We start from the raw sequence: 56,494 nt of genomic DNA, 5'->3' as shown, positions 1-56,494 counted from the left end.
GGAAAGGGGTTGATGAACATGTCGCAGCCCGCAATGACATCCATGTAAGCGGTGTAGTGCTGGTGCGGATAGACCGTGGCATGTTGACCTAAAAACTGCGCCACCACACGTTGGACATTGGGGTAAGTCAGACCTTGGGCTTGCCCAATCAAAAACTGAAAGTGCACAGGCACCGTGCTCTCTTGCACGATGCGCGCGCAGGTTTGCAAGAACCTGGGGTTGAGCTTCATGGTGGTGGCGCACATGGCGATCAGCACCACATCGGGTTTGAGGCGAGGCTTGACGATCACCTTCAACCCTGCTGCTGCGGCAGACGGCCGGTAGGGCATGCCGTCGCTGGGGAGCTTGAGGAGGTTTTCACTGAAGCAGTGGTCGCTGCCCACGTAGTCTTCTTCCACCACCACATAGTCAATCGATTGTGAATGGGTGGTCGCTGGATGCCCGAGTGCCATCATTTGCAGAGGTGCGACACGCAAGTTGGCCAACCACATGGTCAGCGGAAACATCCCAACACTGGGCATGTAACAAATGCTGACGTTGCGCTGCTGCGCTTCTTTTTGGATGTGCTTGAGTTGGTCCAGCAAGCTGTGTTGGCGCTGGATGATCACCACTTCGTCAAACACTTTGCGGGTGGTCTCGTCGGTGCAGTTGTCGTAAGCCATGGCCACCACATGAAAGTGTTCGCGTGCAGCCTCCATGGTGAGCGAGTGGGTGCGGTAAATCGAGTGGCCGCTGGTGAACCATTCCAACACCACCAGCAACACTGGCTTGTGTGGGGCAGCCTTGAGCGACTTGAACTCGTCGGCCACCCAATCGTGAAACCCGTTGACGATGAGTTTGCGCTTGATCAGGCTGTTGATGGACTTTTTGATGTCGTGTTTGTCGGCCCGGTCTGCATAGCTGCAATGCATGTACAGGTCGTGCATGACCCCCAAGGGCAATTGTTCGATGTCGTCAATCTGCTCTAAGCGCTGACTCAGCCAAGGCAAGATTTGCTCGCGCTTGCTGTGCGCGGCGGGCGAGCCCAAAAAGCGGGGGGACATCAAAACCAAGCACAGGCCTGCGGCCATGACTTTGTCGGCTTGCCACAAGGCATCGAGGTCCAGCGGCACCTCGGACTCGGGTGAGTACAGCAGGCAAAACTTGAGCAAGTCGGCTTGGCCAATTTGCAGTTGATGGAGGTCTGACTTTTGATTGCCCTCACGCACATTGAGCGCGCGCATCACGTGGTCTGCATTGCGAAAAGGCGTGGCCGCAAACAAAGTGGACAACCACCGGTGATGGGCCAGCACGTTTTGTCGCCACTCGGGTGCAAAGAACAATTGCGAATCGGCCAACAAGCACGAGGCTGCGGCTGCAGCGCGCGTCCAGATGTGTTGGTTCAGGTCTTGTTCTGAGACCGACTGCAGGGGCTGCGCTTGGAACTGATCGCTCACATTGCCATAGTTGGCGTCAAGGTCTTGCAGCAAGGCCAGCAGTTCCCGCATACCCAATTCGCGGTCGCGGCTGTAGGCAAGCGATTCGAATTTCTCCAGTGAAAACGCCATGGCATGTCCAGTCAACAAACAAGCCTGTATTTTCGGGGACAAACGCCTGCATGACGGCCGGGCACAATCAACATATTACAAGTCAAAGACCCACGTGATGACCCATTTCTACGAACCCCGCCTTGGCCACGGCCTGCCCCATGACCCGTTCAACGCCATCGTTGGGCCGCGCCCCATAGGCTGGGTCTCGACTCAGAGCGCCCAGGGCGTGTTGAACCTGGCGCCCTACAGTTTTTTCAATGCTTTCAACTACATTCCGCCGTTGGTGGGCTTTTCGAGCATTGGCGCCAAGGACTCGCTGCGCAATGTGCAAGAGACCGGTGAGTTTGTGTGGAACTTGGTGACACGCCCACTCGCCGATCAGATGAACCAAACCTGCGCACCCGTGCCGCCCGAGGTGGACGAGTTTGAATTGGCCCACTTGACACCGGTGGCCTCACGCGTGGTGAAGGTGCAGCGTGTCGCACAAAGCCCGGTGTCGTTTGAATGCCGCTGCACGCAAATCCTGCAACTCGAAGGCCTCAATGGCGAAAAAGTGCCCACCTGGTTGGTGCTGGGCGAGGTGGTGGGCGTGCACATTGAAGAGCGCCTGCTCAAAGACGGCATCTACGACACCGCCAGCGCCGAACACGTGTTGCGCGGTGGTGGACCTGCTGATTACTTCAGCGTGGGGCCAGAAAACCTGTTCAAGATGTACCGCCCCAAGGCTTGAGCTTTCTCAACACTCAATCTGCTGTGATGCCCGCTTGCCGAATCAAGGCTTCATAGCGCGCGAGTTGCGCACGCAAAGCACTGGCTAATTCTTCTGGGCCGCTGCCACGCGGCGTCAAGCCTTGCGCCATGAGTTGCTCGCGCACACTGGCGTCTCCCAGCGCTTTGTGCACCTCCACCTGCACCCTTTGCACCACGGCTTTGGGCGTACCTGCGGGCGCCATGATGGCAAACCACGAGTTGAACTCAAAGCCCGGCAAACCCGACTCGGCCACGGTGGGCACATCAGGAAATTGCGCCAAGCGCTTGGGTGTACTGACCGCCAACAAACGCAGCTTGCCCGCCTTGACCAAAGCATGGACCGTGGCAATGCCTTGGAACTCTGCATCGACCTCGCGTCCGGCCAAACCGACGGCCGCTTGCGTGGCGCCTTTGTAGGGCACGTGGGTGAGTTGTAAGTTGGCTTGCGAGGCAAACAAGGCCATCGCGATGTGCTGTGGACTGCCGTTGCCGCCTGAGCCGTAGTTGATCTTGCCAGGGGCTTTGCGCGCTGCGGCAATGACATCAGCCGCTGTTTGCCAGGGCGAGTCAGCGGGCACCACCAAGCCCCACTCCACGGTAGCCACCAACGACACGGGCTCAAAGTCACGCACGATGTCCCAAGGCAACTTGGCGTTCAAGTTGGGCAGCATGGTCATGATGCTGTCGTTGAAGCCGCCCAGGGTGTAGCCATCGGGGGCCGACTTGGCCACGCGGTCGGTGCCAATCACGCCGGAGGCACCGGCCTGGTTTTCAATCGCAATGCCCGTGGCCAAACCGACAGACGCTTTTTGCATCACGATCCGCGCCGCGTTGTCGACCGCACTGCCTGCCGCCAGTGGAACCACCATGCGAATGGGTTTGTTGGGGTAACCCGCTTGGGCCCAACTGGCGCCAGCAGCCACACCCAGCGTGCTGACGGCACAGGCTTGTGCCACGCCTTGTTGAAGGAACACACGTCGTTGCATGGCTGTCTCCTGAATTGTTGTTTTAAGCCGAGGTGTCCAGCAAGGCTGGCACGTTGAGTTGCGCGGACACGGTGTTGAGTTGGGTCAACAGCGCCGGGGCAATGGGAATGCCTTCGCGCGCATAGGCGCTGCGCTTGGCCTCGCTTTGTTCACCCGGCAACCAAATGCGCTCGACACCCGGCATGCGTTCGCTGCCACGCAATTCGCGCACCAGTTGATCGACGCGGGCTTTGAACTCGCCCACGTCGCCAAAGGCCGCAGGGTCGATCACGGCGATGGCTTGGCCGGTGTTGGTCACGCTGTGGTCGTCGTGGTTGAAGTCGATCACCGCACGGCCCATGGCCGCGCCATTCAAGGTGCCGGCCAAGATGCCCACCACCAGCGACAGGCCGTAGCCTTTGTAGCCCCCAATGGGCATCAAGAAACCTTCTTCACTGCGCTTGGGGTCGAGCAGCGGTTGACCCTGGCGGTCAATCATCCAGCCCTCGGGCATCATCTCGCCGCGTTGCGCTTTGGCTTTGACTTTGCCATAAGCCGCCACGGTGGTGGCCATGTCCAGCACGATGGGGGCCTCCTCAGCGGTGGGGATGGCCACCGCAATCGGGTTGGTCGACAACAACATGTCCAAGCCACCCCAAGGGGGCAAGTGGTTGGCGTTGCCCACCGCAAAGTACAAGCCCAACATGTCGTGCGCCAAGGGCATGCGCGCGTACAACGAAGCAGGCCCTGCGTGGTTGCTGAAGCGGCTGCCCACCCAGGCAATGCCACAGGTGCGGGCTTTTTGAATCGCCAGCTCGGTGGCTTGTTGCATCACCAAATGGCCCATGCCGTTGTCGCCATCGATCAAGGCCATGGCGGCGCGCTCTTGCACCACGCGGATGTTGGGTTTGACATTCACGCCACCGGCCAAGATGCGACGACTGTACTGCGGCAGGCGAATCACGCCATGGCCGTCAGACCCTTGCAGGTCGGCTTGCGCCATCAGGCGGCCCACGGTGGCGGCGTCGGTATCGGGCAGCCCCAGGGCTTGCATGGCGGTGGTGATGTAGCGCGTCAACTGCGCAAGAGAGACTCGAATGTCAGTCATGGTGCATCGCTTGTTGCAGCGCCAAGACGGCGCAATCGGGACTGGACAACACGGGCACGCTGCTGTGACGCTGCGCCAGCGGTTGGGCGGCGGCCATGGAGAACTGGGCCAACATCACCACGTCACAAAGCGGCAATTGGGCCAAGGACTTGGCGATTTTTTGGTGGTGCAGCTCGGCCTGACCTGCCGCCAAATCGGCCATGGCTTCGGGCACAAACACGGTGTGCACCTCCACCGCTTGGCCACGCGCTTGCGCCATGGCATGCAGCTCAAGGCTCATCGACGCCAGCGAGGCTTCAAAGGTGGCCACCAAGCCCACCGACAACCGACCGCGAGCGGCTGGGGTTTGCAGCGCTTGTTCAAACATCGCTTCGTTGGGCTTCAAGGTCGGCAAGCCGGTGGCTTGGGCTGCGGCCTCAATCGCTGGGCCAAAGGCCGAGCAAGTGAACAGCACGCCGCTGCAACCGGTGCCCTGTACATAGTGGGCAAGATCCACAAAGCGTTGCACCATGGCGGGTGTGAGGCTACCCGTATGGGCCAAGTCACGCGACAGGCTGTCGTCCAACAGGTTCATGCATTGGGCTTGCGGCCACAGACGTTCAAAGGCATGCTGGATGGGGGCCATCGCCAAGGCGGTGGCATGGATCAAGGCAATGCGTTGCGTCATTGCTTGTCGATTTTGGCTTTGACAATCACCTCGTGCCAGCGCTGTATGTCAGCCGCCAGCAACTCGGCCGCCTGCTCTGGCGTGCCGCCTTGCACGTTGACGTTGACATCGCTCAAACGCTTTTTGACATCGGGCATTTGCAAGATGGTTTGAATCTCGCGGTTCAAGCGCATCACCACATCTCGTGGCGTGTGCGCTGGCACGGCCAGACCATTCCAAGACGCGGCTTGGAACTTGGCCAAGCTGCCACCGAACTCATGCACCACCGGCACATCGGGCAAGTTGGGCGAGCGCTTGTCACCCAGCAACACCAAGGGGCGCAAGGCGTTGGATTTGATTTGTGGCATCACCGGGCCCAAGATGTCGAGCATGGCGTCTAAGTTGCCGCCGCGCAGGGCGGTGATGACGGGCGGCGTGCCGTTGAAAGGCACGATCTGCGCTTGCAAACCCGAGGCTGACAAAAACAACTCCGCAGCCAATTGCTGGGTGGTGCCGATTTGCGGCGTGCCGATGTTGAGCTTGCCGGGGTTGGCTTTGGCATAGGCCATCAGCTCGGCAAAGGTTTTGAAACGGCTGCCTTCGGCCACGGCAATCACCAAGTCGAAGGTGGCCAACTTAGAGACTGGCGTGAAGTCTTTGATGGTGTCAAACGGCAAGCTCTTGAACAACGAGGCACTGACCGCCGTGCCACTGGAGATCAACAGCAGGGTGTAGCCATCAGGCTCAGCCCGTGCCACCTGCTCGCCCGCCACGATGCCGCCGGCGCTGGGCTTGTTTTCAATCACGACCGACTGGCCCAAGGCCTCGGACAACTTTTGCGCCACCGTGCGTGCGGTGATGTCGGCGGCGCCCCCTGCGGCATTGGGCACCACAATTTTGAGCGGCTTGGTGGGGAAACTTGAGTTTTGCGCCAAAGCGCTGGTGCACGACAATGCACCGAGCGACAAGGCCAGGGCGAGGCTGCCAAGAGCGTGGGTAAGATGGTTTTTCATAACGCTGACTTTACACAAACACCATGCCCACTTTTCGACGATTTTTGATGGCACTGACGTGCGCCTTGTTGTGCCTGACCGTGCGTGCCGAAACCCCCGTGGCCAGCGTGCCCCACGTGGACTTGGCGCGCTATGTGGGCAAGTGGTTTGAGATTGCCAGCTTTCCCATGTTCTTTCAGCGCAAGTGCACCGGTAACACCACGGCTGAATACGCCCGCAACACCGACGGCAGTGTGGCCGTGACCAACCGCTGCGACACCGCAGACGGCAGCACCCAAGCCCTGGGCAAAGCCACGGTGGTGGACGGCACGGGCAATGCCCAACTCAAGGTGTCGTTCTTCTGGCCGTTTCGTGCCGACTACTGGGTGATTGGTCTGGACCCCGAGTACCGCTGGGCCGTGGTGGGCAACCCCAACCGCAACTACCTGTGGGTGCTGTCACGCACATCGGTGTTGCCACCCGAGCTGTTGGACGCGGCGCTGCTGAGCGCCAAGACGCAGGGCTTTGACCTGTCGCAGCTCAAGTACACGCGGCAAAACTGATCGCCCCAATTCGCGCGCGCGCCAAGGCTTTGGTGACCCAATTCAGTAATGCGGTGGCAACTCATCGCGCAAATTGCGTGTCTGGCCACCTCCACCCTCTGGCATTTGCTGACGCAATTGCGACACCTCGCGCAGCAAGGCATCGATCTGTTGCTGCTGCTGGTAGATCACTTGGTTGAGTTGCTCCACCAGGTCTTCTGTGAAGCTGGCCTTGATTTCCAAGTCGGTCAGCCGTTGGTCAATGTCGTGGGAATTCATGGTCTGGATGGGGTGTGGTGAGGGCGCTGGTGGCGTTGGATGTTAGATGATTCAAGGCGTTTGTTTGAACTTACACTGCGCCCACAACAACGGAGACCAGCGATGAAACGCAAACGCCTCGGCGCGTCCAGCCTTGAGGTTTCGGCCATGGGCTTGGGCCACAGCATGGGCTTTCAAGACTTCAGCGAGCACGGCTTGAGCGAGTTCAAACAACTGGTGCACCGCGCGCTGGCGCTGGGCATGAATTTCTTTGACAGCTCCGACGCCTACTGGGATGGGCTGCACGAAGAATGGCTGCGCCAGGCCTTGGGCGCCCAACGCCACCAAGCCGTGGTGACCAGCAAGTTTGGCAACATCACTTTGCCCGACGGCAGCAAGGCCACCAATGCCAGGCCCGAGTACGTGGTGTCGTGCTGCGAAGCCAGCTTGAAGCGCTTGGGCACCGACTGCATTGACCTGTACTACCTGCACCGCGTGGACCCCAACACCCCGATTGAAGACACCGTGGGTGCCATGTCTCGCTTGGTCGAGCAAGGCAAGGTGCGCTACTTAGGCATCTGCGAAGCAGGCGTGGACACCCTGACACGCGCCCACCGCGTGCACCCCATGACCGCGCTGCAAACCGAATTCTCGCTGTGGTACCGCGACACCGAGGTGGAGATGATCGCGCTGTGCCGCCAACTGAACATCGCCTTTGTGGGGTACTCGCCCTTGGGGCGTGGCTTGTTGACCGGCGGCATTCAAAGCTTTGACGACTTGGACCCCAAAGACCGTCGTCGCATTCACCCGCGCTTTCATGGCGACAACCTGGCCCACAACCTCACGCTGGTGGCGCGCATGCAAACCATCGCCGACCGCTTGGGGCTGACCACCGCGCAACTGGCCATGGCCTGGACAGTGGCGCAAGGTGACGACATCGTGCCCATCACCGGCACGCAGCGCGTGACTTACCTGGAACAAAGCGTGGCTGCATCCGGCTTCACCTTGAGCACGGACGACAGCGCTGAACTAGAAGCCATCTTCACCCCTGAGTCCCGGGCTGGCGAGCGTTACCCACGCGCCATGCTGTCGGGCTTGGGCATTTGAGTTTTTTCTTTCATCTCACCTACTTTTTGACAGAGGCACCATGAGCAAAGATCCCCGCGTTGAATCGGCCATTTCACATTGGGCCCCCCGGTTTGTGTCGAACGGCGTATTGCTGACCGACTTTCAAGAAGTCACCCGTGGCATTGACCGCTGGGAAGACTGGACCAGCGCTTGGTGCAAGCGTGCCGAGGTGCACGAATCCCTGGGCCACGAGGCGCTGGCCGATGGCTACAAACTCAGCGCCAGCGAGCACCTGTCGCGCGCCGCGGTCTACTACCACTTTGCCAAGTTTGTGTCGGTGCACGACATCGACGAAATGCGCGCCGCCCACATGAAAGCGGTGGCCTGCAAGCAACTGGCTTTGCCGCACATGCGGCCACCGGCAAGGCGTGTCGAGATTCCGTATGAAAACGGTCACTTGGCGGGCTTCTTGCGCTTGCCAGAAGGTGCGGTCAAGCCGCCAGTGTTGATCATGGTGCCCGGCTTGGACTCGGCCAAAGAAGAACTCGAAGCCTACGAGCATCCGTTTTTGTCGCGTGGCATCGCCACCTTGATGGTGGACGGCCCCGGCCAGGGCGAAGCCGAGTACGACTTCCCGATCCGTGGCGACTACGAGGTGCCCGTCAAAGCCATGGTCGACTGGGTGCTCACCTGCCCCGAGGTGGACAGCACCCGCATTGGCCTGTGGGGCGTCAGCCTGGGTGGCTACTACGCACCGCGAGCAGCAGCATTTGAAAAACGCCTCAAGGCCTGCATTGGCTTGGCTGGGCCCTACGACTTCAGCGACACCTGGGATGCACTGCCAGACCTCACCCGTGAAGCCTTCCGCGTGCGCAGCCACTTGGCCACCCAGGCTGAAGCCAAAGAGTACAGCCGCAACTTGACCATGAAAAATGGCGTGGCCCAACAAATCGAATGCCCGCTGTTTTTGGTCACGGGCAAATTGGACCGCATCATCCCTTGGCAAGACACGCAACGCATGGCGCAAGAGGCGTCTGGCCCGGTGGAGTTGCTGATCGTCGAAGACGGCAACCACATTGCCAACAACCGCCCTTACCGCTACCGCCACCGCACGGCCGACTGGATGGCCGAGCAGTTGGGCATGCCCCGCATTTGAGCCGCGCCCACACATCACACACCCACCGACACATCAGGAGCCACCATGCCCACAGCCAAAGCCTCGTTGAAGTCCACCGCATTGCAGCGTCCCTGGGGGGCCAACGCGTCGCCCACCCGACGTGCCGCCTTGGCGGTGTTGAGCGCGGCGTGTCTGGCACCTCTTGGGGCCGTCGCGCAGACCTACCCCAACCGTCCCATCAAACTGATTTCGGGTGCGACGGCAGGCAGTGCCTCAGACATCGTGGCGCGCTCGGTGGCCGAGCGACTGCAAACGGAGTTGGGCGTGTCGGTGGTGGTGGAGAACAAAGCCGGTGCGGCTGGCACGCTGGGCATTCAGGCGCTGTTGGGCGCCCCTGCCGACGGCCACACGGTGCTGGTCTACACCAGCGCCCACACGGTGTTGCCTTTGATCAACAAAGTCACGTATGACCCGCTGAAAGATTTCGCGGCCATCACGCCATTGGCCATCGTGCCCAATGTGATGGTGGTCTCGCCCAGCAAAGGCTACAAGACAGTGCAAGACGTGATCAACGCGGCCAAAGACAAACCTGGTCAGCTCAACTACGCCTCGGTGGGCTTGGGCAGCGCGACCTACATGAGCGCTGAAAAATTCAAACTGGCCACGGGCATTGACGCCGTGCACGTGCCCTACAAAGGCTCGCCCGAAGCCATCACCGAAACCATGACCGGACGCGTGGACTATTTCTTTGCGCCGCTCGTGTCTGCATTGCCCATGATCAAGGCCGGCAAATTGCAAGCCTTGGCGGTCGGCACGCCCAAGCGCTCGGCCCAGCTGCCCGATGTGCCCACGCTGGCCGAGTCGGGTGTGGCCAAGGCCGATTACTTGTTTTGGACCGGCATGTTGGTGCCCGCCAAAACGCCACGTGACGTGGTGCAACGGCTCAACCAGCTGTCGTTGCGGGCTTTGCAATCGGCCGAAGTCAAAGAGCGCTTGGCCAGCTTAGGGGCAGAACCCATGCCCATGAGTCCCGAGCAGTTTGACGCCATGATCCGCGAGGAGATGGTCGCCAATGCGGCCATCATCAAGGCCGCGGGAATCAAGTCAGAATGACACCCATGACATCAATTTTGCCCATTGCCCCTCCCAGCTGCGCGGCACACGACCCGCACCCCAAAGCGCCACACGTGTCCGTGCCTGCGCAGGCCTGTGACGTGCACGCCCATGTGTGCGGTCCGCAAGAACACTACCCCTTGATTGCCAACCGCTTGTACACGCCACCGATTGCGTCGCTGCAAGACTACCGGCACATGCTCGACACCCTGGGCATTGAACGCGCGGTGCTGGTGCAGCCCAGCATTTACGGCACCGACAACCGCGCCATGCTGGACGCCTTGAAGCAGGACACACAGCGCTTGCGCGGCGTCGCGGTGGTGCCGTTTGATGTGTCCATGGCCGAACTCGAAAGCCTGCACACGCAAGGCGTGCGCGGCGTGCGCTGCAACATCGTGGACCTGAAAGACGACAAGGGCGTGTTGCCCATGGCGGGCTTGCAAACCCTGGCGCAAAAAATCAAGCCGCTGGGCTGGCACATCGAATTTTTGATGCACGTCAACGAGTTTCCTGACCTGGACGTGCAACTGGGCAAGCTGCCCGTTCCCTTGGTGTTTGGCCACCTCGGCTACGTGCCCACCAGCGTGCCTGAAGCCGCAGGGTTTGAGGGCTTGCTGCGCTTGGCCAAAGACGGACAGGCTTGGATCAAGCTCACGGCGCCTTACCGTTTAACGCCTGAAGAATTTCCTTACCCGAGCACCTTGGCCACGGCAGAGCGCTTGTTGGCCGAGGTACCCCAGCGTTTGCTGTGGGGCAGCGATTGGCCCCATGTGTTCATCCGCAGCGGCATGCCCAACGACGGCGATTTGTTCAACCTGTTTGCCCAGTGGGTGAACAACCCGCAGGTGCTGCAAGACATTTTGGTCACGCACCCCGCTGCTTTGTACGATTTTTAAAAACCTCCACCATGAACTTACTCAAGCAACGCTTTCGAGACCAACAACATGTGATCGCCGTCAACGTGGGCGGCCGCAACCCCGACGTGATGGGCGTTTTGGCCAGTGCCGGAGCGCACGCGGCTTTCATCGATTGCGAACGCACGGGCATTGGCCTGGATGTGGCCACCGAGTTGATTCGTGCAGCCAAAGTGGCGGGCTTGACCTCGCTGGTGCGCAGTTGGTCCAAAGACCCTGCGGTGCTGGTGCAGTTCATGGACCGTCAGGTTGACGGCTTGGTGGTGCCCCACATCAACTGCGCCCAAGATGCGATCGACGTGGTGGAGTTGGTGCGCTATGCCTGTGGCGACGACAAAGCGCCGAGCAAAATTGTGATCGTGCAAATTGAAACGCGTGAGGCGATTGAAGCGCTGGACGAGATCATGGCAGTGCCGGGCGTAGACGCCTATTTGATTGGCCCCAACGACTTGGCCTACAGCCTGATGGGGCAACGCAGCGCCAGAACACCCGATGTGCTGGCCGCCGTGGACGGCATTGCCAAACGCCTCAAGGCGGCGGGCAAGCCCTTCGGCTTGCCGGGCAAGCTCGACGAATTGCCCGACTTTGTGGCCTCCGGTGCCACGCTGCTGTATTACCCCATTGAATGGTTGTTGACCAGCGCCTTGAAAGACCTGAACGCGCGCTTGGACGCGCTCAAGCGCTAGGTCAATCGAGTTTGATGTTCTTTTCTTTGATCAACGCAGCCCAGCGCTGCAAATCGTCTTTGATCAAGGCCGAGAACTGCTGAGGGCTGCTGCCCACAGCCTCCACCCCCATGGTGGCAAAGCTCTTTTTCACCGCCTCGTCTTGCAGCGCGGCAATCGCGGCTTTGTTGAGCTTGTCCAACACATCGGCGGGCGTGCCCAGGGGCGCCACCAAGCCAGTGAAGTTGGTGATGACGAAGCCTGGAATTCCCGACTCCACAAACGTGGGCACGTTGGGCAATGACTTCCAACGCACCGCCGACGAAACCGCCAAAGCCTCTACCTTGCCTTGCTCGATGTAGTTGGACGATGAGCTGACTTGGTCAAACAAAATGTCCACCCGTCCGGCAAGCACATCCAACAACGCGGGGCCAGCGCCTTTGTAGGGCACGTGCAACAAGCTGGTGCCGGTCACGCTTTGAAAAAACTCACCCACCAATTGGTTGGAGGTGCCGCTGCCCGCAGACGCCATGGTCAAGCCGCCCGGCTTTTGTTTGGCCATGCGCACCAGATCGGCCATGTTTTTGGCACCCAAGCCTGGACGTGTGATCAACACAAAGGGCACCGAAGCCAAATGGGCGATGGGCGTCAAACCGTTCAGCGGGTCGTACGGCCAGTCTGCGTAAAAGTTGGGGGCCACGCTCAACGAACTGTTGGAACCCATCATCAAGGTGTAGCCGTCGGCGGGTGAACGCATGGCGGCTTCAGCGCCAATTTTTCCGCCCGCCCCGGTTTTGTTTTCCACAAACACGGTTTGGTTCATTTGCTTGGTCATGGCGGCGCTGATCACCCGCGCCGTCACATCGACGTTGCCGCCTGGTGCAAATGGCACGACGATGCGAATGGGCTTGTTGGGAAAAGGCTGCGCATGCACCACCCCCAGGCCCAACCCAACCAGACAGACCCACACACAGTGCACAACACGCTTAGACAAGTTCATAGACACCCCAAAGAAAAAAGGTTTCAACATCACAACAAAGCAGCCAGGCGGCGCTGTTGGCGCTGGGTCAACCGCGCCACGTCGGCCAAATCGGCAGCCGACAGTTTGGGCCCAGGCTTGCGCACTGCCGCCGACGCGATGATGCCGCGCTCGGCAAAGATGTGTTTGCGCACGGCCAGCCCAATGCCTGCTTGTTGCTCGTAGCGCGCCAAGGGCAAATAGGCATCAAAGATGTCGTGGGCGCGCTCTACATCGCCAGCGGCATGCGCACGACACACATCCACCATCATCTCGGGGTAGGCAAAGCCCGTCATCGCACCGTCGGCCCCACGGCTGAGTTCTTCGGGCAAGAACAAACCGCCGCCATTGCCCGTGAGGATAGACACGCGCGCCAACTCACCCCGATCGCTCGCCGCTCGGATGGCCGAGAGTTTGGCCAAGCCGGGGCAGTCCTCGTGCTTGAGCATCACGCAGTGGGGCGAGTTTTGGAGGATTTTCAAAATCACATCGGGCGACATTTGCACGCCGGTGGCCACGGGGTGGTCTTGCAGCACCCAAGGCACCTTCGGGCCTAAGGTTTCGTTGACCATGTCGAAATAAGCCACGATCTGCTCGTTGGTTTTGACGGTGCCCGGTGGGGCCACCATCACACCCGCAGCGCCCATGTCCATCACGCTCTCGGTCAGTTCACGCATGGGCGCAAAGCCTGCGGCCGAGGCACCCACCACCACGGGCACGCGCCCTGCCACACGCGCCAACACCTGCTTGACAAAGATGCGCGACTCTTGCGCCGTGAGCTTGGGCGCTTCACCCATGATGCCCAACACCGTGAGCCCGGTCACACCCGCTTCCAACAGAAAGTCCACCATGCGGTCGGTGCTGACCAAGTCCAGTTCGCCGCTGTCGGTGAAGGGGGTCACGGTGATCAGGTACACGCCGGTGGCGGCTCGGTTCAATGCATTCATACGCAGTCAGTCTCCTTGTGTGCATGCTCGCATCCCTTGTGCTTTTTCCCCGGTCATTCATGCGACACTTTTTGACATTGCCCTCAGCCCCCAAGGAGTCCTTATGCCCGTCATTTCTGTCACCCTGCTGCCTGGTTACCAGCCCGAAGTCCAACACCGTTTGGTGCAACGTTTGGCGGTGACCGCACGCTCTGTGATTGCTGCTGCTGAGGCTGGCACCACCGTGTTCATTCAAGAGGTCAGCACCTACCAGCGCAATGGCCAGGTGTTCACGGGTGGCGGTGCTGCGCGCCCGGTGGCCAGTGAGGTGGTGATGGCGTTTTTGAATGCGCTGGCCGAGCGCAACTTGGACTTGGCGGCCACCCACTTGAGCGCCAACTTTGCCATGGTGTTTCCAGGCAACGCGCAGATGAACACTTTGCAAGAGTTGGTCGAGTGGTCGCGCCCGCGCTACCAATCGATCACAAAAACCGTTGAACACCTCGACGAGTCGTGGCGCGGCGACGGTGCCGTGGTGTACGTCAGCGGCACCCTGAGTGGCGTGTTCCACAACGGCCACACCTTTGAGGACATCCGCTTCATCGACCGTTTTGAAGTGGTGGACGGCAAGATTGAGCGGCAGGACGTGTGGAACGATTTGGAGGCCTATAAAATGATTCATGCGGCATGAATGCATGCCAAGGAGTTCAGAGCTTGATTGCGCCACCAGGCATTGACGCGCTCTACACCTTTCGGGTGAGCAAGTCGCCCCGAGGCGTCGGCTTTCGTGACGGCAATTTTCTGCGGGAGCTCTTGATCCAGCCCGATCATGATGCCACCTACGGAAAGAAATAAACACGCCATGCCCCACCCCACCGGCTTCATGGTGCTGCACAGCAACCAGCTGGAAGGTCTGCGCGATCTGATGGTGCAGTTCATCCGGAACAACCCCTTGCCGCCGCTGGCGCCCGAGGTGTTGCTGGTGCAAAGCAACGGCATGAAGCACTGGCTGGAGCTGGCCTTGGCGCGCGACAGCGCCTTGGGCATTTGCGCCGCCACGCAGATTGAATTGCCCTCGGCCAAGCTGTGGCAAATTTACCGAGCGGTGCTGGGACACGACGCCGTGCCCGCGCACATGCCGTTAGACAAATCTCCCTTGGTGTGGCGCTTGATGCGCCGCTTGCCTGAGTTGCTGGCACAACCGGTGTTCCAACCCTTGGCTCAGTACCTGGGCCAAGACACCAGCGATGCACAAGCACCCAGCCCAGATGAACCCTCTGGGCGCCGTGCCTACCAACTGGCGCTGCAACTGACCGATGTGTTGGACGGTTACCAAAACTACCGCGCCGATTGGCTGGACGATTGGGCCGCAAGCCAAGACAGCTTGCGATCGGCCCAAGGCACACCGACGCCATTGCCGACTGCGCAGCATTGGCAGCCCGAGTTGTGGCGTGACTTGCTGCAAGACCTGAGCGGTGACGCACCGGTTGACCACCGTTTTCGCTCGCGGGCCGACGTGCACGAGGCCTTTGTCAAAGCACTGCAACAACTGCCCGAAGGCGTGCGACCCGCAGGTGTGCCCCAGCGCTTGGTGGTGTTTGGCGTGACCTCGCTGCCCATGCAAACGGTGCAAGCCTTGGCCGCTTTGGGCAAGGTGTGCCAAGTCTTGATGCTGGTGCAAAACCCCTGCCAATATTTTTGGGGCCATGTGGTGGACAGCCGCAGGCCCTTGGCCGCATGGAGCCGCCGCAGACAAAGCGACAAAGCCAATTTGCCGCTGGCGAGCGACCACTTTTCGCCTGCCGAGCAATACCTGCTGCACACCGACAGCAACCCGCTGCTGGCCGCCTGGGGCAAACACGGGCGCGACTACCTGCACCTGCTGGATGGCTTTGACGATGTGGCGCGCTACCGCCACCAGTTTCAACGCGTCGATGTGTTCGTCGACCCCGTCAACACTGCCAAAGAGCAGCAGCGCCGTGCCACCGTGTTGGAGCAATTGCAATCCGATTTGCTCAACCTCAACCCAGCGCCTGCCACGCCTGAGCCGCTGGCGCCCCAGGACAGCAGCGTGAGCTTTGTGCAAACCCATTCGGCACAGCGCGAGGTCGAGGTGCTGCACGACCGCATCTTGGGCTGGCTCGATGCGCAGCCCCAGTTGCAACCGGGCGACATCATGGTGATGGTGCCCGACATGGCCGTGTTTGCACCGCACATCCACGCCGTGTTTGGGCGCTTTGCCGCCCAAGCGCCGCGTCACATTCCGTACTCGGTGGCCGACACCACGCCGCGCACCGAACCACTGGTGCAGGCCCTTGATATGTTGTTGCAACTGCCGCAATTGCGCATCACACGGGTGGAATGGATGAGCCTGTTTGAAGTGGCTGCCGTGCGCCAACGTTTTGGCTTGGACGAGGCCGATGTCGCGCAACTTGACGCTTGGCTGCAACAAGCGGGGGTGCGCTGGGGCCTCGATGCCCCCCACCGTGAAACCTGGGGCATGGATGCCACTTTGGCAGACGCGGCACAAAACAGCTGGCTGTTTGGCGTACAGCGTTTGCTGCTGGGCTACGCCACGGGCACACCGCAGGACAACTCGGCTCAGCCCCCAGCCTGGCAAGACACCTGGCCCATGGACGGTGTAGGCGGCTTGGACACCCGTGTGGTCGATGGTTTGTTGCAGTGGTTGAAGGGCATCGAGTGGGCACTGGGCCAATTGCGCCGCGCCCACACCCCCGAGCAATGGGTCACGCTGCTTCAAGCGCTGGTGGCCCAGTTTTTCAAAGCCAGCAGCGACGCCGATGTGCGCTTGATGGAACGCGTGATGGCGCCGCTTGAGACTTGGCTGGCGGAGTGCCAACTGGCGCGCTTGGACACACCCTTGCCCTTGGTGGTGGTGCGCGAACACTGGCTGGCCCAGCTGCAACAACCGGCCATGCACCGGCGCTTTTTTGGGGGAGGCGTGCAGTTCGCCACGCTCATGCCCATGCGCTCCATCCCGTTTCAGGTGGTGTGTTTGTTGGGCATGAATGACGGCGACTACCCGCGCAGCCAAACCCCACGTGACTTTGACCTGATGGGCCAAGCTGAGCTGTGGCGGGCCGGAGACCGCTCACGCCGCGAAGACGACCGTTACTTGTTTTTAGAAGCGCTGCTGTCCGCCCGAGAGCGCCTGTACATCAGCTGGCAAGGCAAACGTGCAACCGACCACGAAGACCAACCGCCCTCGGTGCTGGTGGCTCAGCTCATGGACTACCTCAACACCAGCTGGAAATTGCCTGATGCTTCGCACGCGCCCACCGCGCCTGCTTTTGAGGCCCGCCTGCAACCGCTGCACGCGTTTTCGGCGAGCTACTTTCAGGCGGGCAGCGATTGGTTCACCTACGCCAGCGACTGGCAACACGCACAAACACAAGGCGTGGTGGCCTTGGATGTCAAGGTTCGGGACGAACAGCCCACGGACATCCAGTTGCACCAACTCAGCCGCATGCTGCGCCAACCGGTGGACGTGTTTATGCGCGAACGCTTGCAGGTGCGCCTAGACACCCCCGCTGAAGCAGCGCCCGAGGAAGAGCCATTTGCGCTGGACGGCTTGGACACTTACTTGCTGACCCAAGCCATGGCACGCACCCAAGACCCTGATCGGGCGCTCGCGCAATTGCATGGCAGTGGCAGCTTGGCGCTGGCCGGTTTTGGTCAAGCGCAGCAAGCGCTGTTGCTGCAACAGCGACACACGTTGTGGGCACGCTTGACACCGGGCCTGGTGGACTGGCCCCACGACATGCCCGCGCAGTCGATGGACTTCACCTTCACGCTCGCCTCTGGCGACGTCCTGCTGCATGCCGAGTGGCAGCCGCAACCCCAACTTTGGAAAACCAACGCCCAACGCAACGCCTGGCTGCAGGTGGATGTGCGACCTGGCTCGGTGCTGCAAGGCAAACGCAAAAGCGACAGCCAACGTCCCCGCGCCGAAACACTCACCGATGTGTGGTTGCAGCACCTGGTGGCCTGCGCCAGCGGCACGCCCACCACCAGTGCACAAGTGGGCTTGGATGGTTGGGTGCAGTTCAACCCCATGTCCGCCGATACCGCCCAAGCTCAGTTGCACAACTTGGTCGAGGCCTATGTGCTGGCCTGGCAGCAGCCTTTGCCCGTGGCACGCAAAACCGCCTGCGCTTTTTTGAATGCCCTACGCACCCAAGACCCCCACCCCTTGCAAGCGGCACGCAGCAAGTTTGACGGGGAGCACATGCGCGCGGGTGAATTCCCAGAGTCCACCACCTTGCAACGTGTCTTCGTTGGCTTTGACGATTTGATCGACAGCCTGCCCGTCTGGGCCGAGCGCTTGTATGGGCCGATGGTCGATGCGGCCGTGTTGTTGCCCAGCGGCGATGCAGCGCACCCCGAGGAGGCGCCATGACGCCAGCCGCCACCGAGCTGCAACCCCTGACGCTGACTTTGCGTGGGCGACAGGTGATTGAAGCCAGCGCCGGCACAGGCAAAACCTGGACGCTGGCGGCGTTGTACCTGCGCTTGGTGTTGGGCCACGGGCGACACACCGCCGATGGCCAAGCCCACGCGGGCTTGTTGCCGCCCCAAATTTTGGTGATGACGTTCACCGAAGCGGCCACCGCTGAACTGCGCGAGCGCATTCGCCAGCGCTTGCGCGATGCCGCTGTGTTGTTTGATGCCCGGGCGCAACAACGTGCCCTGCCGGAAGGCTTCCAACCCGACGCCTTTTTGCTTGAACTGCTGCAAAGTTTTGACGACGCGCTGTGGCCGCGCTGCGCCCTGCAACTGAGCACTGCGGCCGACTGGATGGACGACGCAGCGATCTACACCATCCACGGTTGGTCACGCCGCATGCTGAGCCAGCACGCACTCGACAGCCGCCATCTGTTTGAGCAAACCCGTCTGGACGATGCCCAGGCCCTTCAACGCAGGTTGGTGCAAGACTATTGGCGCACCTGGTTTTACCCACAACCCGCAGCGGTGTTGCAGCAACTGGGGGCAAGCCTTGGGCGCTCGCCCGACGACTTGCTCAAAAAGCTGCAAGTGCTGTGGCGTGAACACGCCCGCAAACCACGCGTGCCCAAAGAGCCGCAGTTCACGCCCAGCCAAGCGATGGAGGCCCACATGCATTGGCTCACGCAGTGCCAAGCAACGGCCCAGGCCGCACGTCAGGCCTGGTCGCTGGAGGTGTTGCAGGCCCTGCAAGCCAAGCGGCTCAAAGGGGCGTCTGAAAAAAATTACGCCAACTGGCTGCAAGGACTGCAGGCCTGGGCTGAACAGGCGCAAGCCCTCAAGCCTGACACCCTCAAACGCTTCACCCTCACTGCCTTGCAAGACAAAGACTGGCCCGAGCCCGAGCGCTTTGCTTTTTTTGCGGCGCTTGGGGCGCATGTGGACATGCAGGCCCAAGCCCCCGACACGCCCTCGCGCGTGGCCCAACATGCGGCGCACACCGTGGGGCTGGCTTACCAAGCCGCCAAAACACAGCGCGCAGCATTTGACTTTTCTGATTTGCTGCAAAACCTCTACCGCGCTGTGATGGCCGAAGACGGTCGCTTGGCGGAGGCAATTCGCCATCAGTACCCGGTGGCTTTGGTGGACGAGTTTCAAGACACCGACCCTTGGCAGTACGGCAGCTTGCACCGCATTTACGCCCCTGAGGCCGTCACCCCTGAGAACGCCTGGGTGATGATTGGCGACCCCAAACAAGCCATTTACAGTTTTCGTGGCGCCGACCTGAGCACCTATTTGCAGGCCCGCGAGCAAGCCTTGGTGGGCAACCCGCAGGCCTTGCACACGCTGAGCGGCAACCGTCGCTCCAGCGCCGGACTGGTCAATGCCGTCAACCATGTGTTCACGCAAATCGACCAGCCGTTTTCGCCTGAGCATGCCGTGGGCAGCGCCGGTCTGAACGAGATCGCGTTTGTGCAAGTCAGCCCCGAAGGCGATGTGCCTGCACTGCAACGGGCCGATGGCAGCGCGCAACCCGGCCTCACGGTGTGGCAGCTGCAAGGCGACGACCCGGTGGTCAAAGCCCATGCGCACTTGCACCACATGGCCGCTGTGTTTGCCGACCAAATGGCCTTGCTGCTCAACCAGCGTGTGGCCACACCGGGCGACATGGCGGTGCTGGTGCGCCACCAAAGGCAGGCCGACGCCGTGCGCCAAGCCTTGCGCCAGCGTGGCATTGCCAGCGTGTATTTGTCAGACCATGCCAGTGTGTACCAAAGCGCGGAGGCCTTGGACCTGTGGCGCTTGCTGCGTGCCGTGGCCTCGCCGCGCCAAACCTCGTGGGTGCGGGCAGCCTTGGGCAGCCCCTTGTGGGCGCTGTCGCTGGACGAGGTGTTGGCCATCACCCAAGACGAAACCCAGTGGGAAGCCCTGCTGGAGCAGTTTCACCAATGGCAACAGGTGTGGCATCAGCAAGGCTTGCTGCCCATGCTGCACCAGTGGCTGCACACTGGCGCGCGCGCGCAGCGGCTGGTGAGCGGCCCTCAAGGTGAACGCCGTTTGAGCAACTTGCTGCATCTGGGCGAGTTGCTGCAACACGCCGCCCAAAGCTTGCAAGGTGAACACACGCTGGTGCGCCACTTGGGCCAGCAGATACGGCAACCCAGCGAAGGCAGCGATGCCCACGCCATGCGCTTGGAAACCGACGCGCAGTGCGTGCAAGTCATCACCTACCACAAGAGCAAAGGCTTGCAGTACCCCCTGGTGTTTGTGCCATATGCCGGGAGTTTTACCGTCGAAAAAACCGCCACGGCCATCACGGCGCCCGACGAGGACAACCCCGAGCCCGCGGACGAGATCAGCGTGTCCACCGACGAAGACATGCGCCTGTTGTACGTGGCCCTCACGCGGGGCCAGCGCGCGGTTTGGTTGGGCGTGGCCGAGACCGACAAAGACTTGTCGGGCGACCCAGCCAAGGGCACGCTCAAGCGCAGCGCCCTGTCTCGCTTGCTCAAACGCCAAGCGCGGGGTGACTTGCAAACCCAGCTTCAGGCCTTGTGGGCGACTTGCAAAGACTTGTCTGTCGCACCTTTGCCCGAGTTGCAGCACGTGCACTACCAGGCCCCGGTGCAGACGACCGAATCGCAAGCGGCCTGCACGCCCAAGCGCCAGCACCACAGCCTGTGGTGGACCGCGAGTTTCAGCACGCTCACGCGGGGCTTGAGCACCGACTCGCTGCGCGACGAAGCGGTGGTGGACGCCATCACCGATGCCGAAGCGCAAGACGTGCCTGAGCTTGACGTGCAAGGCCAAACCATGGCGACCGCCAGCCGTTGGCAAAACTTTCCGGCGGGTGCGAGCTACGGCACCTTGCTGCACGACCTGCTGGAGTGGCAGTCGCTCAACCACTGGCCTGCCGCTCGCGACGACGCGCCAACTTGGGCACAGACAGAGTGGCAAACCCTGCTGACCCGCAAAGCGCGTTGGCTGCACTTGGACGACGCTGCGCAAGCGCAGCTGACCCCTTGGATCACGGCGCTGGTGAGCACCCCATTGCCGTTGCCAGGTCTGGGTGCCGAGCTGGTGCTCAGCCACCTGCCGCGTGATGCGTTGTGGGCCGAGATGGAATTCAGCTTCGAGGCGCATGGCGTCTCTGCAGCGACCTTGGACCAACTGATTGGGCAACACCTGTTGCTAGGCGCACCCCGCCCGGCTCTGCAGGCACGCGTGCTGCAAGGCATGTTGACCGGCTTCATGGACTTGGTGGTGGCACACGATGGGCGCTATTGGGTGGTGGACTACAAGTCGAACAAGCTGACCGACTACACCCCCGAACTGCTGCAAGACGCGGTGCTGCACAAACGCTACGACGTGCAGTACGTGCTGTACACCTTGGCACTGCACCGGTTGCTCAAAGTGCGCTTGTCTGACTACGACTACGACCGCCACATGGGCGGCGCGGTGTACCTGTTCTTGCGCGGCATTGACTTGGCGGGTGCCGGGGTGCACGCGCAACGCCCACCACGGGCACTGATAGAAGCCTTAGACGCCGCTTTTCGGGGCTAGTAGCGAATTTTGATCATCAGGTTGGCCTTGATGCGTGGCATCGTTTCTTTGCCCAGCCCCATATCGCCTGACCCCAGGTCGCCATAGGTGGAGTTCAAGGAAAGATTGAGCTTGGGGTCGGCGCTCAACACGCCCACCGAGACGCTCAAACGGTCCAATGCGGGTGCCAAGTCGGCCAGTGCCGGCGCAGACGCCAAGCCGCTGGCCCCACCCAAGCACATGAGCGCAAGAATGCGGACACCTCGCGATGGGAGGTTGCTGTGCACATGCATGGAGAGTCCTTCGTTCGGTCATGGGAGACAACGCAACCAGAAGTGGGCGGGTGCCCAACCGTTGCTTGCCGTTGCAAAGACTTGAAGGCAACCAAAAATCATGACCAAAGAGGCTTCAAATACAAGCCTCTTTGCATTCAATGCTCCAAGTTTTGACACTGACAGTATTTGAAACCACGCCACTCATCGACTTGCTCTGAGCGATTGAACCAGCGCCTGAAGATGTTGAATATCTTCAAATGAGCTTATTTGAGGAAATCTCTGGACACTAGTGGGTATTACCAATCGTGGTAGTTCTGGAATCAGCAAAATAACCTAGCTGCAAATAATCACAATAACCTAGCCACAAAATATCGTGATATCCTAGCTATTCAATTGCACCATTTCCTAGCGGAGACGTCGTCCATGGCCACAATCACCCCTTCACAACGCCGTCTGGCTGAAGCTCTCAAATCTTTCAAGGCACGGCAGGACGAGGGCCGATATGTTTTGCGTTCTGACGACCTAGGTCGCACTGAGCGAGAGGCGCTTGTGAAGGCTGGCTACTTGCGACTCATCATCAAAGGCTGGTACATGTCATCGCGCCCAGACGAGCTTGACGGTGACTCCACTGCTTGGTTTGCCTCTGCTGCGGAGTTCATCGGGCGGTACGCCGAAAGTAGGTTTGGGGATCAGTGGTGCGTCTCGGCCGACCACTCGGTGCGCTTGCATGCGGGCAACACAACTTTGCCGTCACAGCTTGTCTTGAATGCACCCGCCGGTCAGAACTCAGTGATTCAACTGCGGGCTGGCCATTCGCTTTTGGACTACCGCGCCAAAGATTTCCCCAAAGCGGATAAGCTCACCATGGTGGGTGGCTTGCGTGCGATGACGATCGAACAAGCCCTGATCCGCGTGCCTGAATCGTTCTATCGCACCTACGCTCGCGATGCACAAATTGTGCTCGCCGCCATGCGCGACGCCGATGAGCTGGTGCGCCAGTTGCTAGATGGTGGTCACAGCGTGGTCGCGGGGCGTCTCGCAGGTGCCATGCGGGCCTGCGGGCGTGACGATCTGGCAGACAATATCGTAGGCGTCATGCGTAGCGCAGGCTACGCCTTCACCGAGGTCAACCCCTTTTCTGACCCGCTAACGGAGTTGCGCGCCACACGCGGCGAGTCGCCTTATGTGACCCGCGTACGACTGATGTGGGCACAGATGCGCGAGGAAGTGATCGATAGCTTTCCCGCCGAACCAGGTTTGCCTGTAGATGAGGGGGCATACTTGGCAGCTGTGCAAGACACGTATGTGCGTGATGCCTACAACTCACTGTCCATCGAGGGCTATCACGTGACAAACGCGTTGATCGAACGTGTGGCCTCTGGCAATTGGGATCCTGAGCAAAATGAAGCGGACTTGCAGTCCAAAGACGCAATGGCAGCACGCGGGTACTTTTTGGCGCGTCAGAAAGTGGAGGAGTCCATCCGCAAGATTCTGGCCGGGGAAAACGCGGGTCGCGTTGTCGCGCAGGACCACCGCGTTTGGTACCGCGAGCTCTTTGGGCCGAGCGTCGATGCCAAGCTGCTGAAGCCTTCGGACCTAGCGGGTTACCGCAGCCATCAAGTTTTCATCCGCAATGCCGTTCATGTGCCGCCCCCGAAAGAGGCCGTGCGGGACATGATGCCTGCCCTGTTCGAATTTCTGGAGGCCGAACCAAATGCCGCAGCGCGTGCCGTGCTGGGCCACTTTATTTTCGTTTTCACGCACCCTTATATGGATGGCAATGGCCGTATTGGACGCTTTCTGATGAACGCTATGTTGGCTTCAGGTGGATACCCTTGGACGGTGATTGAGGTGACGCGCCGACCGGAGTACATGGAAGCACTCAATGCCGCAAGCACCGACGGCGACATCGGGCCGTTTGCGAAGTTTGTGGCGTCAAGCCTGCGCGATGAGATGAAGCGAGCTGCGGGGGCGGTTTAAACTTAACTTAGCAAGCCAAGCAACAGCGCCTTCACAAGTTCGCCCCAATAAATTGGACAACTGGTAACTAGAGAATTCCGGCGAAACTACCCCCTGGAGTTTTGTCACGAAGAAGTCCAAATTCACAGAAGAACAGATTGCATTTGCTTTCTCCATTTCAGTGTTGAGATCATTATTTGTCTACTGATTTGGGGGAATGCCATGTCGCAAAGCAAAGCGATAGGTATTAGGGGATGACTTAAGCCATTCAGCACGCGTTTTGTGTTTCTTTGCCTCTTCAAATATTTCGTCATCTGTGAAAGCAAAGCCACTTTGAATTTTCTTCAGCTCTAGTTTGCTCAAGTCGCGAGCAACATTACTCACTTCAACATCTTGCTTTTTGGCTGCGCAATCAATGGCGACTTTTAATTTCTCATTAATGGCTACTTCTGACTTTGACTCCCACGATTTGATTTCTAAAAAGTCGTATCCATTCGTCAACGCCCATGTCTTCTTTTGCAAGTCATGTTCTTGGATTTCTTTGCGACTTTGCTCATCATCTCTCCAACCACGTTGATGCTGTTTGCCATGAAACTCAACAATCAAATTCAAAGTTGCTATGTAAAAGTCAAAAGGTTTTGATGCAATTTCTTTGTCTTCTTTAAATCGTTTTTCAGCCACGTACTCAATGTTATGACTCAACAAGTACTTGTGAATGATTGAGGGACCAATTGGCATTGCCAAAGTTGACATATGCTCTGTTGCTTTAACCATCCATCCATTCTTTTTCGCTACGTTGTAAGCAGAAACCTCGTCTGCTGCCCATGCAGCAATTGAATTGAATTTCTTTGCGCTTGCAAGCACGTTCTCTTCAGACCAAGTGCCATTTACTCTCTTGCCCTCAACCATATGAGAGCAAACATTTTCTAAGAGTCCTCTAATTCGTGCTGTCTTATACGCAGATGGTTCTGTAGTTTTCCAAGCACCTCTAGTCATATAGTTTGCTGCACTAGTTAGCAATTCTTCATCTGTCCAATCTCTTTTGATGATTGGCATGTGATGAGTAGCTTCATCCATGCAATCCAATCTCAGTGCTGCCTTGTATGCACTTGACTCGTTAGCTTTCCACTCAGAACGCTTTGTATATTTCCTTGCACTCGCAAGCACCATGTCTTTTGACCAAACTGTCATAAATGGTCTTTCGTTACTTTCAATTTGAATTCGTGACAAATTTCAAAGTTGACTCTAGCTCTGAGACAGAAGTGTTGAACCATTCAACTCTTGTAATGATTTCACGTTATTAGCAGTTGGCATTGCTTGCACTTGGGGGGCAATGTGCAACTTACGAACTTATAGCAATAGTAGCGAAAGGCTTCAAAAATAATCGTCATGCTTAAATTATCAAACAGAACAAAAATTTAACTTCAAGAAAGTTGAACCTCGTCAAATCTAAGTGTGAGCTGTCAAATTCACCTCAACTCATGCTGACAGCAAAAAAACAGAAAAATCGCTCTAAGGCGTTTCTCGTAGGTCCTAGTAGCATTCGTGACGTGATGCTCTGCTGCGAAACACTATGCATCTGAGTTGAGCAAGCTCTTTCTGAGCGACACTTAAAAGCACTTGTTCTCAGCTTTTGGACATGCTAATCTAGAAGATTTCGCCTATTTTTTAAGCAAAACTCCAAACAAAAAGTGTATCTTTAAGTGTATCTTTCTTAGAGCACAAAAGAAAAAACCCTAAGTGAATCAATCACTTAGGGTGAATCTATGGCGGAGTGGACGGGACTCATCGTCAATCAAGAAAAACCTCGCAATCCTATTGTTTATGAGGGTTCTGGTCAATAACATGTGGTAAAAACATGTGGTAAAGTGAAGAAATATGCTGAATTATTAAGCACTACATGACCAAGAAAACGTTCAAACCAGCGCATTTAGAACTTCGTCACAAGACATACTTTGCACTCTTGGTTGTTCCCAAAGACGTTAGGCACATAGTCGGCAAGTCAAAGTTCTTTGAAACGACTGGTACTGGAGACCTAAGGATTGCTCAATCTCTAGCAACTTTTAAAGTCATAAAGTGGAAAGCGGAGATTGCTGCCGCAAGAACAAGAACGTCCGACCCTGACATCAACTCAGCAATTGAGTTGCAACGCATGTTCAAGACATCTCCCGCACACTTGGTTCAAGATGTGATTGACGAAGAAACGTCCAGAATAGAGAACGAAACCGGTCTACTGTCAGCAGAGACATTCAACGTCATTGCAACTGGCAAACGCAAACCACTGACCATCTTCATAGACGAATGGGTCAAAAACGAACAAAGAAGAGGTCTTGCCGCAAAGACGATTGCTCAAATGAAAAGCGATGTTGAAGTCTTGGTGTCGTTTTTAACAACCTCAAACCTGCTTGTGTACGAGCACACAAATTTATGGATAAGACACGTCACCAAAACAGCAAATCTTTCGCCAGCATCTGTAACGCGAATCATCGGTTCTTGTCGTAATTTCTTCAAACATTTGAAATTCATTGGAGAAGTTTCAGAAGACACCAAGGAACCATTCATCGTCCCTAAGGAGTCCAAATTAAGCAAGAAGCGCAACTCCAAAGCACAAAACAAAACTGAGTCTTGGTTGCCATTTAGTGCTGGCGAAGTAGAACGCCTCTACTCTGAAGCAATTGTTCGCAAAGATTGGACACTTGGACAATTGATTCTGATTGGCGCCTACACAGGTGCAAGGATTGAAGAAATTTGTTCTTTGAAGAAAGAGCACACCGACCTTAAAGAAAAAAGTATCAAGATTACAGATTCAAAAACTGAGGCAGGTGTACGAATCATTCCTATCCATCAGAATCTGCTTCCTGTAATCAACGAACTAATGACTACAGGCGATGAATACATGATTGCAAACCTGACAAAGTCGAAGTTTGATGACCGCTCAAACGCAATTGGCAAACGATTTGGACGACTGAAAACAAAGTTAGGTTACTCAAAGCGCCATGTATTTCACTCAATACGAAAGACGTTCACAACTCAACTTGAAAACGCAGGAGTGAACGAAAACGTGACAGCAGACATCATTGGACATGAAAAACCGAGGATGACTTATGGTCTCTACAGCGGGGGCACGAATCTTGAGGTCAAGCGAGTTGCGATGTCAAAGGTTTACTATGACTTCAAAAATCCTTAAAACAAGATCGTCACAGTGAAGAAGTCTGTTACAAATACATCCAGAACTGACAAGAAACCGTCCAGAAGCAGTTCAAAGATAGTTCGGTAACTAAAGTCACACACTGAGTTCAACCAGACACAAAAACCGACTGGAGAAGACGCGACATGACCACTTGGCACCGAGCAACCATCAAGTTCCAGTACTCACCCAAGACTGACTTGAATCATCGTTCAATCTCTTCTGTAACCACACAGGTCTACGGAAACACAGAAAGTGCGGCAATGGAGGCACTTCGAAAGATGTATCGCAGTTGGGACAACTTCGTGATTCTAGGAATTGAGTGGAAGAACTGGTTTATGCGAAACCCGCCATGGTCTAGAGACGAACACATCATTGCGGGTAAAGGTTTCTATGAGGAAAAGAGATGAAATTATTAATGATTATTTTGTGTTTCCTTATCCTTTCAGGTTGTGCTTCATCTCCATATAAAAAAGAAAAAAACACAATTGATGCAGCGATAGATGCGTTTGGAAAATGTAAGGATGATGGAAAATTAGATAAATATATTTGTGCACAAAATTTATATCTTGGAATAGATAAAGTCAACGACAAATTTCCCTTAAAAGCAGTTTTTCTGGAATTTTCAGATAAATTGCATGAGGTTTATTTTTTGAGATATCAAAATAAAATTAATGACAAGCAAGAAGAATTTGAAGTGTCAAAAATAAAAAATATTTTTTTTGAAAATGCAAAGAAAATTGCAATGCAAATAGATAGTATCGGAATTTCCCCTGGTTACACCCCTAGCGAAGCGCTACGAGACTTTTCATCCGACTACAGCAAACGAATGCAGCAAAACCCATCAAGACCGATTTTTTGTAACCCAACTGGATCAGGTTCATTCGTGTGCAACTAGAAAATTCTATTTGGATTTAATAAAATCAACAATACTAAACTCCAGATGGATTTCATGGACGACCAACAAATAATTTAATGAAGATCAACAAATGAGAAAAACACAATTTTTAATTCCATTACTTCTTGCGCTCTTACTAACAGGTTGTAAAACCATTGAGGAGGACTTTGCAAAATGCGAGTTTGAAGTTTATAAAACCTTATTGATTGCAGGTGACAAGAATCTTCCTCATATTATTGCACTCGGTGAAAAAGATAAAGATCAAAATCTAATACTAATATGCATGAGGTCCAACGGTTATGAATGGGATGTCAGTTTTGGTATGGATTCCATAAAGGATCCAAAAGCATATAGACGAAAGTGGTTCTGACTTCCAAGACGCAAAGGTGATGTTGAGAACCCTAGAGGTGGTGTGCGTCACATCATTGCTGGCAAAGGTTTCTACGAGGATAAGAAATGAAAAAATATTTTTACTTTTTAATAGCATTTCCAATCATTGCATTCGCGCAAGCAGGCAAGTATGACTTCACTGAAGATGCCGGTGAATACATTAGTAATTCGGATAATGTATTTTACATAATTGGTGCAATTCTAATTCTTTCAATGTTCGGTGGATGGTCAGTTTTTAAGAAAGTATTTACTTTCTTTGCATACTTATTTGGACTCTTAGGAATTGCTGGAGGGTATGCATTTATCTTGTTCAAAATTGGATTTTATCTTCAAGTAATACTATTAGGCGACACACCAAAAAATAATACTTTTGGAATTATAAGTTTTGTTTTTTTCATTTTCGGTTGGTTTATACCTATCTGGATATATGCAAAAAAAACAAATGAAGAAAATGAAAAAGATGAAAGTTAAATTAATATCAATTTAAAATCTGGACTTTTAAATAATCTAAACTATATATCGTTTGAAATGAACGATGCAACCTCAAAAAGGAAACTTCCCCTGCTCCACATTTTTAACAATCAATGCTGCCTTCTTCACTAACCGACTTGCCGTATTCGCAAGAATGAGTTTCTTGTTAGTGATGATTGCCTGAGTGTCACCGTCATCAATAAATGCATCACGTTTGATTGCCTTGCACTCTTGCGTAATCTTCCACAGTGGCATCTTTGGGTTGGCAATCTTCATGTCATAAACGCGCAGACATTTTTGAAGCGAAAAAATATCAATGTGACCTGTCACTGGATATCGTGCAGTAGAAGTCACGTTGTTTCGTCTTCCACGTTTGCCTGAGTGATGGGCAGTCAACAACTTTTGAAACTCTGCTGCCAAGAATCTCTTAGGTAATGCCAGAGGCACTTGAACAACCAAGACCTGACCAGCAACACTTGCATCAGGCATCGCATCAATCAAAGTCATCTTGGGCGGCAACTGTTCTGCAAACAGATAAGCACCGCTTTCATTGGTCTGCCACCAGGTCTTGAAGTCAGACGCAAACACATCACCAAAGTCTTGGTAGATTTCCTTCAGTTTCCCCTTTCCACCAGATTCGCAGCATTTTCTGTAGGCATCACTGCGTCTCAAGAACTCCCACCAAAGGTAGTAAATCGAGTTCTTGAACGGTTCAGTCGCCTTGACTGCATTACTGCGTCCAAAGGTTGGATGTTTGTAGGCAAATTTGAGTGCTGTGTAGGTCATTTTATAAACACCTTAATTGCAGAATTATAGGTGTTAGGTGTTTAAAAACACGAAAAATACGACAATAGAGTCACTTAATTAGGAATAGTCTTGATTAAGAAACTCTCAAGGAAACCTATGCGTAAATTTGCTAATGTACCCACCAATCCAAACACTTTATTTTTGAGAAATCTAGAAACAATTCTAATTTTTAAAGAAATCTGTAATTCTCGTCAAATAGCAAATTTCAGATCAGAGATTGCGCCACACATACTAGAAATTTTAGAAAAGTACAAATATGCTTGTGAAGATAACACGCATGAAGGACTTCAAAACCGATACATCAGTAACTGCATTTCAGTTAGAGAGCATATTGACTATCTATCAAAAAAAACTTACAACGTTCAATACTAATTATGCAAGTCATAAAATTAAATTGTGAAATGAACTCAAGGATATTAATATGAAAAAATGCAAATTAAACCTCGAATTGATGAGTTATCAGGATGTCTTCGATGACTATGGGGCGAAGATTCAGCAGAATCACGAACAGCAAATCAACGCACAAGGTATTGCAGTTGGTTCAATCATCGCAATTGGCAAACTGCTCAAAGAGGCACGGGACTACAAGGACAGTCTTAACGTGAAGAACAAATCGAAACTATGGTCAAAGTTTGAAAATGGACTTACTTTCAGCAAAGGTCACATAAGTAAGTACATCAAGATTTCTGATAATTCTGTGCTTTCAAACAAAGTCCACTATTCAAAACTGCCACCGAGTGTTTTTACGCTGTATGAACTGACACACCACGACCAAGAGACATTGGTTAATGGAATACGGTCTGGAGCGATAACAGCGAATCTCAATCGTTCAGATGTTGCATCAAAAAAGGAGAAGAAACTAGCGTCTCCATCCTCCACAACACCCCAAGTTGAACTTGGAAAATTGCGTATCGCAAAAGACCACTGGGTCGCAAACTATCATGGATTCAAATCCGAGTTGAATGGATTGCTTTCGAAATACAACGTCACGCTAGTTGAAGCGTCTGTGCCAAAGAAGATGGTGAACGATGAAGACCGATACTATAAAACTATTACCAAGGTAATTTTCCGAGAAGCGAAGAAGTTTTATCTTCGTGAAGTCACCACTTTGTTGGACATCAAGTTGAAGGAGAGAAATCTTCTTAAGTCCTACGGCAAATCATCATTCAAGAAAAAGGTCGACGCCCTAAAGTTCCCGATTGATGAGTTTGATGTTTCCAACTGCGCTACAGACGATGAAATCAAACAGAAGTACCTCTCCCATGGACTTGATGGAGAAGTCGCTTGGAACCATTATTGGAGCGATTGGTACGCACTTGCAATGGATGAAGCAAGTAAATACGAATATGCGTTGGCACGGCGGGGGGAAGAAGATGACATCCAGTACATCAAGAATGCCATTGAAAAAACCTCGAAATCCAAAGTCACGAGTTTCACACCCGTGAAAAAATCAGACAAATTCACAGGAATTAAGTTTTAGATTTATACAAAATATTTTAACGGTACATATAAGTAGAGATTTCGGCAGACATGCATCCGACCTATTGCTCAGGATGCAGGATTTCGTACCATAAACATAGTTGATGAATTTCTCATCGACCGCATGAGTTACAAATGCAATTACTTTACTTTAGGAATATTATGACTAATACAAATACACAGTCTCATCTAAAAAACCGATATATGTTGTCCGTGTTTGACAATAAAGAAATACGACGGATTCGACACCCATTTATGACGAAATATTGTTTGACCAGATTCATTTTTGAGTATGCGAAAAATCCCCAAAGATATGATCGCTTAGAAATTTTTATGGAACCAACATTGAACACAACAATAAAAGTTTCTAATCCTGACTCACTGGATGAAACTTGCACATTACGTGAATATATTTTTGGTTCGTTCTATCAAGAGAATGCAGAAGAGTACGAGTCCAATGAGAAATTTCGAAAGGAAATGGACAGTTTTCAAAACTAAGTCAATGAAACTGTGTCAAATGGCAAACTTGTAACTTCGGTGACATGTTTGCCACTAATAAGCGTAAATCTGAAGATGCCACTCTTATAAATAAAGGTGTTCCGCTTTCAGATTTACCTTACCAACCAAATTCATAAGCACCATAACCTAAACCAACCAGTAACTTCCATCTTATGAGCGAAGCGAATAAGATTAAAGCAAGACCCACCAGGTCCAAGGTAGATTTTTTATTTCTATCTTTTAGATGCAATCAAATTGCCAGTTGCTTCTTTCGATTCGGGTGCCACCCCATTGACGAACCAATCTTGCAGATTTACCGTATTTCTGGCAATTTTCATCAGCAACTGCTAAAACTCGCTGCGCCCCATGACCAAGGATAGTTACGGTGTTTCGATTGGACGATAAAACGTCTATATCATCACTTGCAAAATTTGCAGCACATCCGGAAAGTAGCGCAAAACTTAAAAGTGCAATTTTCTTCATAACGAGTTCCTTTTGGTCAATGTTCATAAATTTTATGTCCATTCCGTCCATAAATACTCCGCCAAGCGATGAACCAGTTACATCGCCCCGTTGTCACACTGACGTTTTGTGTGTGACTGTTAGTTTATTACCTTGATGGAGATGAACCTATGACTAAACCGATGCAGTTTGGCACCTATAAAGAGATGACCATAAGAATTCCAGTCGAACTTTATGACGACTTCGTGGGACTTTCTACACGTATGAACGTGTCCAACTCCCAGTTCGTGACCAGTGCCGTCACCTATTTCATCCTGCGAATGAATGAAACGCAACGCATGGACCACGCTGACAATGAGATGCGACTATGAGTCAAAATCTAACAAGTGAAGGGTTCAGAAAGTCTGCCAAACGGGTCTACGTCCAGTAACGCTTTCCAGATGCTTTTGTGACTGTTTGCAAGAGTTCAGGAAGTTGATGATTTACAAAATTACCTACAGTTTGTTTGAACTGAATTACCGATAGCATATGAATTACATGAAATCGGTGCTGGTATTGGTGCTGGTTTAGGTTGCATTGCTTGAAAGGCACTCCATGCTTGTATTGCTGCAGCATCTTGAATCGCTTTTGCTTGTTGCTGCTGTGCTCTTACAGCACTTTGTCTCATAGCGAAATCTAAATCTTTTTCAAGACCTGGAGTATTTGCGTCTCTGCTAAATTGATAGTTGTATGCGTTTGTACTGCTCGCACAAAGTCGTATTGTTGGAGGAGATGAAGATGTTGCACCACTAACCCATTTCGCTTCAAAACCTTTGACTAAGTAGCAACCTGAGGCGTCTTTGTGAGCAGTCATTGCTTTGCCGTCATATTGGACAACTAAAGGCGCAACTCCATAGACTTTGCCAGTCCCCAATTCAGTGATGTACGCACCAGATGGTTGTGACAAAAGAGTTAATGATTGATTACTCACACAACCTGAGAGCAAAACAAAGAAAATTAAATAAGAAAGTTTGCGCATTTAAATCTCCTAGGGTAGGTGTACATACTACAAGCATTACCGGATCGTACTTAGCATCCCATTTCCATCATGATCCGACCACCTCACAAAGGAGAAAATGTTTCTTAGTGTGTGACCCTGCTACCAGGTGGACCAATGAATTCATCTATGCCGTCTCGTTCAATCTCTGCAAGCACGAACTGCAATGCTTCCGTGTCAGATTCGAACTCATCATCCCAGACTGTAGAGTTGCCAAAAGTGTCCACCACTTGGACGTTCCATGCCGTGTCTGGCATCCGATAGATTTCAATCTCAACAGACTTGCCGTCTTTGGTGTATTTCTGATCTAGCAGTGATTCAATCAGATCGTCTTCGGTGTAGTCAGGCATAGTTCTCTCCAGATGCATAGTGCAATTCTAGGACTGCTGAAAATTTTGTCCACCCTCTGCAAGTGAGAAAAGTTAGTCCACCATCAAACTCTTTTTTCACGAAATTTATTTTCTGAGGTCCGAGTTTGAAAATCTAAATTTTTTCCTGCCGTACCCTTGCCATTCCGACCTAAATCAATACCATCCGCCACCTCATCAACTACCCACTATTGAGGTGCAAACGTGAAAGAAACGACTTCTTCCCTGACCCAACTGCGTAAACTGATTCAGTCACTTCAGAAACAAGAGTCTGAACAGATCCAACAGATGCATGGCGACTCACTGAAACAGATTGTGACCATTGCGAGAGAGAACGATTTGTCCATTGACCACATCAAGGTTGCACTGTCTGCACGACAACCACGCAAAGAACGAACTACCCTGCGTGTACCTAGGAAGAACAAAAAAAGTCGCACCGATGTCACACATGACTCTCTGTCTGTCGATGCGAGTGTTCAGTAAGTAAACCAAGACCTGCCAAGTGCAGGTCTTTTTCTATGCCTGATGTTTATTGTGTAAGTCTTGATTTGTAACTTATTGCGCCACCGTACTGGAGAATAAGTGCGTCTGCAGCAGAAATTAAATAGTCAGTGGGTTTTCGTTCACAGTAATTTTTAACATACAGTTTCACGGTTTCTTCATCAGGAACATTTTGTAAACGACCTTCCTTAGGAACGAATGCCTTAGATGTGAAATTCCCTCGGTTCTGATAAGCAACCATGTATCCCCAGATCCAAGTGACAAATAACATCAACTGTTGATTATTATTTTTGTTGTAGTAGTCAACGTATTTACCGCAACTCATCATTCCTACTCCCATGCCTATGAGAGTACCATCATCAGATTGAGCATATGACGAGGGTAAGAACTGACAGACAGCGATTAGAAAACCAATGCAATTTTTTTTCACTTCTGTTTCTCTCTTTAGTTTGATTTAGAAATCTTTACACACCGTAAATTTATCAAAGACGAGGTTGTCAATTCGTCTTCAATCTCTACCATCCGAACCCCTTAAATTCTGATGGCGTTGAGCAATTTCTTAAGTTTACGTTTAAGTAAATTATTTGTCCATGATGGCAATATTTTATTTGTCAGGGATCAATCACTGCCTGTAGATTGCAGTTCATATAAATACCTCATGCAACCCAGCGAACAGTTACTAACTTCGCCGTTGCATCGCAGTACATGGCACTCAGTCATGTCTTAGTCTTTGACCATGAAAAGGAATCTAAAAAATGAACCAACTATCACCTTACCGTCAGTTCCCAATGCGTCTCACCGCAGAGATGTTTGATGAACTTGACCGTGTTGCAAAACAGACCAGAATCAACAAGACGACTATCTCACGCATTGCATTGCAGAAGTTCCTCAACCAGATTGAACAATCAGGTGCCACTGCGGTTCTTGATGAGGTATGTGCGATATGAGTCAGAACTTGGACAAGAACAGAATCCGTGACTCGATACAGAAGGCACGACCACAGGACTTGCTTTATGTCGTGGTCAATCCTGCAGACAAGGACTCAAAGAAAAATGCCCTTGCCGAGATTGATAAGTTCATCGGCAAGGGCAGTGGTGAAGTAATGATAATTAATAATAAATCTTAATCATAAGATTATCAATTCATTATCAGTAACTTTTCTTGAAATTGCTATCTTCCCATTGATACTCGGAAAGTCATCAGGGGAGTACTTCGGAATTTGACTTATTTCTTTTTGAATTTCACGTTGCCCTCTATATATTGTTTTTTAATCTTAGAGTGTGCATTATTACCACACAAACAGAACACTGTAATAAGTTACTTATCTGTCTTATACATGAATAAGAGAATAGAAATTTCGTAGATTTCTATTTAATCATTCTGATTTTTCTTTTGGAGGTAACCCAAGTCGTGCGCGAACTATTGGGTCATCACCATCATATTTTTTTTCATTATCGATATCCGTTGATTTTTTTACTTCCTTTTCTTCAGAGGTAGCACTTTCTGCACGAATCTCTGGAGTTATGGAAGGCGTAGTAATAGGTATTTGACTTTGATTAGTTGAATTATCTTCATCTTTACTTTGACTGTCATTCCAAGTGGTATATCCGAAAATGATTAGTCCCATTGAAATAAAACATAATGATCCCCACCATAATTTCTTAAAAAAAATCTTGATAGAAGTTTTAAAACTTCCTCCACCATAGTCTGTCATTAGGTTATTTAATTTTTCTGCTCCCATCGCTTGTTGAAATTTAAAACCAACATATGGCGACATTAATAAACCTATACCCATTGAGATTACTGCCACTTTATTCATAACTACATTTCTCTCATGTTTTGTTTAAATTTTCATTTTGTAAACCCTATGAGAATCCTTCGGTCTCGCTCTTTTTAGTTGAATTTATAATTAATTAATACTCATAATGAGTATGCCTACGTATACTCTCATCTGATATTGACATCTTATGAAAATGTTTACTTTATGAGACATGCAAAAAATAAGTGAATACCAACGCTTGCAATGATTCTTTTTATGTCTCACCATCCCGCCTCAAAATGTTCATAAGGTTATGAGATGGCATTCATCGGTTACGCAAGGGTTTCGTCCTACGGTCAGTCACTACAAGTGCAACAGGAAAAGTTGAACTACTGCGACCGCATATTTCAAGAGAAACAGTCAGCACGTACCGACGACCGCGAACAACTGCAACTGTGTCTAGACTATTTGCGTGATGGTGATTCTTTGGTCATCACGAAACTCGACCGTCTCGCACGTTCAACTCGTGACCTGTTGAACATCATGCAACGTCTGGAAGATAAAAACGTAAAGTTAGTCGTCTTGGATCAACAGATTGACACATCCACACCGACAGGGATGCTTCTATTCACGATGCTTGGGGCAATTGCAACGTTCGAAAACGACCTGCGCAAAGACCGTCAATTGCAAGGCATCGCACTTGCCAAACGCAAGGGAATAAAGTTTGGTCGCAAATTTTCATTGACCGATGAGCAAGTGACTTCAATGAAATTTAAACGCAGTCAAGGGATAGCAATCGCAGATTTGATGACTGAATTCAAAGTGAGTAAAGCATCCGTATATCGAATGCTTGCGATTAAGTAACCGACTCTCATGTCGCATTGATTGCCGTGTAGACCGTACCCACGCCGACACCAACTTCTTTCGCAATCTGTTTGATGCCCATGCCCTTCTCTCGCAGAAGTTGAATCGCAGACCGGAGACCATCATTCATCTTTGTTGGTCGTCCCAACTTCACTCCTCTTGCCTTCGCACGATTCTGACCTGCAACAACTCGTTCACGTATCAGATTGCGTTCAAACTCTGCCAACGCACCAAAGATGCTGAACATCATCCGACCTGAGTGCGATGAAGTGTCCAGACCTTGTTGCAAGAACATCAAGTCCACTTTCAACGACTGCAATTCATTTAGCAGTTCAACAAGGTTTTGAAGACTTCGACCAAGTCTGTCAATCGACCAGCACATCACCATGTCGAACTTGCGTTGAGTTGATGCCTTCATCATTGCGTTGAGTGCTGGACGGTCTGCACGACCTTTGGTACCTGAAATGCCTTCATCAACGAACTCAGTGACGACCACGTAACCACTTCTCTCTGCGACTGCACGTAGTTCAATCAGTTGGTTCTCGCAGGTCTGCTTGTCTGTTGAGACTCGTGCGTAGATTGCGACTTTCTTCATGGGTTCCTCCTGGGTGTTTCTGAGGAGGTGGAAGGTATCGGGACTGGAGGAGAAAGCAACCTCACACTAAAAAATAAATATTTAAATTAATTAATTATTAAGTAGTCGTATAGTTTTGAGGCGCATGTGGTAAAAACATGTGGTAAACGACAAAACCCTGAAAGTAAAAAACCCTTGTAAATCAAAGACTTACAAGGGTTTTAACGTTTTGGCGGAGTGGACGGGACTCGAACCCGCGACCCCCGGCGTGACAGGCCGGTATTCTAACCAACTGAACTACCACTCCGCGTGGTTGCAACGTTTGCTTCAGTGCTTGTGGCACCAAAGCCAAGTGCTGCAAAACTTGGCGACCCTACGGGGATTCGAACCCCGGTACTCACCGTGAAAGGGTGATGTCCTAGGCCTCTAGACGATAGGGTCATAACCTGTGGACTAAACCAACTCGACGTCCTGTTTGGTGGAGGTAAGCGGGATCGAACCGCTGACCTCTTGCATGCCATGCAAGCGCTCTCCCATCTGAGCTATACCCCCATCGGGTGTCGAGACTAAGAGTATAACCAACTTTTTCAGCGCTTGCCCAACCTGTCCAAAACTTTTTCACGGGTGCACAGGGCCAGCACCGCGTCCAAGGACGGTGTTTGTGGGGTCCCCATGACCAGCACCCGCACGGGCATGGCCAGTTGAGGCATCTTCAAGCCTGTGGCGGCCAACACCTCTTTGATGACGGCTGCGATGGCGTCTTTGCTCCAGGTGCAAGCGGCTAATTTGTCAGCCAGCATGACCAAGGCCGGTTCAACGGCGGGCGTGATGTGTTGCGCCAAGTCTTCGACTTTGGGCGATACATCGCCATAAAAAGCAGCCACCCAATCGGCCAGGGCCACCGTGGTGTCGCAGCGGTCTTTGAGCAAGCCGCACAAGGCGGGCAAGCGCGCATCGGTGCTGATGTGGCGCTTGGCCAGTTGCGCTTGCACCAAGGGGGCCAGCGTTTCGTCGGCCGTGGCTTTGAGGTGCTGGGCGTTGACCCAGCGCAATTTGGCTTCGTCAAACTGTGCAGCGCTGCGCCCCAGGTGGTCCAGGTTGAACCATTCCAAGAATTGGGCGCGGCTGAAAATTTCGTCGTCACCGTGGCTCCAGCCCAAGCGAGCCAGGTAGTTGACCATGGCGTCGGGCAAGTAGCCTTCTTCGCGGTATTGGGTGACGGCTTTGGCGCCGCTGCGTTTGCTCATCTTCTCGCCCTGCTCGTTGAGCACGGTGGGCAAGTGGGCATAGACCGGTGGCTCTTGGCCCAAGGCTTTGAAGATGTTGATTTGGCGCGGGGTGTTGTTGACGTGGTCGTCACCGCGGATCACATGGGTGATGGCCATGTCGATGTCATCGACCACCACGCAAAAGTTGTATGTGGGCGTGCCATCGGGGCGCGCAATGACCAAGTCGTCCAACTCGTCGTTGCTGATTTCGATGCGGCCTTTGACTTTGTCGTCCCACGCCACCACCCCGCCTTGCGGGTTCTTGAAGCGCAGCACAGGCTGCACACCTGCGGGCACAGGAGGCAAGGTTTTGCCTGCTTCCGGGCGCCAGGTACCGTCGTAGCGCGGCTTTTCTTTGTTCGCCATTTGGCGCTCGCGCAAAGCGTCGAGCTCAGCCACGCTCATGTAACAAGGGTAGACCTGACCAGCGGCCTGCAACTGCGCCAACACTGCTTTGTAGCGGTCCATGCGTTGCATTTGGTAGAACGGGCCTTCGTCGTGGCCCAGACCCAACCAAGCCATGCCTTCGATGATGACGTCGACCGACGCTTGGGTGGACCGCTCCAAGTCGGTGTCTTCGATGCGCAAAATGAAGTCGCCGCCCGTAGCACGTGCAAACGCCCAGGGGTAGAGGGCCGAGCGGATATTGCCCAGGTGGATAAAGCCCGTGGGAGAGGGGGCAAAGCGGGTGCGGGTTTTGGTCATGCGTGAACGAAAATTAAAGGGTGTCGAGGCCGCGCAGCAAATCGGCCTTCAAGTCGTCGATGTGCTCCAAGCCCACGGCCACGCGAATCAGCCCTTGGCCAATGCCTGCGGCTTGACGCTGGTCTTCTGAGAGTTTGCCGTGCGATGTGCTGGCAGGGTGCGTCAGCAAGGTTTTGGTGTCGCCCAGGTTGGTGCACAACGAAAGCACGCGCAAGCTGTCGAGCACATGGAAGGCCTGCGTGCGAGCGGTTTGGGGGTCTGGGGCTTTGACATCGAACGACAACACAGCGCCGCCCAAGCCGGACATTTGCTTCATCGCCAAGTCGTGTTGCGGGTGACTGGTCAAACCTGGGTAGTACACGCGCGCCACCTGGGGGTGTTGTTCCAACCACAGCGCCAATTCATGGGCGCGCGCGCTTTGCGCACGCATGCGGATATCGAGCGTTTCCAAGCCTTTGAGAACCACCCATGCGTTGAAGGGTGACAACACCATGCCGCTGTTTTTGATGACGGGCAGGAACTTCTCAGTGATCAGTTTTTCGCTGGCGCACAAAGCACCCGCCATGACGCGGCCTTGGCCATCCAAATATTTGGTGCCCGAGTGCATGACGATGTCTGAGCCCATGCCCATGGGGCGCTGCAAGATGGGCGTGGCAAAGCAGTTGTCCACAGCCAACAAAGCGCCAGCGTTGTGGGCCAAATCGGCCAAGGCGGCGATGTCGCACACCTCGGTCAAAGGGTTGGTGGGCGTCTCGGCAAACAATATCTTGGTGTTGGGGCGAATGGCCGCCTTCCATGCGGCCAAATCGGTTTGCGGCACGATGGTGGACTCGACGCCAAAGCGTGCGAATTCAGAGCCAATGAGCTTGATGGTGGAGCCAAACATGGACTGCGAATACAGCACATGGTCACCGGCTTTGAGCAAGCTAAAAAGCATCAGCATGATCGACGACATGCCCGATGCGGTGGCCAGTGCCGCCTCGCTGCCCTCCAGTGCGGCCAAGCGCATTTCAAAGCTGCTGACGGTGGGGTTGCCCGAGCGGCCATAGGTGTAGCCGTCTTCTTCGCCAGCAAAGCGGCGTGCAGAGGCCTCGGCAGAGGGCTGCACGTAACCGCTGGTCAGGTACAGGGCTTCGGAGTTTTCTCCGTATTGGCTGCGGTCTACGGCCGTGCGCACGGCCAAAGTGTCGAGGTGTAAGTTGTCGGGCAATGGATGTTGGCTCATGGGGTCACTCCGAGGCGTTGGGCAAAGCCAGGCGCGAATTGTCTTCGGCGCCCTCTTCTTGGCCCACACGTTTTTCATTCAAGCGCACGATGTCTTGCGACGAGATGTCTCCCGTGACGTACACACCGTCAAAACAAGAGGCATCAAAACCATCGAGTGGGGGGGCGCCCACGGCTGCGGCGCTGAGGACGGCTTGCTTCATGGCGTCGACGTCTTGGTAAATCAAAGCATCGCAGCCAATCAGTTCACGCACTTCATCGATGGTGCGGTTGTGGGCCACCAGCTCTTCGGGGGTGGGCATGTCGATGCCATAGACGTTGGGAAAGCGCACCGGTGGCGCAGCACTGGCCAGGTAGACCTTGCGGGCCCCAGCATCGCGTGCCATTTGCACAATTTCGCGGCTGGTGGTGCCACGCACGATCGAGTCGTCCACCAACAACACGTTGCGGCCTTTGAATTCGCTGGCGATCACGTTGAGTTTTTGACGCACAGACTTTTTGCGCACACCCTGACCCGGCATGATGAAAGTGCGGCCCACGTAACGGTTTTTCACAAAACCCTCGCGGTAGGGCACACCCAGCAAATGCGCCAGCTGCGTGGCGCTGGGACGGCTGGACTCTGGGATCGGAATGATTACGTCAATGTCAGTGGGCGGCACGGTCGAGATCACGCGCTTGGCCAAGGTTTCGCCCAAGTTCAAACGTGCTTGGTACACCGAGATCCCGTCCAAGGTGGAGTCGGGACGGGCCAAGTACACGAACTCAAAAATACAAGGCTTGAGTTGCGGCGCATCGGCACATTGACGGAAGTGGGTTTGCCCATCGTCCGAGATGAACATGGCCTCACCCGGCGCCAAGTCGCGCTCCAGGGGATGGCCCGTGCCCTCTAACGCCACCGACTCGCTGGCCACCATGACCGTGCCGTCTTTGCCACGGCCAAAGCACAAAGGGCGAATGCCATAGGGGTCACGAAACGCCAACACGCCATGGCCTGAGATCAAAGCGATCACGGCGTAAGAGCCTTTGACGCGCCGGTGCACGCGACGCACGGCCTCAAACACGTCGCTGGGTGCTAAGGGCAGACCGCGCGTGGTTTTTTCCAGCTCATGCGCCAGCACGTTGAGCAAGACCTCTGAATCGCTCTCGGTGTTGATGTGTCGGTGGTCTTCAGAAAAGAGCTCGGCCTTGAGGGCGTGGGCATTGGTCAAGTTGCCGTTGTGCACCAGCACCAAACCAAACGGCGCGTTGACGTAAAACGGCTGCGCCTCTTCCTCGCTGTAGGCATTGCCTGCCGTGGGATAACGCACTTGGCCCAAGCCGTTGTTGCCCGGCAAGGCGCGCATGTTGCGGGTGCGGAACACATCACGCACCATGCCCTTGGCTTTGTGCATGAAAAATTTACGGTCCAGCTGGGTGACGATGCCAGCGGCATCTTGGCCTCGGTGCTGCAGCAGCAACAAGGCGTCATAGATCAACTGGTTCACAGGTGCGTTGCTGACAACGCCGACGATTCCACACATATTTCAGGCCCACATTCAGGGTAAAAACTTACCAAATTCCACCGGTAACACCGGCTTCAACGTATGCAGCAAAAGCTCAAGCCACTGCGCGCCTTGCGCCTGGCGCCAAGCTTGGGAGTCGCGCAGCGGGGTCATGCCCACCACCACCGTGACAGCCAACAACAGCACCAATCCACGCAACACACCAAACACACTGCCCAGCAGGCGGTCCAATGGGCCCAGGCCCACCGCAGACACCAAGGCCTTGACCATCCAGCTCACCAACACCGTGGCAATGAGCACCGCCACAAAGACCGACACAAACCCGGCGGCATAGCGCAGCATTTGGCTACTGCCCGACATGGGCAACCAAGCTGCAGCGGCGGGCGCATACATTTGAGAGACGTAAAAAGCAGCCACCCATCCGGTCAACGACAACACTTCTTTGACCAAGCCCCGCCACAAGCCGATCAACAAAGAAAGCGCCAAGACGGCCAGCAGAATCCAGTCCACGGCCGAAAGGTTCAACATGGGCAAATCACAAACTCAGCACAGCAGGCTGCATTTGCAACTGCTTGATCTTGCTGGCGGCTTTGTCGGCCTCATCACGGCTGGCAAAAGGCCCCACACGCACACGCGTGCGCTTGCCCTCTTTGGTGTCGGCCACATGGGTGTAGGTTTTGAAACCTGCTTTTTCAAGTTTGCTTCGCACGTCGCGTGCTTTGCCTTCGTCAGAAAAAGCGCCGACCTGGACCACAAAACGCGGCGCGTTGTCTTTGCTGTCTGAAGCTGCAGGCTTGGCCGGTGAGGCCTCGGCTTTGGCCTCAGGCTTGGTTTCGGCTTTGGGCTCAGGTTTGGCGTCAGGTTTGGCCTCGGCCACCACAACAGGGGGCTTGGGCAGTGGCTTGGGGTCTTTGACCGCAGCCACCACCTCTTCTTTGGGATCTAGGCCGGTGTTTGTTGCCAAAGGCGCCTGCTTGGTAGGCGCCGGTGCTGCAGCCTGAGACTTGCTGTTGGCGCGTTCTGGAATGTCTACCGCGATATCGACCGACACGGGCCTGGGTTGGGTGTCAAACAGCACTGGGAAACCAATCACGGCCAGCAGCACCAACACCGAGGCGCCAATCAAGCGGTGGCGTGCGCGGCGGCGCAAAACGTCCACGCTTTGGGCCGGTGCGTTGCTGAAGTTGCCCTGGGCGTCGCCTTCGGTTTTACCGGGCAATCGAAACTTGAAAAATGCCATGAACAGGGTCTCAAGAACTCAAATGTGGGGCATCTAAACGGGGAGTTCCGTTCTTTAATACACCCCCGACCGTGAAGAACGATCCGAAGACCACAATTCTATCAGCGGGGTCTGCCGCAGCCACTGCGGCATTGAGGGCTGAAAGCGGGTCCATGTAAGTACCCGCTTTCACTGCATCCCCTGTATTGACTGTCTGCCATGACGACCGAAGTTGCTCGGCGGTGGCGGCCCGTGGGGTCGGCAAATCGCAGAAATACCAGCGATCAACCAAAGGCCCGACACGCGCCAGCATGGGGGCCACATCTTTGTCGGCCATGGCGCCAAACACGGCATGCGTGGTCGGGTAGTAACCCATGGCGTCGAGGTTTTCGGTCAAAGCGGCCACGGCATGGGGGTTGTGGGCCACATCCAGCACCAAAGCTGGCTGCCCCGGCACGATTTGAAATCGCCCTGGCAACTCCACCATTGCCAGGCCATTGCGCACCGCTTGCGCCGTGACCGGAATGCGGCTGCGCAACGCCTCCAGCGCAGCCAACACACCGCTGGCATTGACCAACTGATTGGCACCACGCAAGGCCGGATAAGCCAAGCCGCTGTAGCGTCGGCCCCGACCGGCCCAGCCCCACTGCTGCTTGTCACCCGTGAAATTGAAGTCGCGCCCAAACGTCCACACATCGGCGCCAATTTCCAAGCCGTGGTCCAACACGCTTTGGGGCGGCACGGGGTCGCTGACGATCACGGGGCGACCTGTGCGCATGATGCCCGCCTTCTCGCGGCCAATGCTCTCGCGGTCGGTTCCCAGCCAGTCCATGTGGTCCAGGTCGATGCTGGTGATGACCGCGCAATCTGCGTCGATCACGTTCACGGCGTCTAGGCGTCCGCCCAAGCCCACCTCCAAAATGGCGACCTCCAAGTTGGACGCCGCCATCAGGCTCAAAATGGCCAAGGTGGTGAACTCGAAATACGTCAAGGACACCGCCTCCTCTGGCGCTGCGCCCTGTCGCGCCTGTTCGACCCGCTCAAAGTGGGGCAACAACGCGGCGGGTTCCACCGTCTCGCCGTGCACACGGCAACGCTCCTGAAAATGCACCAAGTGCGGCGAGGTGTAGACCCCTGTTCGATAGCCCGCCTGCAACAAACACGCCTCCAACATGGCGCAGGTCGAGCCCTTGCCGTTGGTCCCCGCCACGGTGATCACCGGGCAGTCAAAGTGCAAGGCCATGCGCTCGACCACCGTGCGCACACGGTCCAAGCCCATCTCGATGTTGTGGGGGTGCAAGCGCTCGCAGTGTTCGAGCCAATGGTCCAATGAATTCATGCGGCGAATTGTCGCCCACGGTTTGGGCCATTCAGCTTTGCGGCATCATTGCCCCCCATGACCTCTACCTCACTCACCGTTTACGGCATTCCCAACTGCGACAGCGTCAAAAAAGCCCGCGTGTGGCTGACTGAGCGTGGCGCAGACTACACCTTCCACGACTTCAAAAAGCAAGGCGTTCCGCCCGAAGCACTTGACGCTTGGCTCGCGCAAGTGGGCTGGGAAACGCTGCTCAATCGCAAAGGCACCACCTGGCGCAAACTCGACCCTGCCCTGCAAGCCAGCGTGAACGACAGCCCAAGCGCACGCCAAGTCATGCTGGACCATGCCAGCGTCATCAAGCGCCCGGTGTGCGTGCTCAAGGGCCAAGTGATCGTGGGCGTCAACCCGCAGGCATGGCAAAGCGTTCTAGGCTGAAGTTTTACCTTTGCTTTACAGATACGCCACAAGCAAAGACTAAACTTCGCGCCATGTCACAAACCAAGGGACAACTTATGAAAAAAATGAACACACACACCGCACTGCTGGGCAGCCTGTTGGCCGTCTTGAGCGCTGCCAGTTTCAGCGTCCAAGCCCAAGAAGTGGGCCGCGTCATCTCCAGCACGCCCATCATCCAACAAGTGGCCGTGCCCCGTCAGGTCTGCAACAACGAGCAAGTGGTCTCGCCAGGTCAAAAATCCGGCGCGGGTGCCGCCATGGGTGCCATTGCAGGTGGCGCCATTGGCAACAGCATGGGCCAAGGCTCTGGCCGTGCAGCAGCCACCATGCTGGGCCTGTTTGGCGGCGCCATCTTGGGTGACAAGGTGGAAGGCAATGCACCCCCTGAAGTGCGCAATGTGCAAACCTGCACCCAGCAAATGTTTTACGAAAACCGCACCATGGCCTACAACGTGGTTTATGAATTTGCGGGCAAGCAGTACACCGTGCAAATGCCCAGCGACCCAGGCCCTACCGTGCGCCTGCAAATCACGCCCATGGCGCCATCTCCCTCGCAAAATTACGGCAACGTGCCCCCACCCGGATCGGCACCCCGCTATTGATACCGGGCTCTTCTGCCCTTCACACAAGCCGCTTCACAGCGGCTTTTTCTTTGCCCCTCACGCGCCTACCGGCGTCCTTTGGGCCGTCCTTTAAAATCAACGGTTTTGTATCTTTCATACCCCCAGCACCATGACCACTGAAAAAATCGACAGCGTCAGCGTCACCACCAAAGCCAATGTGTTCTTTGACGGCAAGTGCGTGAGCCATGCCCTGACCCTGAGCAACGGCACCAAGCTGTCGGTGGGCGTCATCTTGCCCGCCACCCTGACCTTCAACACGGGCGTGCCTGAGATCATGGAATGCGTGGCTGGTTTTTGCGAATACAAACTTGACGGCAGCCACGATTGGGTCAAGTCCAGCGCTGGCGAGCAATTCAGCATTCCAGGCAACTCGAAATTTGACATCCGCGTCACCGAGCCCTACCACTACATCTGCCACTTCGGTTGATCGACCGCTGATCGGAACCCCATGAGCACCATTCTTCAAAACTTGCCCAAAGGGCAAAAAGTCGGCATCGCCTTTTCTGGCGGTTTGGACACCAGCGCCGCCTTGCTGTGGATGAAGCAAAAAGGCGCCCTGCCCTATGCCTACACCGCCAACCTGGGTCAACCCGACGAGTCCGACTACAACGAAATTCCACGCAAAGCCATGGAATACGGCGCCGAAAAAGCGCGCCTGATCGACTGCCGCACGCAACTGGCCCACGAAGGCATTGCAGCCATCCAATGCGGCGCGTTCCACATCAGCACCGGCGGCATCACCTACTTCAACACCACCCCATTGGGTCGCGCTGTGACCGGCACCATGCTGGTGTCGGCCATGAAAGAAGACGACGTCAACATCTGGGGCGATGGCTCCACCTACAAAGGCAACGACATTGAGCGCTTCTACCGCTACGGCTTGTTGACCAACCCCAGCCTGCGCATTTACAAGCCGTGGCTGGACCAACTGTTCATCGACGAACTGGGTGGCCGCGCTGAAATGAGCGCTTTCATGACCGCCAACGGCTTTGGCTACAAGATGAGCGCCGAAAAGGCCTACTCGACCGACAGCAACATGCTGGGCGCCACCCACGAAGCCAAAGACCTTGAGCACCTCAACAGTGGCATCAAAATCGTCAACCCCATCATGGGGGTCCCCTTCTGGCGCGAAGACTGCGACGTCAAAGCCGAGCAGGTGAGCGTGCGATTTGAAGAAGGCCAACCTGTGGCCCTCAACGGCCAGACCTTCGCGTCACCGGTGGAACTGTTTTTGAAAGCCAACGAAATCGGTGGACGCCACGGCTTGGGCATGAGCGACCAAATTGAAAACCGCATCATCGAAGCCAAGAGCCGCGGCATTTACGAGGCCCCCGGCATGGCCTTGCTGCACATTGCCTACGAGCGCTTGGTCACCGGCATTCACAACGAAGACACCATCGAGCAATACCGCATCAACGGTTTGCGCTTGGGCCGTTTGTTGTACCAAGGCCGTTGGTTCGACCCCCAAGCCATCATGCTGCGCGAAACCGCACAGCGTTGGGTGGCACGTGCGGTCACAGGTGAAGTGACCCTTGAACTGCGACGTGGCAACGACTACAGCTTGCTCAACACCGAAAGCCCCAACCTCACCTACAAGCCCGAGCGCTTGAGCATGGAAAAGGTCGAAGGCGCTTTCACCCCACTGGACCGCATTGGTCAGTTGACCATGCGCAACCTCGACATCGTGGACACCCGCGCCAAGCTGGGCATCTATGCACACACCGGCTTGTTGTCGCTGGGAACCGACGGCGACTTCTTGAGTTTGACGAACGATCAGAAGAACGACTGAGGCAAGGGCTTAGCTTGAGTGAAACGCAGGCCAGACCTGCGTTTTGATTTGCGCATTTTCTCCAAAGCCGAGTTGGTTTATTGCGCGGCCCGGAAATACCGACTCGCGCAGGTCTTTCATCACTTCTTGCGCACCGCCAAAGGGTGCGCACAAATCGATCAACCAAATTTGATCGCCGGATTGCCAGTCACCGCCTACGAGGTGATGGGGTGCGGCTTGGTAGCGCGTGGCCACCTCATCAGACAAAAGCGCCCAAGACACATAGGCGACTGGCGCGTTCTCTCGAAGAAACAACTTGGCCTGGTCGAGTATCAAGGGCGGCATCACGCGCCACTCGAGTTCACTCAACAGCGTATGCCGGGTTGCGCTTTGTTGCATCATCAACCAGCTCACTGCGCCCAACAACGGAATTTTGTCCATCACCCGTTGGGCTTGCTGTTTGGCATAACGCGTCAAATCGCTGCTGGCTACAACTTCATTTGTCGATTCCATGTCTAAAAATCCCTTCCATTGGATTTCGCGACGTGCGTCGCATTGGCAGCAGGAATCATCAAGCGTTCAATCAACTGCAAATCGTCTGCACTCAAAGAACCTGCGGTGGCTTTGAGCTTCAAACCCTGCATCACGGCGTCCACTCGCGCTTTGCTCAAATCCCGCAGCGTGGTGTAAAGCTGTTGCTCGGCATTGAGCACATCTGGGTTGATCCGGGTGCCAATCTTGAAACCGATTTTGTTGGATTCCACTGAGTTTTGACTGGCCTCAACAGCGGCCTCTAGCGCGTCTACTTGTGCTTGACCGTTCAACACGCCGGCAAACGTTTGTCTGACCAAGCTGCTCGCACTGCGCTGTGCCCCTGTCAAATCGTCCTTGGCCTTCTGTTCAAGCGCCACGGCCTCCCGCACTTTAGATTGGGTAGCACCGCCAGAAAACAAAGGAACGGTGAGTTGCAAACCCGTTTGATGGGAATTGACCCGTGTCGCCAAATCTGCAGGCGTGCTCAACGATCCGGAGTTGTAACTGGCCGCGCGGTTGGACACAACATCAAGGGTTGGCGCATGCGCGGACATGGTCTTGGCCACCTCTTTTTCTGCCACCAGCAAAGCCGCTTGCTGAATGCGAATTTGAGGGTTGTGCGTCATCGCCAAAGCCAACCAATCATCGACACGGGTTGGCTCTAAGGCGGGCAAGCTCTTGGCCAACTGAATAGGCGGCAAAGAAACATAGTTTCCGATCAGTTTCTCAAGCTCAGCTTGCTTGGCTGTCAGGTCATTCAAGGCCGAGACACGTTGCGCCAAATTCAACGCTTGTTTGGCTTTGGCCTCGTGCACATCGGTGATGGTCCCCATTCCTACTTCAAACGTACGTTGCGCCAAGGTGAGCTGTTCATTGATGGCCTGAAGCTGCGCCTCTGCCACCTGCACGCTTTGCATTGCCACCTGGACATCAAAATAAACTTGCGCTGAGCGCACGACCAAATCCTGTTCAGCCAACGTGAATTGCTCTTTGGCCTGTGCCACTTGCGCATCTGCTTGGACATACGCCAACCAATTGCTCAAGCGAAACACGGGTTGCACCAACTGCGCCGTCCAATTCCACGAGCGAATCTCACGCGACACAGAGGGCACACCAGAATAAGCATCACCAGAAAAAGCGCCATCCCCTATTTGAAGGTTTTTATTCGCCGACACGCTCGCAGCAGGCAATAAGCCTGCACGTGCTTGGGGCAGCTTTTCGAGTGCTGCCTCAAGCGCACTGCGTGCTGCGCCATATTGGCTGTCTTGTGCTCTGGCTTGTTGATACACATCCATCAAAGATTGGGCGCTCACAGAACCCGCCCCAGCCCATAAGCTGATCAGACAAGCAATCGTTGCTAATTTATCTTTCACGCAAGGCCTCCTGCTTGTAACGCAACATGGGGGCCAGCAGGTACTCAATCATGCGGCGTTCGTCGGTTCTGATATCGGCAGTGACATTCATGCCCGCCGTGACCTGCCCCTTGCGGCCATTCACCGCATTCGGTGTTTCTGTTTGAGCCAACTTGATGCGAATGGGATAGACCAATCCCAACTTGGTGTCTTGAACTGCATCGGTCCCCACCCACAACACTTCACCGTCAATGTAGCCATAACGTGTGAAGTCATAGGTCTCCACCTTGTTGATGACACGCTGGCCCACACGCAAATGACCGATGTCGCGGTTCATCACTTGCGCCTCGAGTTCAAGTGGCGTGTTTTCAGGAACGATGGTCAACAAAGGTTGCGCCGCTGTCACCACACCGCCAACGGTGGTCACGGCCAACTGCTGAACAACGCCGTCAATCGGTGCTCGCAGCGTTTGTTGCGACAACCGTTGGTTGGCTTTGATGAATTCTTGTTCAGCAGCATCACGCTTTTTCACCGCTTCTACCAACTCGGTGCTGGTTCGCGATTTGAATTCAGCCAAGGCCTGCAAACGCTGCTCAAAAGCAGCTTGGTAGTTGGCCTGAGATTCACTCAAGCGATTGGCTTGCACAGCCAACTCTTTTTCTGCATTGATCAGTTCAATCTTGGCATCGATCACACTGGTCTGCGCAATGTGACCCGTCTTGGACAATTCATCACGCATCTGAAACTTTTGCTGAATCAGCGGCAAACTGTTCTTGAGTTGCGCCATATTGCTTTGAATCGCATCTGCATCGGCCCGGCGCTTGACCAAATCTGCATCCAACGCCGCCAATTTGGCACGCTGCTCAGACAATCGCCCATCCAACATGGCCCATTGATTGACCAAAATTTCTGCTGGCATGCCCTTGGGCGCGGGGAATCGCGAATTACCCTCAAGTTGTGCCTTGCTGCGCAACACATCGGCTTGGGCCTCCCAAAATTCGCGCTGTACACGCTCTCGATCAGCCGCGGTCTGAGTTGGGTCGAGTTCCACCAAGACATCGCCGGCGCGAACACTTTGGCCATCTTTCACCCAGACTGCGCGTACCAAGCCAGGTTCTAGGGGTTGAACCACCTTGCTTTTGCCTGAAGGAATCACTCGGCCTTGCGAAGACACCACGATGTCCATGGTCGAAAAGCATGCAAATAACAAGCTCAGGGCCACCATGGCACAAATACCCAGCGACACCATGCGCAACACAACCGCCGGAGGTTGCAGCTGCATTGCCAATGCGGCGGTCGTGAACAGATTAGAAGTCTTTGAGGTGTCAATTTTTTCGGTCATACGCCCACTCCTTCGAGTTCTAGCACCTGATGCGCTTGATACAAAGCGGCGTAACGCCCACCTTGTTTCATCAAACTGGTGTGGTGGCCGGCTTCGACCAAGCGACCTTGCTCAAGCACCAAAATCCGATCGGCCAAGCGCAACGTCGACAAGCGGTGTGCAACGATGAACACCGTTCGACCTTCGGAAATGGCAGTCATCTTGTCGTGAATCAGTCGTTCACTCTCGTAGTCCAGTGAGGCGGTGGCTTCGTCCAAAAGCAGCAGCTTGGGATTCCTGGCGAGTGCACGCGCAATGGCGATCCGCGCGCGCTGCCCACCACTGAGTTTGCTGCCGCGTTCTCCAATGACCGTGTCATAGCCTTCTGGCAATTGCAAAATAAACGCATGGGCTCCAGACAACTCAGCCGCATGGGTGATGTCTTCCATGCTCAAGCCTGCGTTGGCCAAGGCAATGTTGTCGCGCACGCTGCGGTTGAACAGCAACGTGTCTTGCCCCACCACACCCAATTGCCGGCGTAACCACGAGGTGTCCACCAAGTTCAAATCTGTGCCGTCGATCAAAATACGCCCACGTTCAGGGGTATACAAGCGCTGAATCAAGCGCATCAAAGTGGTCTTACCTGCGCCAGACACGCCCACGATGCCAATCACCTCTCCGGGTTGCACATCAAAGCTCAAGTCACTCAGTACTTCTGGCAACTTTGGGTTGTAGCGAAACCCGACGTGTTCAAACGTCACACGTCCTTGTACATCTGGCGGAGACGACCGATTGGCTTTGAAGGTCGGTTCAGGCGGGGCATTCATGATGTCCCCCAATCGCTTGATGCTCACCTTCATCTGCGTGAAGTCCTGCCACAGCGAAGACAATTTCAAAATGGGTGCATTGACTCGCCCGCTGAGCATATTGAAGGCAATCAGTCCGCCCACCGTCAAGTCACCATCAATCACCTGCCTCGCACCCAGCCACAGCAAGGCGACGGTCAACAGTTTGCTGGTCAGGCTGATGAATTGGTTGGTGGCGCTGCCCAAGTGGCCCCCTTCAAACGAGGTGTGGACAAAACTCGACAGTCGGTTGTCCCAGTCCCGTTGCCATTGCGGCTCCACCGCATGGCTCTTGAGTGTCTCCATCGATGTCACGGTTTCCACCAAATAGGCCTGGTTGTCAGCACCCAGTGAAAACTTATCCTCTAACTTTCTGCGCAACAGCGGTGTGATCAAGGCGGAAGCACCAAAAAATATGGGTAAAGCGGCAATCACCACCAAGGTCAGTGTCACGCTGTAATAAAACATCACAGCCAAATAAACCATCACAAACAGCAAATCCAGCCAACTTGTTAGTGCCTGACCCGTGAGGAAGTTGCGTGCGTTGTCGAGCTCACGCACCCGCGCCACGGTATCGCCACTGCGCCGGCTTTCAAAATACGACAAGGGCAGGTGCAACAAGTGTTTGAAGAGTTTGCTGCCCAGTTCAACATCAACCCTGTTGGTGGTATGGCTCAGCAAATAGTGGCGCATGGCACCCAGCACCACTTCAAAAATACTCACCCCCAACAAAGCAATCACCATCACATCCAACGTTGACAGCGTTCGGTTGGTCAATACTTTGTCGATCACCACCTGAAAAATCAAGGGTGTCACCAGGGCGATGATCTGCACGAACAAGGAGGCGATCAACACCTCCGCCATGAGTGATTTGTATTTTTTCAAAGACGCCCAAAACCATCCGACACCAAAAGGCTCTGATGCACTGTCCGTTTCAGCGTCTTCATTTCTGCGCTTCATGCTGGGCGTGGCTTCGATCCATTCACCCGCAAACAACTCATCGAATTCTTGCTGCGTCACTTGGTTGGGCATGCTCTGCCCTGACTTTTGAAGCACCACAAATGCACCATCGGGATGACTGGTGTCAATTTTTCCAACCAACATCAAACCACCATCACGGGTTGGCATCAAAGAGGGCAAAGCCGCCGTTTGCAGCAACTGCCAATTGCCACGTTTCAAAGTTGCTTGAAACTCTAGCGCTTGCAATGCTTTCAATACCTCACCCACATCTAAAGCGCGTGGCTGGCCCTCTTTGTCATAACTGGCAAACTGATGTTTCAGCTGATCAATCTCTAAATGCTGATGATGAAGCTGCCCATAGAGCTGGAGAAGTTCTAATTCTTTCATCTTTGATCAATCCAAAAAATCAAGAATAGGATCAATCTGAAGGCGGATGTGGAAGACACAATATCAAAGAATGCAACATGTGCTCATCCAAATTTAAATTAGCGTTTTAAATGGCCTGAATTACCAACCCGCAAACCGAGCACTGGTCAACGCATTTGATAGAAAAAATTAGTGCCGCATTTCGCGAAACCCATATGCGTCATAAACCGCTCAAATCGCGGCATATCAACGGCCACACTCATATTGATGTTGAGTTCTTGCACATTCCGGTTCTCAGCCCACTTACGAAATGCTGTCAGCAACCGAACGGCGGCTGAAGTTCCACGATACTCAGGCAACACGAAAAAAACTCTGTCTTGTGCAACAAGTTGACGTGTAAAAAAAAATTCAGTAACAAATCCAACCAACATGCCGACAACTATCCCGTCACTTTTGTATGCTAACAAACAGCATGCAACCCGAGGACTACTGAGTTGTTCTAAGAAAATATTTCGCAGTTTCTGTTCATCAAGTTTTAGCTTGGAAAAACGCGATTCAGCGTGCATCGCCGTTGCAAGCTTAACGATCTTCGGCCAATCATCAAGACACGCAAAGCGAATTGAAATTCCTTTTTTCTGCATAGATCAACATGCCACTCTGGAATCTGATAGACCATCGGCACCATGATCCGATAGATATTGCCAAGAGGCATCATTCGTATCTACAAATCCGAGTCTGTCTTCACTTTCAGCTACCGCAGCGCTACAAACTTGGTTAAAAAGAAGTGCTTTTCTCACGATTTCTGCTTGCTGTTCAAGCAGCGCCTCTTGAACCTGCGCGGGATAGGGAACTCCTTGCCCAGCCAACATGACATCTACCGCAACCAAGCTTTTGCCTGAAGTTAAATTCACCTGTGTTTCTCCGAAAACAACGTTACCTTGATCCAAACGTAGGTTGTTATCACTGTTCAAAGTAATGCTTGCAACACCTAAATCTTTAAGTGAATGAAACTCTCCGGCATCTTGAATTCCGTTGCTGTTTACATCTTGCCAAATACCAAACTTAGCCCACTCTGTGTCGTTACAAGAAATCAATCCATCACCGTTTGTATCGTGTGAACGCAATCCATCTAAATCTGTGTGTGCGCCAGGAAGATCATGGGAAAAAGAAATATCTTTCATTCCGTCAATCACTCCGTCACCATTTCGATCCAAAGCTAAAAATCCATCATCCGAACTCACCCACCCCATTCGCTCTTGCCATCCATCACCATTGACGTCATCGAATATTTGAGATTCATCGGCTGAGATCAGCTCAACGCCATCACCATCTAGATCAACAACAACAGGACATCCACCACCGCCACCACCACCGCTGACAGGCCAACTCGAATGATTTGTCTCAACAGTTGCATTCACACTTGCACCACCCGCATCCGTCACCTGCACGGTGAATGAATCACTTCCACTATAGGTATCCCCTTTGCTGCTGTAGTACTGCCAGGCACCTTTATCACTCACCGAATAGGGCCCTGCCTGGGTATAGTCCAGCCCACCTGAGGCGTTGGAATTGGTATATTGATTTACCCAAGCATGTCCATGCTGTGGTGAACTGCTGAGAGTGAAAGTTAACGCGCTACTGTCTCCATCTGGATCGTATGCAACAACAGCACCGTTTTGACGTTGTAGATCGTCACCTAAATATTGCGAAGAATTTTCTTCGGTGCTATCCAATGTTGCATCGTTAGTATTGAAAGAAATAGGACGCATACTACCGTTCAGGTAATAGGTTGGTGAATAAGCGTAATACTTTAAAATTGAATTGACATTACCTTCGCTATCGCTGTATAGTTCTTTTTGAGGTTTATAGAGCTGTCCGCCAGATGCAAGAATTGCGTTTGCTTTTGTAAGACTATCAACTGTCGAGTACGCGGTGTAGGTATAGGAGCCCTCGCTGTCGTTCACAGTTTGTTGGACTGCTTGATACCCATAAACCGGCCGCCCATACCAAATATCTTCAATGATGGGTGCATCGTTCACCGATGCAATACTTAAATGTGCAGTTGCCCAAGTTGAACCTCCGTCCGGGTCTACCACTAGATAGCTAAAGCTAGCTTGACCATTGAAATTAGAGTCTGGTGTGAAAAGTACATTCCCAAGACTGTCAAAAGCGACTGTGCCGTGGGTGGCGCTCCCCAAACTAGCAACACTCAAGCTACTGCTAGCGTTGTCGGTGTCGCTGTCGTTGGCCAATAGTTGTGCCGTGGTGATGCTGAGCGATGTGTCCTCAGTTCCACTGAAACTATCGTCCACTGCAGTTGGATTGGCATTGACATAAGAAAAATCAATCTGTGTTGTTCCTGTGGTTTGCCCACCATCGGCGTCACGCACCACATAGTCAAAACTACCTCTGCCCGAGTAGCCTGAAACAGGCACAAACAAGATATTGCCATTTACCAAACTCACCGAGCCATGTTGGGCATTTCCTACACTTGCCAGAGTTAAGTTACTAGGGGTTTCTACATCTGTATCGTTGGTCAGCAAGGCCGATGCCAATAGGCTGTAACTCACATTTCGCTTGCCTGCATACAACTCGTTGTTGACCACGGGTGCATCGTTCACAGAAGTGAAGTTCAAACTCATGCTGGCGGTGGCAGTACCGCCCACGCCATCGCTTATGGTGTACGTAAAACTGGCTGTGCCATAAAAGTTGAGATCTGGCGTGAACACGACGTTGGTGTTGCCATTGGTGGTGACCAAGCTCACGCTGCCGTGGGTTGCACCACCTACCGACAGAATGCTCAATTGCGAATGCGCGTTATCTACATCGCTGTCATTGTCCAGCAAGCTTGCCACAGAAAATGTTGCAACTACATCCTCGTTACCTGAGTAGATCTCGCCAACTGCAACCGGGCTGTCGTTTACGGGAGCAATGTTGACGGTTGCTATACCTACGCTGAAACCACCCACACCGTCGCTCACGGTGTAATTGAACGTGGCCAAACCAAAATAATTCAAATCGGGGCTAAAGCTGATACTGCCATCTGCGCTCAAGCTCACGCTGCCATGGGTGGCGTTACTCACACCCACAATGCGCAAAGCTGAATGTAGGTTGTCCACATCGCTGTCATTGTCTAGTAGCGATGTTGATGTCACCGTCAAAAGCGTATCTTCTGTCGCACTGACCGAATCAGCCACAGCATCTGGCGCGTCGTTGACAGCACTCAAGTTGACCACCATGGTCGCAACTGCAACTCCGCCAACACCATCACTCACGGCGTACTCAAAACTCGCACTCCCAGAATAATTTGCATCAGGCGTAAATGCAATTCGCCGACTCCCATCGGCCAGGGTCACAAAAGCCACCGAGCCATGCGTGGCGTTGCCGACCGCTGAAATGCTCAAAACCTGGCCATCGGTGGCAATGTCCACATCCGTATCGTTGGTCAATAGATCGGCAGGATAGAACCATAGCGTGGTGTCTTCACTGGTGCTGACCGTCTCCCCCAGCACCACTGGCGTGTCGTTGACCGCGTTAATAGTGATGCTCACGCTGGCGTTGGTGGTGCCTCCGTTGCCGTCGCTCACGGTGTAGGTGAAGCTGGCAGGACCGTGGTAGTTGGTAGTGGGGATGAATTGAATATTTCCGCTGGCCAGCATACTCACCGTGCCGTGAGTCGCTCCAGATACGGCTGTGATGGTCAGCACTTGGCCGTCTGTGGCTGTGTCCACGTCGCTGTCGTTGGCGAGCAACTGGGCTTGGGTGAAGACCAGCCCCGTGTCTTCGTCGGTGCTGCTGAGCTCGCCCACCGTCACGGGTGCATCGTTGACCGCTGACACGGTCACTGTTGCTACAGCGGTGGCGTAGCCCCCGTTGCCGTCACT

54 protein-coding genes and 3 tRNA genes (1 of these 57 cut by a window edge) are annotated in these 56,494 nt (G+C 53.9%); 25 read left to right on the top strand and 32 right to left on the bottom strand.

Annotated elements, in window-relative coordinates; all coding sequences use genetic code 11:
* A protein-coding gene (locus tag ACKWJN_RS06905; RefSeq protein ID WP_408595614.1) for a peptide transporter crosses the window boundary here: on the bottom strand, positions 1-1,547 show its 5' portion. The gene continues 304 nt to the left of window position 1, outside the view; 1,547 of the gene's 1,851 nt are visible here — the first part of the coding sequence; the start codon lies at positions 1,545-1,547; the stop codon falls past the left edge of the window.
* A 97-nt stretch (positions 1,548-1,644) separates the two neighbouring features.
* Between ACKWJN_RS06905 and ACKWJN_RS06900 the strand changes: the two genes are divergently transcribed.
* The gene (locus ACKWJN_RS06900; protein WP_408595613.1) at positions 1,645-2,259 is read left to right on the top strand and encodes a flavin reductase family protein; all 615 of its coding nucleotides are present in this window, start codon (positions 1,645-1,647) and stop codon (positions 2,257-2,259) included.
* Positions 2,260-2,272: 13 nt separating this feature from the next.
* Here the strand turns inward: ACKWJN_RS06900 and ACKWJN_RS06895 are convergent, their stop codons facing one another.
* Genes ACKWJN_RS06895 through ACKWJN_RS06880 form a run of 4 tightly spaced genes read right to left on the bottom strand, consistent with a single transcriptional unit; the run spans position 2,273 to position 6,011 of the window.
* Positions 2,273-3,265: a Bug family tripartite tricarboxylate transporter substrate binding protein gene (locus tag ACKWJN_RS06895; RefSeq protein ID WP_408595612.1), complete on the bottom strand. Its 993-nt coding sequence runs from the start codon at positions 3,263-3,265 to the stop codon at positions 2,273-2,275.
* Between the two features lie 22 nt (positions 3,266-3,287).
* Positions 3,288-4,352 carry an Ldh family oxidoreductase gene (locus ACKWJN_RS06890; RefSeq protein ID WP_408595611.1) on the bottom strand — a complete coding sequence of 355 codons (1,065 nt, stop codon included), beginning with the start codon at positions 4,350-4,352 and terminating at the stop codon, positions 3,288-3,290.
* On the bottom strand, positions 4,345-5,019 hold the full coding sequence (locus tag ACKWJN_RS06885; protein WP_408595610.1) for an aspartate/glutamate racemase family protein: 675 nt from the start codon (positions 5,017-5,019) through the stop codon (positions 4,345-4,347). The genes ACKWJN_RS06890 and ACKWJN_RS06885 overlap by 8 nt, the downstream gene beginning before the upstream one ends.
* Positions 5,016-6,011 carry a Bug family tripartite tricarboxylate transporter substrate binding protein gene (locus ACKWJN_RS06880; RefSeq protein WP_408595609.1) on the bottom strand — a complete coding sequence of 332 codons (996 nt, stop codon included), beginning with the start codon at positions 6,009-6,011 and terminating at the stop codon, positions 5,016-5,018. Before ACKWJN_RS06880 ends, ACKWJN_RS06885 begins: the two co-directional genes overlap by 4 nt.
* Positions 6,012-6,034: 23 nt before the next feature.
* On the opposite strand from ACKWJN_RS06880, the gene ACKWJN_RS06875 reads away from it, so the two are divergent.
* Positions 6,035-6,553, top strand: a complete 519-nt coding sequence (locus ACKWJN_RS06875; protein ID WP_408595608.1) for a lipocalin family protein — start codon at positions 6,035-6,037, stop codon at positions 6,551-6,553.
* A gap of 42 nt (positions 6,554-6,595) precedes the next feature.
* On the opposite strand, the gene ACKWJN_RS06870 is transcribed toward ACKWJN_RS06875, so the two are convergent.
* Positions 6,596-6,811: a SlyX family protein gene (locus tag ACKWJN_RS06870; RefSeq protein ID WP_408595607.1), complete on the bottom strand. Its 216-nt coding sequence runs from the start codon at positions 6,809-6,811 to the stop codon at positions 6,596-6,598.
* 102 nt (positions 6,812-6,913) lie between these two features.
* Between ACKWJN_RS06870 and ACKWJN_RS06865 the strand changes: the two genes are divergently transcribed.
* From ACKWJN_RS06865 to ACKWJN_RS06845, 5 genes are read left to right on the top strand one after another with little or no spacing between them, the layout of a single operon-like run.
* Positions 6,914-7,897 (top strand): aldo/keto reductase, encoded by a 984-nt coding sequence (locus tag ACKWJN_RS06865; RefSeq protein ID WP_408595606.1) that lies wholly within the window; start codon positions 6,914-6,916, stop codon positions 7,895-7,897.
* Positions 7,898-7,937: 40 nt separating this feature from the next.
* Positions 7,938-9,014 carry an alpha/beta hydrolase family protein gene (locus ACKWJN_RS06860; RefSeq protein ID WP_408595605.1) on the top strand — a complete coding sequence of 359 codons (1,077 nt, stop codon included), beginning with the start codon at positions 7,938-7,940 and terminating at the stop codon, positions 9,012-9,014.
* A 45-nt stretch (positions 9,015-9,059) separates the two neighbouring features.
* Complete coding sequence (locus ACKWJN_RS06855; RefSeq protein ID WP_408595604.1) at positions 9,060-10,088, top strand: Bug family tripartite tricarboxylate transporter substrate binding protein; 1,029 nt, start codon at positions 9,060-9,062, stop codon at positions 10,086-10,088.
* Between the two features lie 5 nt (positions 10,089-10,093).
* Complete coding sequence (locus tag ACKWJN_RS06850; protein WP_408595603.1) at positions 10,094-10,984, top strand: amidohydrolase family protein; 891 nt, start codon at positions 10,094-10,096, stop codon at positions 10,982-10,984.
* Between the two features lie 11 nt (positions 10,985-10,995).
* Positions 10,996-11,688, top strand: a complete 693-nt coding sequence (locus ACKWJN_RS06845; protein ID WP_408595602.1) for an HpcH/HpaI aldolase family protein — start codon at positions 10,996-10,998, stop codon at positions 11,686-11,688.
* 1 nt (position 11,689) lies between these two features.
* Here the strand turns inward: ACKWJN_RS06845 and ACKWJN_RS06840 are convergent, their stop codons facing one another.
* Positions 11,690-12,661, bottom strand: a complete 972-nt coding sequence (locus ACKWJN_RS06840) for a Bug family tripartite tricarboxylate transporter substrate binding protein (protein WP_408595601.1) — start codon at positions 12,659-12,661, stop codon at positions 11,690-11,692.
* Positions 12,662-12,696: 35 nt separating this feature from the next.
* Complete coding sequence (locus ACKWJN_RS06835; RefSeq protein ID WP_408595600.1) at positions 12,697-13,632, bottom strand: dihydrodipicolinate synthase family protein; 936 nt, start codon at positions 13,630-13,632, stop codon at positions 12,697-12,699.
* Positions 13,633-13,735: 103 nt separating this feature from the next.
* Here ACKWJN_RS06835 and ACKWJN_RS06830 point away from each other — a divergent pair, with 103 nt between their 5' ends.
* From ACKWJN_RS06830 to recB, 4 genes are read left to right on the top strand one after another with little or no spacing between them, the layout of a single operon-like run.
* Positions 13,736-14,302 (top strand): nuclear transport factor 2 family protein, encoded by a 567-nt coding sequence (locus ACKWJN_RS06830; protein ID WP_408595599.1) that lies wholly within the window; start codon positions 13,736-13,738, stop codon positions 14,300-14,302.
* 23 nt (positions 14,303-14,325) lie between these two features.
* Entirely contained in the window at positions 14,326-14,466 is a 141-nt protein-coding gene (locus ACKWJN_RS06825) for a hypothetical protein (protein ID WP_408595598.1), read from the top strand.
* Between the two features lie 7 nt (positions 14,467-14,473).
* The gene (recC, locus tag ACKWJN_RS06820; RefSeq protein WP_408595597.1) at positions 14,474-18,031 is read left to right on the top strand and encodes an exodeoxyribonuclease V subunit gamma; all 3,558 of its coding nucleotides are present in this window, start codon (positions 14,474-14,476) and stop codon (positions 18,029-18,031) included.
* The gene (gene recB / locus ACKWJN_RS06815) at positions 18,028-21,639 is read left to right on the top strand and encodes an exodeoxyribonuclease V subunit beta (RefSeq protein WP_408595596.1); all 3,612 of its coding nucleotides are present in this window, start codon (positions 18,028-18,030) and stop codon (positions 21,637-21,639) included. The genes recC and recB overlap by 4 nt, the downstream gene beginning before the upstream one ends.
* Here the strand turns inward: recB and ACKWJN_RS06810 are convergent.
* The gene (locus ACKWJN_RS06810; RefSeq protein ID WP_408595595.1) at positions 21,636-21,911 is read right to left on the bottom strand and encodes a hypothetical protein; all 276 of its coding nucleotides are present in this window, start codon (positions 21,909-21,911) and stop codon (positions 21,636-21,638) included. The genes recB and ACKWJN_RS06810 overlap by 4 nt on opposite strands.
* 573 nt (positions 21,912-22,484) lie before the next feature.
* Between ACKWJN_RS06810 and ACKWJN_RS06805 the strand changes: the two genes are divergently transcribed.
* Positions 22,485-23,873, top strand: a complete 1,389-nt coding sequence (locus ACKWJN_RS06805) for a Fic family protein (protein WP_408595594.1) — start codon at positions 22,485-22,487, stop codon at positions 23,871-23,873.
* A gap of 180 nt (positions 23,874-24,053) precedes the next feature.
* On the opposite strand, the gene ACKWJN_RS06800 is transcribed toward ACKWJN_RS06805, so the two are convergent.
* A complete protein-coding gene (locus ACKWJN_RS06800) occupies positions 24,054-25,043 on the bottom strand; it encodes a hypothetical protein (protein ID WP_408595593.1) in 990 nt (329 codons plus the stop codon).
* A 709-nt stretch (positions 25,044-25,752) separates the two neighbouring features.
* On the opposite strand from ACKWJN_RS06800, the gene ACKWJN_RS06795 reads away from it, so the two are divergent.
* The 5 genes from ACKWJN_RS06795 (at position 25,753) to ACKWJN_RS06775 (ending at position 28,798) form a co-directional block, all read left to right on the top strand.
* Entirely contained in the window at positions 25,753-27,039 is a 1,287-nt protein-coding gene (locus ACKWJN_RS06795) for a tyrosine-type recombinase/integrase (RefSeq protein WP_408595592.1), read from the top strand.
* 146 nt (positions 27,040-27,185) lie between these two features.
* Positions 27,186-27,449 carry a hypothetical protein gene (locus tag ACKWJN_RS06790; RefSeq protein WP_408595591.1) on the top strand — a complete coding sequence of 88 codons (264 nt, stop codon included), beginning with the start codon at positions 27,186-27,188 and terminating at the stop codon, positions 27,447-27,449.
* Positions 27,446-27,937: a hypothetical protein gene (locus ACKWJN_RS06785; RefSeq protein ID WP_408595590.1), complete on the top strand. Its 492-nt coding sequence runs from the start codon at positions 27,446-27,448 to the stop codon at positions 27,935-27,937. Before ACKWJN_RS06790 ends, ACKWJN_RS06785 begins: the two co-directional genes overlap by 4 nt.
* A 91-nt stretch (positions 27,938-28,028) precedes the next feature.
* Positions 28,029-28,307 carry a hypothetical protein gene (locus ACKWJN_RS06780; RefSeq protein ID WP_408595589.1) on the top strand — a complete coding sequence of 93 codons (279 nt, stop codon included), beginning with the start codon at positions 28,029-28,031 and terminating at the stop codon, positions 28,305-28,307.
* Between the two features lie 86 nt (positions 28,308-28,393).
* Positions 28,394-28,798: a hypothetical protein gene (locus tag ACKWJN_RS06775; RefSeq protein WP_408595588.1), complete on the top strand. Its 405-nt coding sequence runs from the start codon at positions 28,394-28,396 to the stop codon at positions 28,796-28,798.
* A gap of 72 nt (positions 28,799-28,870) precedes the next feature.
* Here ACKWJN_RS06775 and ACKWJN_RS06770 read toward each other — a convergent pair whose 3' ends face one another.
* A complete protein-coding gene (locus tag ACKWJN_RS06770) occupies positions 28,871-29,584 on the bottom strand; it encodes a hypothetical protein (RefSeq protein ID WP_408595587.1) in 714 nt (237 codons plus the stop codon).
* A gap of 442 nt (positions 29,585-30,026) precedes the next feature.
* Between ACKWJN_RS06770 and ACKWJN_RS06765 the strand changes: the two genes are divergently transcribed.
* A complete protein-coding gene (locus tag ACKWJN_RS06765) occupies positions 30,027-31,085 on the top strand; it encodes a hypothetical protein (RefSeq protein ID WP_408595586.1) in 1,059 nt (352 codons plus the stop codon).
* Positions 31,086-31,822: 737 nt separating this feature from the next.
* Here the strand turns inward: ACKWJN_RS06765 and ACKWJN_RS06760 are convergent.
* Positions 31,823-32,116, bottom strand: coding sequence for a hypothetical protein (locus tag ACKWJN_RS06760; protein ID WP_408595585.1), 294 nt, complete (start codon positions 32,114-32,116; stop codon positions 31,823-31,825).
* A 98-nt stretch (positions 32,117-32,214) separates the two neighbouring features.
* On the opposite strand from ACKWJN_RS06760, the gene ACKWJN_RS06755 reads away from it, so the two are divergent.
* Positions 32,215-32,415, top strand: coding sequence for a hypothetical protein (locus tag ACKWJN_RS06755; RefSeq protein WP_408595584.1), 201 nt, complete (start codon positions 32,215-32,217; stop codon positions 32,413-32,415).
* 119 nt (positions 32,416-32,534) lie between these two features.
* On the opposite strand, the gene ACKWJN_RS06750 is transcribed toward ACKWJN_RS06755, so the two are convergent.
* From ACKWJN_RS06750 to ACKWJN_RS06740, 3 genes are all read right to left on the bottom strand, one after another.
* Positions 32,535-33,062: a hypothetical protein gene (locus ACKWJN_RS06750; RefSeq protein WP_408595583.1), complete on the bottom strand. Its 528-nt coding sequence runs from the start codon at positions 33,060-33,062 to the stop codon at positions 32,535-32,537.
* A gap of 104 nt (positions 33,063-33,166) precedes the next feature.
* Positions 33,167-33,430: a hypothetical protein gene (locus ACKWJN_RS06745; protein WP_408595582.1), complete on the bottom strand. Its 264-nt coding sequence runs from the start codon at positions 33,428-33,430 to the stop codon at positions 33,167-33,169.
* A 547-nt stretch (positions 33,431-33,977) separates the two neighbouring features.
* Positions 33,978-34,379 carry a hypothetical protein gene (locus ACKWJN_RS06740; protein ID WP_408595581.1) on the bottom strand — a complete coding sequence of 134 codons (402 nt, stop codon included), beginning with the start codon at positions 34,377-34,379 and terminating at the stop codon, positions 33,978-33,980.
* Between the two features lie 325 nt (positions 34,380-34,704).
* Between ACKWJN_RS06740 and ACKWJN_RS06735 the strand changes: the two genes are divergently transcribed.
* A complete protein-coding gene (locus ACKWJN_RS06735) occupies positions 34,705-34,896 on the top strand; it encodes a hypothetical protein (protein ID WP_408595580.1) in 192 nt (63 codons plus the stop codon).
* A gap of 428 nt (positions 34,897-35,324) precedes the next feature.
* Here the strand turns inward: ACKWJN_RS06735 and ACKWJN_RS06730 are convergent, their stop codons facing one another.
* Positions 35,325-35,768, bottom strand: a complete 444-nt coding sequence (locus ACKWJN_RS06730) for a hypothetical protein (protein WP_408595579.1) — start codon at positions 35,766-35,768, stop codon at positions 35,325-35,327.
* 258 nt (positions 35,769-36,026) lie between these two features.
* Between ACKWJN_RS06730 and ACKWJN_RS06725 the strand changes: the two genes are divergently transcribed.
* Positions 36,027-36,572 carry a recombinase family protein gene (locus ACKWJN_RS06725; protein WP_408595578.1) on the top strand — a complete coding sequence of 182 codons (546 nt, stop codon included), beginning with the start codon at positions 36,027-36,029 and terminating at the stop codon, positions 36,570-36,572.
* A 7-nt stretch (positions 36,573-36,579) separates the two neighbouring features.
* Here the strand turns inward: ACKWJN_RS06725 and ACKWJN_RS06720 are convergent, their stop codons facing one another.
* The 10 genes from ACKWJN_RS06720 to folC all read right to left on the bottom strand — a co-directional run bounded on the left by ACKWJN_RS06720 (position 36,580) and on the right by folC (position 44,403).
* Complete coding sequence (locus ACKWJN_RS06720) at positions 36,580-37,167, bottom strand: recombinase family protein (protein ID WP_408595577.1); 588 nt, start codon at positions 37,165-37,167, stop codon at positions 36,580-36,582.
* A 209-nt stretch (positions 37,168-37,376) separates the two neighbouring features.
* Positions 37,377-37,453 (bottom strand) — tRNA-Asp (locus ACKWJN_RS06715).
* Positions 37,454-37,511: 58 nt separating this feature from the next.
* Positions 37,512-37,587 (bottom strand) — tRNA-Glu (locus tag ACKWJN_RS06710).
* Positions 37,588-37,622: 35 nt separating this feature from the next.
* A tRNA-Ala gene (locus ACKWJN_RS06705) sits at positions 37,623-37,698 on the bottom strand.
* 35 nt (positions 37,699-37,733) lie between these two features.
* Positions 37,734-39,119 carry a glutamate--tRNA ligase gene (gene gltX, locus ACKWJN_RS06700; RefSeq protein ID WP_408595576.1) on the bottom strand — a complete coding sequence of 462 codons (1,386 nt, stop codon included), beginning with the start codon at positions 39,117-39,119 and terminating at the stop codon, positions 37,734-37,736.
* A 13-nt stretch (positions 39,120-39,132) separates the two neighbouring features.
* Positions 39,133-40,344, bottom strand: coding sequence for an O-succinylhomoserine sulfhydrylase (locus ACKWJN_RS06695; protein ID WP_408595575.1), 1,212 nt, complete (start codon positions 40,342-40,344; stop codon positions 39,133-39,135).
* A gap of 4 nt (positions 40,345-40,348) precedes the next feature.
* Positions 40,349-41,863 (bottom strand): amidophosphoribosyltransferase, encoded by a 1,515-nt coding sequence (purF, locus tag ACKWJN_RS06690; protein ID WP_408595574.1) that lies wholly within the window; start codon positions 41,861-41,863, stop codon positions 40,349-40,351.
* A gap of 15 nt (positions 41,864-41,878) precedes the next feature.
* On the bottom strand, positions 41,879-42,373 hold the full coding sequence (locus ACKWJN_RS06685) for a CvpA family protein (RefSeq protein ID WP_408595573.1): 495 nt from the start codon (positions 42,371-42,373) through the stop codon (positions 41,879-41,881).
* 7 nt (positions 42,374-42,380) lie between these two features.
* On the bottom strand, positions 42,381-43,085 hold the full coding sequence (locus ACKWJN_RS06680) for an SPOR domain-containing protein (RefSeq protein WP_408595572.1): 705 nt from the start codon (positions 43,083-43,085) through the stop codon (positions 42,381-42,383).
* A gap of 10 nt (positions 43,086-43,095) precedes the next feature.
* On the bottom strand, positions 43,096-44,403 hold the full coding sequence (folC, locus tag ACKWJN_RS06675) for a bifunctional tetrahydrofolate synthase/dihydrofolate synthase (protein WP_408595571.1): 1,308 nt from the start codon (positions 44,401-44,403) through the stop codon (positions 43,096-43,098).
* A 57-nt stretch (positions 44,404-44,460) separates the two neighbouring features.
* On the opposite strand from folC, the gene ACKWJN_RS06670 reads away from it, so the two are divergent.
* From ACKWJN_RS06670 to argG, 4 genes are all read left to right on the top strand, one after another.
* Positions 44,461-44,820 (top strand): ArsC family reductase, encoded by a 360-nt coding sequence (locus tag ACKWJN_RS06670; protein WP_408595570.1) that lies wholly within the window; start codon positions 44,461-44,463, stop codon positions 44,818-44,820.
* 77 nt (positions 44,821-44,897) lie between these two features.
* Positions 44,898-45,443: a glycine zipper 2TM domain-containing protein gene (locus tag ACKWJN_RS06665; protein ID WP_408595569.1), complete on the top strand. Its 546-nt coding sequence runs from the start codon at positions 44,898-44,900 to the stop codon at positions 45,441-45,443.
* Positions 45,444-45,573: 130 nt separating this feature from the next.
* Positions 45,574-45,891 (top strand): pyrimidine/purine nucleoside phosphorylase, encoded by a 318-nt coding sequence (locus tag ACKWJN_RS06660; protein ID WP_408595568.1) that lies wholly within the window; start codon positions 45,574-45,576, stop codon positions 45,889-45,891.
* Positions 45,892-45,912: 21 nt separating this feature from the next.
* Complete coding sequence (gene argG, locus ACKWJN_RS06655) at positions 45,913-47,253, top strand: argininosuccinate synthase (protein WP_408595567.1); 1,341 nt, start codon at positions 45,913-45,915, stop codon at positions 47,251-47,253.
* 9 nt (positions 47,254-47,262) lie between these two features.
* On the opposite strand, the gene ACKWJN_RS06650 is transcribed toward argG, so the two are convergent.
* From ACKWJN_RS06650 to ACKWJN_RS06625, 6 genes are all read right to left on the bottom strand, one after another.
* A complete protein-coding gene (locus tag ACKWJN_RS06650) occupies positions 47,263-47,745 on the bottom strand; it encodes a toxin-activating lysine-acyltransferase (protein WP_408595566.1) in 483 nt (160 codons plus the stop codon).
* Between the two features lie 2 nt (positions 47,746-47,747).
* Positions 47,748-49,079: a TolC family outer membrane protein gene (locus ACKWJN_RS06645; protein WP_408595565.1), complete on the bottom strand. Its 1,332-nt coding sequence runs from the start codon at positions 49,077-49,079 to the stop codon at positions 47,748-47,750.
* 49 nt (positions 49,080-49,128) lie between these two features.
* On the bottom strand, positions 49,129-50,460 hold the full coding sequence (locus tag ACKWJN_RS06640) for an HlyD family type I secretion periplasmic adaptor subunit (RefSeq protein WP_408595564.1): 1,332 nt from the start codon (positions 50,458-50,460) through the stop codon (positions 49,129-49,131).
* A complete protein-coding gene (locus ACKWJN_RS06635) occupies positions 50,457-52,631 on the bottom strand; it encodes a type I secretion system permease/ATPase (protein ID WP_408595563.1) in 2,175 nt (724 codons plus the stop codon). Before ACKWJN_RS06635 ends, ACKWJN_RS06640 begins: the two co-directional genes overlap by 4 nt.
* A gap of 146 nt (positions 52,632-52,777) precedes the next feature.
* Complete coding sequence (locus tag ACKWJN_RS06630; RefSeq protein ID WP_408595562.1) at positions 52,778-53,251, bottom strand: N-acetyltransferase family protein; 474 nt, start codon at positions 53,249-53,251, stop codon at positions 52,778-52,780.
* A gap of 3 nt (positions 53,252-53,254) precedes the next feature.
* On the bottom strand, positions 53,255-56,455 hold the full coding sequence (locus ACKWJN_RS06625) for a tandem-95 repeat protein (RefSeq protein ID WP_408595623.1): 3,201 nt from the start codon (positions 56,453-56,455) through the stop codon (positions 53,255-53,257).
* Positions 56,456-56,494 lie beyond the last annotated feature (39 nt).

It is taken from the genome of Limnohabitans sp., from assembly GCF_046052825.1.
In the GTDB taxonomy this organism is placed as follows: Bacteria; Pseudomonadota; Gammaproteobacteria; order Burkholderiales; family Burkholderiaceae_C; genus Limnohabitans.
The sequence above is the reverse complement of the archived record's forward strand: the minus strand, read 5'-3'. Positions and strand labels throughout refer to the sequence as shown.

What these genes read in the sequence shown, in the direction of transcription:
- ACKWJN_RS06900 (WP_408595613.1), top strand. Translation starts at nt 1,645, where the DNA reads ATGACCCATTTCTACGAACCCCGCCTTGGCCACGGCCTGCCCCATGAC.
- ACKWJN_RS06895 (WP_408595612.1), bottom strand. Translation starts at nt 3,265, where the DNA reads ATGCAACGACGTGTGTTCCTTCAACAAGGCGTGGCACAAGCCTGTGCC.
- ACKWJN_RS06890 (WP_408595611.1), bottom strand. Translation starts at nt 4,352, where the DNA reads ATGACTGACATTCGAGTCTCTCTTGCGCAGTTGACGCGCTACATCACC.
- ACKWJN_RS06885 (WP_408595610.1), bottom strand. Translation starts at nt 5,019, where the DNA reads ATGACGCAACGCATTGCCTTGATCCATGCCACCGCCTTGGCGATGGCC.
- ACKWJN_RS06880 (WP_408595609.1), bottom strand. Translation starts at nt 6,011, where the DNA reads ATGAAAAACCATCTTACCCACGCTCTTGGCAGCCTCGCCCTGGCCTTG.
- ACKWJN_RS06875 (WP_408595608.1), top strand. Translation starts at nt 6,035, where the DNA reads ATGCCCACTTTTCGACGATTTTTGATGGCACTGACGTGCGCCTTGTTG.
- ACKWJN_RS06870 (WP_408595607.1), bottom strand. Translation starts at nt 6,811, where the DNA reads ATGAATTCCCACGACATTGACCAACGGCTGACCGACTTGGAAATCAAG.
- ACKWJN_RS06865 (WP_408595606.1), top strand. Translation starts at nt 6,914, where the DNA reads ATGAAACGCAAACGCCTCGGCGCGTCCAGCCTTGAGGTTTCGGCCATG.
- ACKWJN_RS06860 (WP_408595605.1), top strand. Translation starts at nt 7,938, where the DNA reads ATGAGCAAAGATCCCCGCGTTGAATCGGCCATTTCACATTGGGCCCCC.
- ACKWJN_RS06855 (WP_408595604.1), top strand. Translation starts at nt 9,060, where the DNA reads ATGCCCACAGCCAAAGCCTCGTTGAAGTCCACCGCATTGCAGCGTCCC.
- ACKWJN_RS06850 (WP_408595603.1), top strand. Translation starts at nt 10,094, where the DNA reads ATGACATCAATTTTGCCCATTGCCCCTCCCAGCTGCGCGGCACACGAC.
- ACKWJN_RS06845 (WP_408595602.1), top strand. Translation starts at nt 10,996, where the DNA reads ATGAACTTACTCAAGCAACGCTTTCGAGACCAACAACATGTGATCGCC.
- ACKWJN_RS06835 (WP_408595600.1), bottom strand. Translation starts at nt 13,632, where the DNA reads ATGAATGCATTGAACCGAGCCGCCACCGGCGTGTACCTGATCACCGTG.
- ACKWJN_RS06830 (WP_408595599.1), top strand. Translation starts at nt 13,736, where the DNA reads ATGCCCGTCATTTCTGTCACCCTGCTGCCTGGTTACCAGCCCGAAGTC.
- recC (WP_408595597.1), top strand. Translation starts at nt 14,474, where the DNA reads ATGCCCCACCCCACCGGCTTCATGGTGCTGCACAGCAACCAGCTGGAA.
- recB (WP_408595596.1), top strand. Translation starts at nt 18,028, where the DNA reads ATGACGCCAGCCGCCACCGAGCTGCAACCCCTGACGCTGACTTTGCGT.
- ACKWJN_RS06810 (WP_408595595.1), bottom strand. Translation starts at nt 21,911, where the DNA reads ATGCATGTGCACAGCAACCTCCCATCGCGAGGTGTCCGCATTCTTGCG.
- ACKWJN_RS06805 (WP_408595594.1), top strand. Translation starts at nt 22,485, where the DNA reads ATGTCATCGCGCCCAGACGAGCTTGACGGTGACTCCACTGCTTGGTTT.
- ACKWJN_RS06800 (WP_408595593.1), bottom strand. Translation starts at nt 25,043, where the DNA reads ATGACAGTTTGGTCAAAAGACATGGTGCTTGCGAGTGCAAGGAAATAT.
- ACKWJN_RS06795 (WP_408595592.1), top strand. Translation starts at nt 25,753, where the DNA reads ATGACCAAGAAAACGTTCAAACCAGCGCATTTAGAACTTCGTCACAAG.
- ACKWJN_RS06790 (WP_408595591.1), top strand. Translation starts at nt 27,186, where the DNA reads ATGACCACTTGGCACCGAGCAACCATCAAGTTCCAGTACTCACCCAAG.
- ACKWJN_RS06785 (WP_408595590.1), top strand. Translation starts at nt 27,446, where the DNA reads ATGAAATTATTAATGATTATTTTGTGTTTCCTTATCCTTTCAGGTTGT.
- ACKWJN_RS06780 (WP_408595589.1), top strand. Translation starts at nt 28,029, where the DNA reads ATGAGAAAAACACAATTTTTAATTCCATTACTTCTTGCGCTCTTACTA.
- ACKWJN_RS06775 (WP_408595588.1), top strand. Translation starts at nt 28,394, where the DNA reads ATGAAAAAATATTTTTACTTTTTAATAGCATTTCCAATCATTGCATTC.
- ACKWJN_RS06770 (WP_408595587.1), bottom strand. Translation starts at nt 29,584, where the DNA reads ATGACCTACACAGCACTCAAATTTGCCTACAAACATCCAACCTTTGGA.
- ACKWJN_RS06765 (WP_408595586.1), top strand. Translation starts at nt 30,027, where the DNA reads ATGAAAAAATGCAAATTAAACCTCGAATTGATGAGTTATCAGGATGTC.
- ACKWJN_RS06760 (WP_408595585.1), bottom strand. Translation starts at nt 32,116, where the DNA reads ATGGACGGAATGGACATAAAATTTATGAACATTGACCAAAAGGAACTC.
- ACKWJN_RS06755 (WP_408595584.1), top strand. Translation starts at nt 32,215, where the DNA reads ATGACTAAACCGATGCAGTTTGGCACCTATAAAGAGATGACCATAAGA.
- ACKWJN_RS06750 (WP_408595583.1), bottom strand. Translation starts at nt 33,062, where the DNA reads ATGCGCAAACTTTCTTATTTAATTTTCTTTGTTTTGCTCTCAGGTTGT.
- ACKWJN_RS06745 (WP_408595582.1), bottom strand. Translation starts at nt 33,430, where the DNA reads ATGCCTGACTACACCGAAGACGATCTGATTGAATCACTGCTAGATCAG.
- ACKWJN_RS06735 (WP_408595580.1), top strand. Translation starts at nt 34,705, where the DNA reads ATGAACCAACTATCACCTTACCGTCAGTTCCCAATGCGTCTCACCGCA.
- ACKWJN_RS06730 (WP_408595579.1), bottom strand. Translation starts at nt 35,768, where the DNA reads ATGAATAAAGTGGCAGTAATCTCAATGGGTATAGGTTTATTAATGTCG.
- ACKWJN_RS06725 (WP_408595578.1), top strand. Translation starts at nt 36,027, where the DNA reads ATGGCATTCATCGGTTACGCAAGGGTTTCGTCCTACGGTCAGTCACTA.
- ACKWJN_RS06720 (WP_408595577.1), bottom strand. Translation starts at nt 37,167, where the DNA reads ATGAAGAAAGTCGCAATCTACGCACGAGTCTCAACAGACAAGCAGACC.
- gltX (WP_408595576.1), bottom strand. Translation starts at nt 39,119, where the DNA reads ATGACCAAAACCCGCACCCGCTTTGCCCCCTCTCCCACGGGCTTTATC.
- ACKWJN_RS06695 (WP_408595575.1), bottom strand. Translation starts at nt 40,344, where the DNA reads ATGAGCCAACATCCATTGCCCGACAACTTACACCTCGACACTTTGGCC.
- purF (WP_408595574.1), bottom strand. Translation starts at nt 41,863, where the DNA reads ATGTGTGGAATCGTCGGCGTTGTCAGCAACGCACCTGTGAACCAGTTG.
- ACKWJN_RS06685 (WP_408595573.1), bottom strand. Translation starts at nt 42,373, where the DNA reads ATGTTGAACCTTTCGGCCGTGGACTGGATTCTGCTGGCCGTCTTGGCG.
- ACKWJN_RS06680 (WP_408595572.1), bottom strand. Translation starts at nt 43,085, where the DNA reads ATGGCATTTTTCAAGTTTCGATTGCCCGGTAAAACCGAAGGCGACGCC.
- folC (WP_408595571.1), bottom strand. Translation starts at nt 44,403, where the DNA reads ATGAATTCATTGGACCATTGGCTCGAACACTGCGAGCGCTTGCACCCC.
- ACKWJN_RS06670 (WP_408595570.1), top strand. Translation starts at nt 44,461, where the DNA reads ATGACCTCTACCTCACTCACCGTTTACGGCATTCCCAACTGCGACAGC.
- ACKWJN_RS06665 (WP_408595569.1), top strand. Translation starts at nt 44,898, where the DNA reads ATGAAAAAAATGAACACACACACCGCACTGCTGGGCAGCCTGTTGGCC.
- ACKWJN_RS06660 (WP_408595568.1), top strand. Translation starts at nt 45,574, where the DNA reads ATGACCACTGAAAAAATCGACAGCGTCAGCGTCACCACCAAAGCCAAT.
- argG (WP_408595567.1), top strand. Translation starts at nt 45,913, where the DNA reads ATGAGCACCATTCTTCAAAACTTGCCCAAAGGGCAAAAAGTCGGCATC.
- ACKWJN_RS06650 (WP_408595566.1), bottom strand. Translation starts at nt 47,745, where the DNA reads ATGGAATCGACAAATGAAGTTGTAGCCAGCAGCGATTTGACGCGTTAT.
- ACKWJN_RS06640 (WP_408595564.1), bottom strand. Translation starts at nt 50,460, where the DNA reads ATGACCGAAAAAATTGACACCTCAAAGACTTCTAATCTGTTCACGACC.
- ACKWJN_RS06635 (WP_408595563.1), bottom strand. Translation starts at nt 52,631, where the DNA reads ATGAAAGAATTAGAACTTCTCCAGCTCTATGGGCAGCTTCATCATCAG.
- ACKWJN_RS06630 (WP_408595562.1), bottom strand. Translation starts at nt 53,251, where the DNA reads ATGCAGAAAAAAGGAATTTCAATTCGCTTTGCGTGTCTTGATGATTGG.